50 protein-coding genes and 1 tRNA gene (2 of these 51 running past the window's edge) are annotated in these 57,220 nt (G+C 62.6%); 30 read left to right on the forward strand and 21 right to left on the reverse strand.

The features are described from left to right. The 11 genes from leuC to RCO24_RS09505 form a co-directional block, all read left to right on the forward strand. A protein-coding gene (gene leuC, locus RCO24_RS09455) for a 3-isopropylmalate dehydratase large subunit (protein WP_308961605.1) crosses the window boundary here: on the forward strand, window positions 1–1,109 show its 3' portion. 298 nt of this gene lie to the left of the window's left edge; only the last 1,109 of its 1,407 coding nucleotides appear in the window; the start codon falls outside the window, past its left edge; the stop codon is at window positions 1,107–1,109. A 113-nt stretch (window positions 1,110–1,222) separates the two neighbouring features. Next, a complete protein-coding gene (locus RCO24_RS09460; RefSeq protein WP_308961607.1) occupies window positions 1,223–1,642 on the forward strand; it encodes a metallopeptidase family protein in 420 nt (139 codons plus the stop codon). 316 nt (window positions 1,643–1,958) lie between these two features. Beyond that, window positions 1,959–2,492 carry a hypothetical protein gene (locus tag RCO24_RS09465; protein ID WP_308961608.1) on the forward strand — a complete coding sequence of 178 codons (534 nt, stop codon included), beginning with the start codon at window positions 1,959–1,961 and terminating at the stop codon, window positions 2,490–2,492. Window positions 2,493–2,593: 101 nt separating this feature from the next. Continuing rightward, window positions 2,594–3,025 (forward strand): hypothetical protein, encoded by a 432-nt coding sequence (locus RCO24_RS09470; RefSeq protein ID WP_308961610.1) that lies wholly within the window; start codon window positions 2,594–2,596, stop codon window positions 3,023–3,025. Between the two features lie 56 nt (window positions 3,026–3,081). Then, entirely contained in the window at window positions 3,082–3,687 is a 606-nt protein-coding gene (gene leuD / locus RCO24_RS09475; protein WP_308961611.1) for a 3-isopropylmalate dehydratase small subunit, read from the forward strand. 227 nt (window positions 3,688–3,914) lie between these two features. Next, on the forward strand, window positions 3,915–4,988 hold the full coding sequence (locus RCO24_RS09480) for a D-alanyl-D-alanine carboxypeptidase family protein (RefSeq protein ID WP_308961612.1): 1,074 nt from the start codon (window positions 3,915–3,917) through the stop codon (window positions 4,986–4,988). Window positions 4,989–5,264: 276 nt separating this feature from the next. Further along, a complete protein-coding gene (locus RCO24_RS09485) occupies window positions 5,265–5,486 on the forward strand; it encodes a hypothetical protein (protein WP_308961614.1) in 222 nt (73 codons plus the stop codon). Window positions 5,487–6,075: 589 nt separating this feature from the next. Further along, a complete protein-coding gene (locus RCO24_RS09490) occupies window positions 6,076–7,572 on the forward strand; it encodes an FAD-linked oxidase C-terminal domain-containing protein (RefSeq protein ID WP_308961616.1) in 1,497 nt (498 codons plus the stop codon). Between the two features lie 13 nt (window positions 7,573–7,585). Continuing rightward, window positions 7,586–8,806 carry an FAD-binding protein gene (locus RCO24_RS09495; RefSeq protein WP_308961617.1) on the forward strand — a complete coding sequence of 407 codons (1,221 nt, stop codon included), beginning with the start codon at window positions 7,586–7,588 and terminating at the stop codon, window positions 8,804–8,806. A 54-nt stretch (window positions 8,807–8,860) separates the two neighbouring features. After that, the gene (glcF, locus tag RCO24_RS09500; protein ID WP_308961618.1) at window positions 8,861–10,237 is read left to right on the forward strand and encodes a glycolate oxidase subunit GlcF; all 1,377 of its coding nucleotides are present in this window, start codon (window positions 8,861–8,863) and stop codon (window positions 10,235–10,237) included. Between the two features lie 156 nt (window positions 10,238–10,393). After that, on the forward strand, window positions 10,394–11,230 hold the full coding sequence (locus RCO24_RS09505; RefSeq protein ID WP_308961619.1) for a metallophosphoesterase: 837 nt from the start codon (window positions 10,394–10,396) through the stop codon (window positions 11,228–11,230). 58 nt (window positions 11,231–11,288) lie between these two features. Here the strand turns inward: RCO24_RS09505 and mepA are convergent, their stop codons facing one another. Then, window positions 11,289–12,656, reverse strand: coding sequence for a penicillin-insensitive murein endopeptidase (gene mepA, locus RCO24_RS09510; protein WP_308961620.1), 1,368 nt, complete (start codon window positions 12,654–12,656; stop codon window positions 11,289–11,291). Window positions 12,657–12,814: 158 nt separating this feature from the next. Here mepA and RCO24_RS09515 point away from each other — a divergent pair, with 158 nt between their 5' ends. Then, complete coding sequence (locus RCO24_RS09515) at window positions 12,815–13,465, forward strand: alpha/beta family hydrolase (protein ID WP_308961622.1); 651 nt, start codon at window positions 12,815–12,817, stop codon at window positions 13,463–13,465. Here RCO24_RS09515 and RCO24_RS09520 read toward each other — a convergent pair. Further along, entirely contained in the window at window positions 13,453–13,866 is a 414-nt protein-coding gene (locus RCO24_RS09520) for a tellurite resistance TerB family protein (RefSeq protein ID WP_308961623.1), read from the reverse strand. The genes RCO24_RS09515 and RCO24_RS09520 overlap by 13 nt on opposite strands. Window positions 13,867–13,901: 35 nt before the next feature. Next, the gene (locus tag RCO24_RS09525) at window positions 13,902–14,909 is read right to left on the reverse strand and encodes an alpha/beta hydrolase (RefSeq protein ID WP_308961624.1); all 1,008 of its coding nucleotides are present in this window, start codon (window positions 14,907–14,909) and stop codon (window positions 13,902–13,904) included. 329 nt (window positions 14,910–15,238) lie between these two features. On the opposite strand from RCO24_RS09525, the gene folE reads away from it, so the two are divergent. The 3 genes from folE (at window position 15,239) to RCO24_RS09540 (ending at window position 17,431) form a co-directional block, all read left to right on the forward strand. Continuing rightward, on the forward strand, window positions 15,239–15,844 hold the full coding sequence (folE, locus tag RCO24_RS09530) for a GTP cyclohydrolase I FolE (RefSeq protein WP_308961625.1): 606 nt from the start codon (window positions 15,239–15,241) through the stop codon (window positions 15,842–15,844). Window positions 15,845–15,981: 137 nt separating this feature from the next. Next, complete coding sequence (locus tag RCO24_RS09535) at window positions 15,982–16,800, forward strand: SDR family oxidoreductase (protein WP_308961627.1); 819 nt, start codon at window positions 15,982–15,984, stop codon at window positions 16,798–16,800. 214 nt (window positions 16,801–17,014) lie between these two features. After that, window positions 17,015–17,431 (forward strand): universal stress protein, encoded by a 417-nt coding sequence (locus RCO24_RS09540; RefSeq protein WP_308961629.1) that lies wholly within the window; start codon window positions 17,015–17,017, stop codon window positions 17,429–17,431. A 6-nt stretch (window positions 17,432–17,437) separates the two neighbouring features. Here the strand turns inward: RCO24_RS09540 and truA are convergent, their stop codons facing one another. The 4 genes from truA to def form a co-directional block, all read right to left on the reverse strand. Next, window positions 17,438–18,193, reverse strand: a complete 756-nt coding sequence (truA, locus tag RCO24_RS09545; RefSeq protein WP_308961630.1) for a tRNA pseudouridine(38-40) synthase TruA — start codon at window positions 18,191–18,193, stop codon at window positions 17,438–17,440. A gap of 82 nt (window positions 18,194–18,275) precedes the next feature. Continuing rightward, the gene (locus tag RCO24_RS09550; protein ID WP_308961631.1) at window positions 18,276–18,533 is read right to left on the reverse strand and encodes a hypothetical protein; all 258 of its coding nucleotides are present in this window, start codon (window positions 18,531–18,533) and stop codon (window positions 18,276–18,278) included. A 110-nt stretch (window positions 18,534–18,643) separates the two neighbouring features. Further along, window positions 18,644–19,576 (reverse strand): methionyl-tRNA formyltransferase, encoded by a 933-nt coding sequence (gene fmt / locus RCO24_RS09555; RefSeq protein ID WP_308961632.1) that lies wholly within the window; start codon window positions 19,574–19,576, stop codon window positions 18,644–18,646. Between the two features lie 40 nt (window positions 19,577–19,616). Beyond that, window positions 19,617–20,135, reverse strand: coding sequence for a peptide deformylase (gene def / locus RCO24_RS09560; protein WP_308962412.1), 519 nt, complete (start codon window positions 20,133–20,135; stop codon window positions 19,617–19,619). A gap of 186 nt (window positions 20,136–20,321) precedes the next feature. Here def and RCO24_RS09565 point away from each other — a divergent pair, with 186 nt between their 5' ends. Then, complete coding sequence (locus RCO24_RS09565) at window positions 20,322–20,789, forward strand: RimK/LysX family protein (RefSeq protein WP_308961633.1); 468 nt, start codon at window positions 20,322–20,324, stop codon at window positions 20,787–20,789. An 18-nt stretch (window positions 20,790–20,807) separates the two neighbouring features. Here RCO24_RS09565 and RCO24_RS09570 read toward each other — a convergent pair whose 3' ends face one another. The 4 genes from RCO24_RS09570 to RCO24_RS09585 all read right to left on the reverse strand — a co-directional run bounded on the left by RCO24_RS09570 (window position 20,808) and on the right by RCO24_RS09585 (window position 25,391). After that, entirely contained in the window at window positions 20,808–21,911 is a 1,104-nt protein-coding gene (locus RCO24_RS09570) for a glycosyltransferase family 4 protein (RefSeq protein ID WP_308961634.1), read from the reverse strand. A gap of 118 nt (window positions 21,912–22,029) precedes the next feature. Continuing rightward, window positions 22,030–23,436, reverse strand: coding sequence for an MATE family efflux transporter (locus tag RCO24_RS09575; RefSeq protein WP_308961635.1), 1,407 nt, complete (start codon window positions 23,434–23,436; stop codon window positions 22,030–22,032). A gap of 103 nt (window positions 23,437–23,539) precedes the next feature. After that, window positions 23,540–24,145 (reverse strand): recombination mediator RecR, encoded by a 606-nt coding sequence (gene recR / locus RCO24_RS09580; RefSeq protein ID WP_308961636.1) that lies wholly within the window; start codon window positions 24,143–24,145, stop codon window positions 23,540–23,542. A gap of 223 nt (window positions 24,146–24,368) precedes the next feature. Then, a complete protein-coding gene (locus RCO24_RS09585) occupies window positions 24,369–25,391 on the reverse strand; it encodes a helix-turn-helix domain-containing protein (RefSeq protein ID WP_308961638.1) in 1,023 nt (340 codons plus the stop codon). A gap of 201 nt (window positions 25,392–25,592) precedes the next feature. Between RCO24_RS09585 and RCO24_RS09590 the strand changes: the two genes are divergently transcribed. The 5 genes from RCO24_RS09590 to RCO24_RS09610 all read left to right on the forward strand — a co-directional run bounded on the left by RCO24_RS09590 (window position 25,593) and on the right by RCO24_RS09610 (window position 32,026). Next, window positions 25,593–26,084 (forward strand): MarR family transcriptional regulator, encoded by a 492-nt coding sequence (locus RCO24_RS09590; RefSeq protein WP_308961640.1) that lies wholly within the window; start codon window positions 25,593–25,595, stop codon window positions 26,082–26,084. Between the two features lie 283 nt (window positions 26,085–26,367). After that, entirely contained in the window at window positions 26,368–28,557 is a 2,190-nt protein-coding gene (locus tag RCO24_RS09595) for a DUF1217 domain-containing protein (RefSeq protein ID WP_308961642.1), read from the forward strand. 358 nt (window positions 28,558–28,915) lie between these two features. Beyond that, window positions 28,916–29,638 (forward strand): GntR family transcriptional regulator, encoded by a 723-nt coding sequence (locus RCO24_RS09600; RefSeq protein ID WP_308961643.1) that lies wholly within the window; start codon window positions 28,916–28,918, stop codon window positions 29,636–29,638. Window positions 29,639–29,888: 250 nt separating this feature from the next. Beyond that, window positions 29,889–30,353, forward strand: coding sequence for a TadE/TadG family type IV pilus assembly protein (locus RCO24_RS09605; RefSeq protein WP_308961644.1), 465 nt, complete (start codon window positions 29,889–29,891; stop codon window positions 30,351–30,353). An 11-nt stretch (window positions 30,354–30,364) separates the two neighbouring features. After that, window positions 30,365–32,026 carry a pilus assembly protein TadG-related protein gene (locus tag RCO24_RS09610; protein ID WP_308961645.1) on the forward strand — a complete coding sequence of 554 codons (1,662 nt, stop codon included), beginning with the start codon at window positions 30,365–30,367 and terminating at the stop codon, window positions 32,024–32,026. Here the strand turns inward: RCO24_RS09610 and RCO24_RS09615 are convergent. After that, the gene (locus RCO24_RS09615; RefSeq protein ID WP_308961647.1) at window positions 32,023–34,965 is read right to left on the reverse strand and encodes an MASE1 domain-containing protein; all 2,943 of its coding nucleotides are present in this window, start codon (window positions 34,963–34,965) and stop codon (window positions 32,023–32,025) included. The genes RCO24_RS09610 and RCO24_RS09615 overlap by 4 nt on opposite strands. A gap of 123 nt (window positions 34,966–35,088) precedes the next feature. Beyond that, a complete protein-coding gene (locus RCO24_RS09620) occupies window positions 35,089–37,932 on the reverse strand; it encodes a cation-transporting P-type ATPase (RefSeq protein WP_308961648.1) in 2,844 nt (947 codons plus the stop codon). A gap of 774 nt (window positions 37,933–38,706) precedes the next feature. Between RCO24_RS09620 and zigA the strand changes: the two genes are divergently transcribed. After that, window positions 38,707–39,966 carry a zinc metallochaperone GTPase ZigA gene (gene zigA / locus RCO24_RS09625; protein ID WP_308961649.1) on the forward strand — a complete coding sequence of 420 codons (1,260 nt, stop codon included), beginning with the start codon at window positions 38,707–38,709 and terminating at the stop codon, window positions 39,964–39,966. Window positions 39,967–40,009: 43 nt separating this feature from the next. Here the strand turns inward: zigA and RCO24_RS09630 are convergent, their stop codons facing one another. After that, window positions 40,010–40,738 carry a hypothetical protein gene (locus RCO24_RS09630; protein ID WP_308961651.1) on the reverse strand — a complete coding sequence of 243 codons (729 nt, stop codon included), beginning with the start codon at window positions 40,736–40,738 and terminating at the stop codon, window positions 40,010–40,012. Between the two features lie 334 nt (window positions 40,739–41,072). After that, window positions 41,073–41,408 (reverse strand): hypothetical protein, encoded by a 336-nt coding sequence (locus RCO24_RS09635; RefSeq protein ID WP_308961653.1) that lies wholly within the window; start codon window positions 41,406–41,408, stop codon window positions 41,073–41,075. A gap of 195 nt (window positions 41,409–41,603) precedes the next feature. Here RCO24_RS09635 and RCO24_RS09640 point away from each other — a divergent pair, with 195 nt between their 5' ends. The 5 genes from RCO24_RS09640 (at window position 41,604) to RCO24_RS09660 (ending at window position 46,606) form a co-directional block, all read left to right on the forward strand. Beyond that, entirely contained in the window at window positions 41,604–42,647 is a 1,044-nt protein-coding gene (locus RCO24_RS09640; RefSeq protein WP_308961654.1) for a glycosyltransferase family 61 protein, read from the forward strand. Window positions 42,648–42,900: 253 nt separating this feature from the next. After that, the gene (locus tag RCO24_RS09645) at window positions 42,901–43,449 is read left to right on the forward strand and encodes a serine acetyltransferase (protein ID WP_308961656.1); all 549 of its coding nucleotides are present in this window, start codon (window positions 42,901–42,903) and stop codon (window positions 43,447–43,449) included. A 43-nt stretch (window positions 43,450–43,492) separates the two neighbouring features. After that, window positions 43,493–45,106: an AMP-binding protein gene (locus RCO24_RS09650; RefSeq protein WP_308961658.1), complete on the forward strand. Its 1,614-nt coding sequence runs from the start codon at window positions 43,493–43,495 to the stop codon at window positions 45,104–45,106. A 23-nt stretch (window positions 45,107–45,129) separates the two neighbouring features. Then, a complete protein-coding gene (locus RCO24_RS09655; protein WP_308961660.1) occupies window positions 45,130–45,366 on the forward strand; it encodes an acyl carrier protein in 237 nt (78 codons plus the stop codon). Window position 45,367: 1 nt separating this feature from the next. Beyond that, entirely contained in the window at window positions 45,368–46,606 is a 1,239-nt protein-coding gene (locus tag RCO24_RS09660; RefSeq protein ID WP_308961662.1) for a type III PLP-dependent enzyme, read from the forward strand. 98 nt (window positions 46,607–46,704) lie between these two features. On the opposite strand, the gene RCO24_RS09665 is transcribed toward RCO24_RS09660, so the two are convergent. Beyond that, window positions 46,705–46,781, reverse strand: a tRNA-Met gene (locus RCO24_RS09665). Between the two features lie 441 nt (window positions 46,782–47,222). Between RCO24_RS09665 and pabB the strand changes: the two genes are divergently transcribed. Then, complete coding sequence (gene pabB, locus RCO24_RS09670) at window positions 47,223–49,073, forward strand: aminodeoxychorismate synthase component I (protein WP_308961664.1); 1,851 nt, start codon at window positions 47,223–47,225, stop codon at window positions 49,071–49,073. A 503-nt stretch (window positions 49,074–49,576) separates the two neighbouring features. On the opposite strand, the gene RCO24_RS09675 is transcribed toward pabB, so the two are convergent. Next, window positions 49,577–49,753 carry a hypothetical protein gene (locus tag RCO24_RS09675; RefSeq protein ID WP_308961665.1) on the reverse strand — a complete coding sequence of 59 codons (177 nt, stop codon included), beginning with the start codon at window positions 49,751–49,753 and terminating at the stop codon, window positions 49,577–49,579. A 335-nt stretch (window positions 49,754–50,088) separates the two neighbouring features. Here RCO24_RS09675 and RCO24_RS09680 point away from each other — a divergent pair, with 335 nt between their 5' ends. After that, window positions 50,089–51,249, forward strand: a complete 1,161-nt coding sequence (locus RCO24_RS09680; protein ID WP_308961666.1) for a hypothetical protein — start codon at window positions 50,089–50,091, stop codon at window positions 51,247–51,249. Between the two features lie 30 nt (window positions 51,250–51,279). Here RCO24_RS09680 and hrpB read toward each other — a convergent pair whose 3' ends face one another. After that, complete coding sequence (hrpB, locus tag RCO24_RS09685; protein ID WP_308961668.1) at window positions 51,280–53,793, reverse strand: ATP-dependent helicase HrpB; 2,514 nt, start codon at window positions 53,791–53,793, stop codon at window positions 51,280–51,282. 159 nt (window positions 53,794–53,952) lie between these two features. On the opposite strand from hrpB, the gene RCO24_RS09690 reads away from it, so the two are divergent. After that, entirely contained in the window at window positions 53,953–54,465 is a 513-nt protein-coding gene (locus RCO24_RS09690; protein WP_308961670.1) for a DUF2147 domain-containing protein, read from the forward strand. Between the two features lie 137 nt (window positions 54,466–54,602). Here the strand turns inward: RCO24_RS09690 and RCO24_RS09695 are convergent, their stop codons facing one another. The 3 genes from RCO24_RS09695 to RCO24_RS09705 form a co-directional block, all read right to left on the reverse strand. Beyond that, a complete protein-coding gene (locus tag RCO24_RS09695) occupies window positions 54,603–55,850 on the reverse strand; it encodes a cyclopropane-fatty-acyl-phospholipid synthase family protein (RefSeq protein WP_308961672.1) in 1,248 nt (415 codons plus the stop codon). 38 nt (window positions 55,851–55,888) lie between these two features. Then, window positions 55,889–56,581, reverse strand: a complete 693-nt coding sequence (gene rpe, locus RCO24_RS09700; protein WP_308961674.1) for a ribulose-phosphate 3-epimerase — start codon at window positions 56,579–56,581, stop codon at window positions 55,889–55,891. A gap of 238 nt (window positions 56,582–56,819) precedes the next feature. Beyond that, a protein-coding gene (locus RCO24_RS09705) for a glycosyltransferase family 39 protein (RefSeq protein WP_308961676.1) crosses the window boundary here: on the reverse strand, window positions 56,820–57,220 show its final stretch. It continues 1,273 nt past the right edge of the window; 401 of the gene's 1,674 nt are visible here — the last part of the coding sequence; the start codon falls outside the window, past its right edge; it ends in the stop codon at window positions 56,820–56,822.

The following is a 57,220-nucleotide window of genomic DNA, read 5'->3' on the forward strand; positions in this document are numbered from 1 at the left end:
AGCTCGACAAGCGGCAGGGCATCGTCCACGTCGTCGGACCGGAGCAGGGCTTCACGCTTCCCGGCACGACGATCGTCTGCGGTGACAGCCATACCTCGACGCACGGCGCGTTCGGCGCGCTTGCCCACGGCATCGGCACGAGCGAGGTCGAGCACGTTCTCGCCACGCAGACTTTGGTGCAGAAGAAAGCCAAGAACATGCGCGTGTCGGTGGACGGCAAGCTGCCCGCCCATGTGACCGCCAAGGACATCATCCTCGCCATCATCGGCGAGATCGGAACGGCCGGCGGCACCGGTTCGGTGATCGAGTATGCGGGCGAAGCGATCCGCGACCTTTCCATGGAAGGCCGGATGACGGTCTGCAACATGTCGATCGAGGGTGGCGCGCGTGCGGGCATGATCGCGCCCGACGAAAAGACCTACGCGTTCATCAAGGGTCGTCCGAAGGCGCCCAAGGGTGCTGCGTGGGACATGGCGCTCAAATACTGGGATACGCTTTACACCGAAGAGGGCGCGCATTTCGATCGCGAAGTGAAGCTCAACGCGGCGGAGTTGCCGCCGATCGTCTCCTGGGGCACGAGTCCCGAGGACGTGGTGTCGATTGCAGGTCTGGTGCCCAATCCGGCCGAGATCGCCGACGAGCACAAGCGGGCCTCGATGGTGCGCGCGCTCGACTACATGGGGCTCACTCCCGGCACCAAGATCACCGACATTCCGCTCGACGTGATCTGGATCGGCTCCTGCACCAATGGGCGCATGGAGGATCTGCGCGAAGTCGCCAAGATCGTCGAAGGCAAGAAGATCTCGGAGCGTCTCGCCTACGCGATGATCGTGCCGGGTTCGGGGCTCGTGAAAGAGCAGGCCGAGGCGGAAGGTCTCGACAAGATCTTCACGGCGGCCGGTTTCGAGTGGCGCGAGCCCGGGTGCTCGATGTGTCTCGGCATGAATCCGGACCAGCTGAAGCCCGGCCAGCGCTGCGCGTCGACCTCGAATCGCAATTTCGAGGGGCGGCAGGGCTACAAGGGCCGGACGCACCTCGTCTCGCCGGCCATGGCGGCGGTGGCTGCGCTCGAAGGCCATTTCGTCGATATCCGGCGCTGGCAGGCCTGAGCGGTCGGCCGGTTCAACGGCTTCTAGCCGTTGCGACGTTCGTCTCGCTCTTGCGGTCGGAGGCCCGAAGCGCCTATCTCTCCCGTTCGAAAGACGAGTGGGAGAGCATCGGCATGACGGGCAGGATCGACTGGAAGGGCGCTACGGCTCCGACACTTGCCGATTTCGAGATCATAGCGGCCTCGGCGTGGGAGCGCATTCAGCCGGAATTCCGGGAAGTATGCGGAGATCTCGTCATTCGCATCGAGGACTTCGCGCTTGACGAGGTGCTCGATGAACTCGACATCGACAGCCCGTTCGATCTGATGGGGCTCTACCAGGGCCTCAGCCTCGACCAGAAAAGCGTGCTCGACGTGCCGCGCGAGCCCGACATGGTGTTTCTCTACCGCCGTGCGATCCTCGACTACTGGACCGAGAACGGCGACGAGACGCTGGACGACATCATCACCCACGTGCTGATCCACGAGATCGGCCATCATTTCGGCTTTTCCGACGACGATATGGAAGAGATCGAGACGCAAGCGACGCACTGAACGCGTGGTTTTTCGCGTTCGTGTGAACGCGTGCCGCCGCGCGACAGAGAACGCGCAGACTCTGAGCGGAAAGAAATTCCGCTGCTCGATCAGGCGCGCGCGACAATTCAGCCACAACCTGATTTTGTCGACGCGCCTTTGAACAGCCTCTCTGAATGTTAACTTTTGCAGCCGATGTTGGAGCTGATAGGGTATTTCCATATTTTGTTGAAATACTCGAACAGCTTCGGGCTCCGTCTCTCAGGCTGTGTCACGGGGTAGACGGATCCGGTTCCTTTTTTCGGGGCGCGTGCGGGTGTCACGTAGAGGTGCTCAGTTGGAGACGGCTTTCCGTCTGGTTTCGCGTGTGTGGGCTTTGCTTGCGCTGGGTATCGGCCTGATGGCGTTCGTACCCGGCCACGCAATTGCGGATGACGTGCCTACTCCAGAAGAATATGCCGAGCATGTGGGCGGAGATGCTCACGTGCTGCAGCCCGGCGAGTTGAAGCTCGACGGACGCCAGCAGGTGTGCGGCCAGCGGCCCACGGTGATCGATAGCCAGCTCGACGACTACGGTGCTGCCTATCCGGGGTTTCTGATCCTCAATCCCAAGCTGCTCGCCAAGGTTTCGACACCGGTCAAGCTTTGGATCTTCGCGCACGAGTGCGGCCATCAGTTCCGCGGACCCGACGAGGAGACGGCGGACTGCTTCGCCGTGCAGCGTGGACGGAGGCAGGGCTGGCTCGACGAGAATGGGATCGAGGAGATCTGCCAGTTCATCGCGCCGGCCAAGGGCGACAGCATGCATTTCGCGGGCTCCCACCGCTGCGCCTATATGCGCCAGTGCTTCGCCGACCCGTCCATTCGCTGAAATCGGCCGCCCGGCCGCGACGGCCCGAGTCCAGTTGTCCCCGGTGACGGCGGTTCGCCTAGGATCAGTCAGGCTGATTGTGGCCTGGCAGGTCGGCGCCGATGAATTTCCTCGAATATCCGAAGCGGTTGTTGGTGATCGCCGAGACGCTCAACCGGTGGGCGGGAGCCATCGGTGCGCTCGACCGGAAGCAGCGGATCAAGGTTGCCCGCTATGCGGAGACGATCGCCGAAACGCTTGGCCGGGCGGCCAACTATTCGGCAAGATTAACGGCGGCGCCGGACGACCGCGCCGCGCAACGGGGGCTTGTCCGGGAGCTTGGCCGGATTACCGGCTATCTCGAGACCCTGGTGGGCGTGCTCCGACACCATCTTGACGGACGAAAGCTTGCTGGCGTTAAAAGGCGGCTGGAACAGCTAGGGCCCCGGCGGATCGGCGGGCGGCCCTTGGTTTCGTCGGCTAAAATGCGAGTCGACCGGCTGCTTGCGGCCGAAGGCTATTTCCGGGCACTGGCTGACAGCCTACGTGTTTAGGGTTCGATTTCGATGTGCTTCCTTGTTGTCGGGAAGCGCTCCAGGGACATGGATACATGCAGAAGTTCATCAAGCTCACGGGTGTCGCGGCTCCGTTTCCACTCCGGAACGTGGATACCGACATGATCATCCCGAAGCAGTTCCTGAAGACGATCAAGCGGACTGGGCTTGGAAAGGCGCTGTTTTACGAACTGCGCTACGACCAGGAGGGCCGCGAGAACGCCGATTTCGTGCTGAACAAGCCGGCCTATCGGAATGCCGAAATCCTGATCGCGGGCGAGAACTTCGGTTGTGGCTCCTCGCGCGAGCACGCGCCGTGGGCGCTGCTGGACTTCGGGTTCCGTTGTGTCATCGCGCCGGATTTCGCAGACATTTTCTTCAACAACTGCTTCCAGAACGGCATTCTCGCGATCAAGCTGCCGCAGGAGCAGGTCGACAAGCTGCTCGATGATGCGAGCCGCGGGGCCAATGCGACGCTCTCAGTAGACCTCGAAGCGCAGGAAATCCGTGGCCCCGATGGCGGCGTGATCTCTTTCGAGATCGATCCGTTCCGTAAGCATTGCCTGCTTAACGGCTTGGACAACATCGGCCTCACGCTCGAAAAAGAAAAAGCGATCAAAGACTTCGAAGGACGCGATGCGGCCGCGAGGCCGTGGGCGTAACGCGCTTCGGCGCGTGCTGCGGTCGTCCGATCACATGCAGTCGGAATACGGTGTGTGGCGGATTGCGGCGGTTCGTTCGAATATGCTAGAGCATGGGTTGCTTTTGTGCGCAACGTGACCACGCTCTAACTATTTGATTAGGCCGCTGATTCAGGCTTCGATTTGTTAGGATTCGAAGCGATCATGGTCTCGCTGCTCCGATCGTCCCGGCATCCTGCAGGAAGGCCATGAGAGCCACATGGATCTCCGCCGCATTGTCGGCGCTCACATTGACTTTCGGCGGGGCCGTGCTGTTTGCCGGTAGTGCCGCCTGGGCCGGCGGTCCCGCACTGGTTTTTGAAGCGACCGACGGCAAGGTGCTTTACGCCGAGGATCTCGACGATCACTGGCATCCGGCCTCGCTCACCAAGATCATGACGGCCTACCTCACGTTCGAGGCAGTCAAGAGCGGCAAGCTTACGCTCGAACAGCGCCTTCCCTATACCGAGCGCGCCCAGATACAGCCGCCGAGCAAGCTCGGTCTGCACATCGGTGCAACTCTCACGGTGGATCAGGCGCTGAAAGCGCTGATCATCAAATCCGCGAACGATGTGGCCATCATGCTGGCCGAGGCGATCGACGGTTCGCCGGCGGCGTTCGTGGCGCGGATGAACACGACATCGCAGGCGCTCGGTATGACGCGCACGACGTTCGTCAACCCGAACGGGCTGCCGGCACCCGAGCAGGTGACGACGGCGCGCGATCTCGGCAAGCTCGCGCGCGCCGTCATCAAGAATTACCCCGAATATCTCCCCTACTGGTCGATGTTCGACGCCCGGATCGGCAAGATCCATATCGGTACGCACAACGGGCTGTTGCGCTCGTTCGATGGGGCGGACGGCATGAAGACCGGCTTCATCTGCGATTCCGGGTTCAACGTGGTGGCAAGCGCGACCCGCGACGGGCGCCAGCTAATGGCCGTGGTGCTGGGCGAGTCGACGAGCGCACTGCGTACGGTTCGCGCCGCAAACCTGCTCGAGCACGGGTTCCAGAGCTACGATTGGAAGCTTCTGTTCAATCACACTGCGAGCCTCGACACGCTGCCGATCGCGGACGGGGCCAAGAATGTCATCAGTGTGCGTCGGGATGTGCGCTCCTACGAATGCGGGAACGCGCCGCTCAAGAAGCCGCGCAAGAAGAAGGTGATCAAGAAGAAGGTTCAGGCTGCCGAGGATGCGCCCAAGCTTCAGGAGCAGGCTCCCGCGGTCGACGCCGGCAGCGTTGAGGACGTGCCGGAGGCCGCCGTCGTCGAGGGCAAGTGACGGCTTCGGCCGTCACGGAACTTCAAGCCGCTATGCCAAGTCTGCCGCGGAATTGTTAACGCGGTTCTCTTCCGTATCCTTTTGAACCGATACCAAGCTGGGACAGGACGGTCCGGCGTGCCTCTCGTTGCCAAAAATGGGACGTTTCAGGCGCTGAAACGGCCGGATCGGCGTGGGAACGCCTGAAAATAATCACCGTTTACCGTTCGTGGAGATGTCCGTTCAGTTGGCGTCGATCTTGCTCCTCTCAGCGCAAAATTCGATTTCGAGGACAAGATGCCAAGCTCCCCGTCGCATAATGATTCCCTTTCCACGCTCCAGGATGCCGAGCTGATGGCCGTCGTGCTGGAAGGCCGCCATGGTGCCTTTGCCGCCGAGGTGGCGGAGTTCTTCTCGCTTTTGCATCGCCAGATCGGAGACGCGTCCCGGTCGAAGGCTTGGGGCGGGGTGGCACGCCAGGTTCGCAGACGCGAATACGATCGGATCTACATGGCTTGACGTTTGTGGGGGCCCGTTGCGCGAAGGGATCAGTGGGGCACTTGGGGCGTAGTAATGGGGCAAAGTGACGGACCGCAGGGCGGTGGGGCCACGGTCGCGTTCGACAATCCTTCTTCGATACCGCCCAACCCGGGATGGGCCTGAAACGCGACTAGAGCATGATTGCTTTTCTTTGAATCGCAATCACCCTCTAGTCTTTTGATGAGACCTATGATTCACGCTTCGGACTTTTCCTGCGCTGCCGATTCACGCCGCGCCCGATAGGGGGCGCGACGATCGGAGCGCGGGGGTCCGAAGCGATCATGGTCTAGCGGGTGCGCCGCACATCTTTCCGGCCGTTGGCTCGGAGCCACGCATCGCGCCCGGGTGATCGCGCTCCCAATTTTCTGTTCCCCCTGTAAATTCAGCGCGGCGGTTCCCAGTTCATGGACGAATCGCCTTGGGATTGGCGGTCATTGCGCGCGCCGGAATGTTGCTGCTTTTCCCTCAGCATGCGAGACTCGCATTCGCTTTGCTCCCGATTGCCGGACGGACTGTCGGCGCTGCCTTTTTTCGGTTCGCGCCCGCGTCTTCCGAGAGGAATGAAAAGATGACCTCGATCGTGCTGCCGCTACCCGATCCGTCCATCGTCGGGCGACGGGATGCGATTGCGCGCGATCTCGTCGCGCTCTGCGGTGCCGATGCCGTGATCTGGGACGAGGACGGACGCCGCGCGTTCGAAACCGATGCGCTGACCGCCTACAAGCGTATGCCGCTCGCCGTCGTCCTGCCGACTTCAACCGAAGCGGTTTCAGCCATTCTCAAATATGCGAAAGCCAACCGCATCCGGGTGGTTCCGCGCGGCGCAGGGACGTCACTGTGTGGAGGTGCGCTGCCGCTCGAAGATGCCATCGTGCTCGGCGTCTCGCGCATGAACCGGGTCATCGAGGTGGATTTTCACAATCGGTTTGCCCGGGTGGAAGCCGGAATTACCAATCTTGCGATTTCGGCGGCGGTGTCCGAGGAAGGGTTCTTTTACGCGCCGGATCCATCGAGCCAGCTTGCCTGCACGCTCGCCGGCAATCTCGCCATGAACTCGGGCGGGGCGCATTGCCTCAAATACGGCGTGACGACCAACAACGTGCTCGGCATCAAGATGGTGACGATGGACGGCGAGATCGTCGAGATCGGCGGATCGCATCTCGAGGCCGAGGGGTACGATCTTCTGGCGCTCATCGTCGGCTCCGAGGGGCAGTTCGGCATCGTCACGGAAGCAACCGTGCGCATTCTGCGTTCGGCCGAAGGCGCACGACCGATGATGATCGGGTTCGAATCCTCGGCCAAGGCCGGCATCTGCGTTTCCCGCATCATCGCCTCGGGAATCATTCCGGTCGCCATCGAGTTCATGGACAAGCCGGCGATCGAGGTGTGCGAAGCCTTCGCGAAGGCGGGATACCCGAAAGACGTCGAAGCGCTGCTCATCATTGAGGTTGAGGGTTCCGAGCAGGAGATTGCCGATCGGCTGGCCTATATCGCCAGCATCGCGCATGAACTCAATCCGGTGGCGATGGTTGTCAGCGGCTCGCCGGAGCAAAGCGCGAAAATCTGGAAGGGCCGGAAAGCGGCATTCGGTGCGATCGGCCGCATCTCCGACTACTACTGCATGGACGGCACCATTCCGCTGGGGCATCTGCCGCATGTCTTGGAACAGATTTCCGAGATCTGCCGGCGATATGGGCTGCGCGTGGCGAACATTTTTCATGCCGGAGACGGCAATCTGCATCCGCTCGTCATGTATGACGCCAACGCACCGGGCGAGATGGAAAAGGCCGAGCTTGCGGGTGCAGAGATCCTCAAGCTTTGCGTGTCGGTCGGCGGATGCCTGACCGGCGAGCACGGGGTCGGTATCGAAAAGCGCGATCTCATGCGCGTGCAGTTCACCGAAGAGGATCTGGCGGTCCAGCTCAGAATTAAATCGGTGTTCGATCCGGATTGGCTGCTCAATTGCGGGAAGGTTTTTCCGCTTGATGCCGTCGAGGCGGCAATGGCGGCCGCACAGTTCGAGGCGTCTCGTTCGGCCGAGCCCGGCCCTGCTGAAGCAGCTTGAGAGGGCGGGTATCATGGACGACATCATGAGGCCCGCGACCGAGTGGGAGCTCAAGAGCATGATGACCGTGCTCGCCGAGCGCGGCATCCCCGTCGAAATCCTGGGTGCGGGATCGAAGCGCGGCATTGGACGGCCGGTGGTGGCGCCGGTCGCGCTGACGACGGGCGCCATGCGCGGCATCTCCCTCTACGAGCCGTCCGAGCTTGTCATGTCGGCGCGGGCGGGCACCCCGCTTTCACAGATCGAGGTGGAGCTGGCCTCTCGTGGGCAAATGCTTCCGTTCGAGCCGATCGATCTCGGACCGGCGCTCGGCACCGATGCGGGGTTGCAGACCATCGGCGCCATCTTCGCAGCCAACATATCCGGCTCGCGCCGTATTTCAGCCGGGGCGGCCCGCGATTATCTGCTCGGCGCGCGCGGCGTCAACGGGCGCGCGGAAATCTTCAAGTCCGGCGGACGCGTCATGAAGAACGTGACCGGTTACGACGTGGCGCGCGGGCTCGCCGGTAGCTGGGGAACGCTCGCGGTGCTTTCGGAGGTAACATTCAAGGTGCTGCCGCTTCCCGATGATGTGGCAACCCTCGTCTACCCGGATCTCACCGACGATCTCGCGGTAGAGCTGATGAGCCTCGCGCTGACGCAGCCTTACGAGGTTTCCGGAACCGTGCACCTTTCGCCGACGCTCGCGTCGCGGCTTCGCCACAAGGGCCTTTCGAAGGAGCACCGTTCGCTGACCGCGATCCGGATCGAAAACTTCACGCGTTCGGTCAGCTATCGGAAGCAGAAGCTTCGGGAAATTCTCTCGGCCTACGGGGCGCCACTCGAACTCGAGCTTGAAAGCTCACTCGAATTCTGGGGCGAGGTGCGCCGCCTGTCGTTCCTGCCGCCGAACGGTACACATCTGTGGCGGATCTCGACGACGCCGAGCGTGGCCGCCTCTCTCGTGTCCTCGATCCGCCGGCATATGCGGGTGGAGGCATTCTACGATTGGTCGGGCGGGTTGATCTGGCTCGAAACGCCGGCTTCTGCCGACGCGGGGAGCGCGGATATCCGCCGGGCTGTTGCCACCCACGGCGGACATGCCACGTTGATACGGGCCGACGAAACCGTGCGCCGCACGGTCGAGGTTTTTCACCCGCTTGCGCCCGCGACCGATAAACTGACGCGCGGCATCAAGCACGCCTTCGATCCGTTCCGTCTGCTCAATCCTGGCCGCATGTACGCGACCATGTAGACTGCCGACCTTGTCAACGACGCCTTCCAGCTCTCCTTGGAGCGAAGACCCTAGATGCAGACAAACTTTTCGGCCGAGCAGCTTGCCGATCCGCGCGTGGCCGAGGCCGACCGGATCCTGAGACGCTGCGTGCATTGTGGGCTGTGTACGGCGGTTTGCTCGACCTACGTGGTGCTCGGTGACGAGCGCGATTCTCCGCGTGGGCGCATCTATCTCATCAAGGACATGCTGGAGCGCGGCCGCGAGCGTGCCCCCACGCAGCAGGTGCAACATCACCTGGACCGTTGCCTGTCGTGCCTTTCCTGCATGACGACCTGCCCAAGCGGCGTCGACTACATGCACCTTGCCGATGTGGCGCGCGCCGAGATCGAGGAGCGGGGCACACGCAGCTTCAAGGAGCAGACGATCCGCAGGCTGCTCGCGGCCATCATTCCCTATCCCGCGCGCTTCCGGCTTGCGCTCAAGGCCGCGCCGCTTGCCCGCCCCTTTATCCCGTTTCTCGAACGGATCGGCTTCAAGGAGGTCGCGGCGATGCTGCGGCTCGCGCCCACATCGATCGTAACGCGGGAGGGCCGGTTTACGGGGCCCGGCACGGCGGTCACGCACAGCGAGCGGCGCGCGCGCGTGATCCTGGCTACCGGTTGCGCGCAGCAGGTGCTGAGACCCGACATCAACGACGCCACCATCCGGCTGCTCGCGAGACGCGGCGTGGACGTGGTGGTTGTCAACGGGTCGGGCTGCTGCGGCGCGGTCGTGCAGCACATGGGGCGCGAGGAGGAGGCGAAGAAGTTCATTCGCCGCAATGTCGATGTCTGGTCGAAGGAGATCTGGCGCGGCGAGATCGATGCAATCATCGTCAACGCCTCGGGATGCGGCACGACGGTGAAGGACTACGGCCATTTGATGCGGAACGACCCGGCCTACGCGGAAAAGGCGGCGAAGGTTTCGAGCCTCACAAAGGACATCTCCGAGTTTCTCTACGAGTACCAGCTCGGCGCGCCGGAGCGCTGGTCGTCGCTGCGCGTCGCCTATCATTCGGCGTGTTCGCTGCAACACGGACAGCGTGTCCACGACGAGCCGCGCGCGCTCCTGAAGCAGGCGGGTTTCGCGGTCGTGGATGTGCCGGAAGGTCACATTTGCTGCGGTTCGGCCGGCACCTACAACATCCTCCAGCCGGAGATCGCGGGCCAGCTCAAGAAGCGCAAGCAAGACAATATCCGCTCGACTCGGGCGGACGTGGTGGCTGCCGGGAACATCGGCTGTATCACGCAGCTCGATAGCGATGGGCTCGATACCCCGCTCGTGCATACCGTCGAGCTGCTCGATTGGGCCTACGGCGGACCCGTTCCGGCAGGGCTCTCGCATCTGTCGGATTTCGTGACGGACGTGCCTCGGCCCCGTCGCCAAGTCGAAGATTTTATTGAGACTTAAGCGTCACGCGTTCGACATTGTGCGCTCCTAGGGTCGCCCCCGATTCAAGAAGAATCGCGGATCGCTTCAATCTCCGGGCGCAGTATCGTATTGGATCATCGTGCCGGTGAGCTTGTTGTCGCCGCCCCACCTGGAAAGACTTGAACGAACCCGGCCATGACCGAGATTGCTCCTAAAGCCATCGGGATAGAAAACGTAGATCAAAGAGACGTCTGGGGTCCGTTCGATATCATCGGCGATGTGCACGGATGCGCGGGTGAACTCGAAACGCTGCTCGCGCGCCTCGGCTACGATGTGCGCTGGAGCGGAACGCCGGGTGCCGTCTCGGTGCGCGTCACGCCGCCGATTGGACGGCGCGCGATTTTGGTCGGCGATCTCGTCGACCGTGGCCCGCGCTCGCCGGATGTGCTGCGCATCGTCATGAGCATGGTGGAGAGCGGTGCGGCTTTGGCCGTGCCGGGGAACCACGACGCGAAATTTTCCCGCTGGCTGGACGGCAAGGACGTTGCGGCGACGCACGGACTGGACCGCACAATCGCGCAGTTCGAGGCAGAGACGAAGGCGTTTTGCAAGAGCGTGCGAGAGTTCTTCGGAAGCCTACCCAACTATCTCTGGCTCGAGGGCGGACGACTGGCCGTTGCGCACGCCGGCATCAAGGACAGCATGCTCGGGCGCAATTCGGGGGAAGTGCGCCGCTTCTGCCTTTACGGCGAGACCGATGGCGAGACCGACGAGTTCGGATTGCCGATCCGCTATCACTGGGCAGCGGAGTATCGGGGGCAGACTGCGATCGTCTACGGACATACGCCAGTGCCGACGGCGGGCTGGGTCAATAATACGCTCTGTATCGATACCGGCTGCGTTTTCGGCGGGAAGCTCTCCGCGTTGCGCTGGCCGGAGCGAGAGATCGTCGCGGTGGCGGCAGAGCGGGTTTACACCGTGCCGGTGCGGCCGTTCGGGCATCCGCCGCTGAGACCTGGCGCGCAAGCCTGATCACGTCTCGAACGTTTAGCTTATTGGAGCGGAAGCAGGTTCGCGCCCGCTTTGCGCATCATTGCGCGGCTTTTTTCGCGGGCACCTTATCCGAAACGGCAGCGGCCGGCGCGGCGTCGGTCGAAGCGAAATCCTTCTCCGGCGGAGGCGCTGCGTTCTTGCTCGTGTCGACGATCTCGGCGGGTACGGTCGGCGGGACGTTGCCGCCGGCGGTCAGCACGGCTTTGCAGTCGGCCGGGAGATCGGCGAGCGTCATTTCGGGCTTCGGCGGCGCGGGCTTTGCCGGCTTCACGGGCGGCTTGGCAGCTTCGACCGGCGGCTTCGGTTTCGGCGCGACCTTCTTCAGCCAGTCCTTCAATTCGGCATCGCAGCCGTCGTCGCCCGGAACCGGAGGCTGGTGCTGGCAGTTCGCCGAGCCTTTCGGACAGCCGATGCGCATATGGAAGTGATAGTAGTGCCCGAAGTAGGGACGGACCTTGCTCAGCCAAGCGCGGTCGTTCTTGTCGGTCGCCTCGCACAACGCCTTCTTGATCGCGGGATGGACGAGGATGCGCTCGACGGCGGAGTAGGACGCTGCGCGCTTGATCAGCTTGACCTGACCTTCGCCCCACACCTTGGGGTTTACGGCGTTATAGCTCGATAGCATCGAGGTGGCGGAGAGATCCTCGCGCTCGCGGCGGGTGAGCTTGCGGTCGGGCATTGGCGTCAGCCAAATGTCGGCGTCGAGCCCCACTTGGTGACTCGCGTGGCCGGAGATCATCGGGCCTCCGCGCGGCTGGGAAATGTCGCCAACCAGAAGACCGCTCCATTCCTTTTGGGCGGTGGTTTCGCGCGCCAGGCGCTCGACGATCGCAATCAAATCCGGGTGGCCCCACATGCGGTTGCGCGAAAGGCGCATGACCTGCCAGCCCGGACCATCGACGGGAAGCGGCTTGGCGCCGGCAAGGCAGCCCTTGGCGTACCAGCCGACGGCGCGGGCCGCGAGCGGTGCACCGGTCTTGACTGTGCCGAACAGCTGCTTGGCGGTGACGACGGGCTTCTTGGGCTTGTCCTTGTCTTTCTCAGAGGGATTGTCTTTTGCTGTCTTGGCGTCGCCTTTGGCGGAGGGAGCCTTTTCAGCCGGAGCGGCTGCTTTCGCAGGCGCCGGGCTTGCGTCCTTGGTGATGGCTTTCTTTTGAGGAGCGGGTGCCTCGGAGGCTGGTCGCTCCGCGGGCTTGGGAGCGGGCGGGACGACAGCATCTTTGGTGGTTTGCGGGTTGGTGTTGGCGGCTTGCGTCGCGGCGGCTTCCGCGGTCGCGGCGGCGGGGCCGTGCCAAGTGCGGCTGGCTGGCTCGTCCGCGCCATCGCTGTCCTGGCCCATGGCGGGGCCGGACAGAATGGCGAGCGCCATCAGGAGCCAGATCGCTGTTCGTTGGCGGAAGGCCATAGAACCCCGCAGCAAATCACGTTGCGGCATCCTAGCCCAAGGGAGGGCCAAATTGCGACACCGGTGTCGAATCGCGTGGAAATTGTCCTGACGCGGCGAAAAACTTGCCCCCTCTGTGGGGTGGTGCCAGGCTTCGCTCGCCCAAGGAAAGGTCTCTCATGCCGGCTTTTTTGACTGATGGTCCAGCCGATTCCGACACACTGCTCGTGCTTGCGCCCGGTGCGGGCGCGCCGATGACGAGCGACTGGATGAACGCCGTGTCGGATTCGCTGGCGGCCGTTGGGCTCAGGGTTGCGCGATTCGATTTTGCCTACATGGCCGCTCGTGTCGAAACGGGTTCGCGAAAGCCGCCGCCGAAAGCGGAGGCGCTTGTGGGAGAGTACGAAACGGCGCTCGACCAGATCGCGGGCAAGGAGCGTGCGCGACGCATCCTGATCGGTGGCAAGTCTCTGGGCGGGCGTGTGGCTAGCCTCGCGGCGGCGTCGCTCTTCGATCGCGGCAGGATATCTGGGCTCGCTTGCCTCAGTTATCCGTTTCATCCGCCGAAGCAACCCGCGTCTCTCAGGACCGCGCATCTGTTGGCGCTCGCATGCCCAACACTGATCGTACAAGGCGAACGCGATCCGTTCGGCGTGCGATCCGAGGTCGAGAGCTACGGACTGCCGCCGAGCATCACGGTTCATTGGGCCGTCGACGGCAATCACGATCTCTCGCCGCGCAAAGCTTCAGGCGCGACGCTTGCCGGCAATCTCGACGCCGCCGTGCAGGCGATTACGCGTTTCGCGAAGGGCCTGCCTCACACGCGCTGATGACGGGCGCGGGCGGCACGCCGCAACGCTGCGCAGGTCAGCTCGTCGAGTTCCAATGCGGAAGCGAGGAGCTCCAGGAATTTCTCCTCTTCGGTGTGGACCGACAAGTCAGAGGCTGCGACCTCGGCGCACAGCACATAGGCGGTCTCGTAAAGGCGCGGCGGAAGGCTTTTCTTCACGAGCGTGAGCACGCTGTCGACGCCATTCGGCTTCTTCAGGATCTTGCCGCACTCCTGCGCGGCGTCGGCCAACCAGTCGTCGGTGTAGTCTCGGAACGGTGGCAGCTCGCGCACGATAGAGCCGATGCGAGCCAGCTCGTCGGTGTTGATGGTGCGGTCGGCGGCCGAGAGCGTCGTCATGGCGAAGATCAGGGCGACGGGCGGTGAGAGTTTGTCGGTCATGGGACTTCCGGTTGCGAAGGAAGAGGGCTTTGTAACTATGGAGTGCCGAGTTTGGCGAGTGCGTCCAAGAGGGCCGCGTTGAATTCCGCTGGTTCTTCGACCTGAGGTGAATGGCCGAGCTTCGGGAACGTGATGAGGCGAGCGCCCTTGATCCGCGCTTCGGCTTCGCGCGCGAGATCGGCGTAGCGGCCGAGTTTCTCCGCAACCTCGGGCGAGGCGCGGTTCTTGCCAATGGCGGTGGTGTCGCGCTCGCCGATCAAAAGTACGACGGGGAGCGCGAGGCGCGGGAACTCGTGGACGACGGGCTGCGAAAAGATCATGTCGGATGCGCGAGCCTGCGAGAGCATGACAGCCTCGCTACCTTCGCCTTTGTACATAGAAGCCAGCATATCGACCCAGCGGTCGAACTCCGGCCGCCAGCGGCCATCGTAGTAAGTTTTCTGCTGATAGGCCTTGATGCGCGTGGCGTCGGTCTTGCGCTCCTCTTCCAGAAGCTCGTCGATGGTGCGTGTGGGAACGCCCTTGGCGCTCCAATCCTCGAGGCCGATTGGGTTGACGAGCACGAGGGCGGTCGTCTCGGCGGGGAAGCTCAACGCATAGCGTGTCGCCAGCATGCCGCCCATCGAGTGGCCGACGACGATGGGTTGGGCAACGCCGATGTTCTCAAGGAGCGCGTGAGTATTGGCGGCGAGCTGATGAAAGCTCATCTGATAGGTTGCGGGCTTGGTGGATTTGCAGAAGCCGATCTGATCCGGCACGACGACGCGATAGCCGGCCTTGGTGAGGGGGGCGATGACACCCTCCCAGGTGGCGCCGCAGAAATTCTTGCCGTGGAAGAGGACGACCGTCTTGCCGTTTGCCGGTGAGGCCGCGGGCACATCCATGTAGGCCATGGTGAGGGGCTGGCCCTGAGAGGTAAAGGCATACTCCTTGGCCGGATGGGGATAGGCGAAATCCCGGAGCATGGCGTCGGCGCGGGCCTCGCCGCAGGCGGCCGAGGTCGCCACTCCAAATGCCAAAGCCAGTCCGAAACCGCGGATCATGCCGCCCCTCCTGTCTGCTGCTGTCCCCACGGCCGGGATATGGCGCCGGATGCTGCGCCGCACAAGGTTGCGGCGTGGTGCCGCGATCGGCCATTAAGCATGCCCCAGAGGCCGGGTTCAGCATCCGAAGCGCAACTTCTTTCTGTTTCCCAACGCGGTCCCTATGTTATGGGGGGCCCGGACTTGCTGCGTTGCCACTCGGGGCTGGCCGCAGCTTCCTCGCCCTTTCGCTGCCGATGATTGATCCGGGACGGCGCCGGGCTCGTAGACGTTCGCATGTGAGTTGTAATTTTCCGAAAGTCCCCGCGATGAGGCAATCGCCGTCCCCCATGAAAAGCAAAATCATCGAAGCTTCGGCTGCCGATCTTCCCGTTCGTCCCACCCGCGCAGAGGCAGAAGATGCCGTGCGCACACTGTTGCGCTGGGCGGGTGAAAATCCGACGCGCGACGGGCTTATCGAAACGCCTTCGCGTGTCGTGAAGGCCTATGACGAGTATTTCCGCGGTTACAACGACGATCCCGAAGCGATCCTGCAAAAGACTTTCGAGGAGATCGAGGGCTATGACGAAATGATCGTGCTGCGCGCGATCCGTTTCGAAAGCCACTGCGAACACCACATGGCGCCGATCGTTGGGCGTGCGTGGGTCGGCTACATCCCGAACGGGCGCGTGGTCGGCATCTCGAAGCTCGCGCGCGTCGTCGAGACCTACGCGAAGCGGCTTCAGATCCAGGAGAAGATGACCTCGCAGATCGCCAACACGATCGAGCAGGTGCTCAATCCGCAGGGCGTGGCGGTCGTGATCAAGGCCGAGCATCACTGCATGACGACGCGCGGCGTGCACAAGCCGGGCACGGACCTGGTCACGAGCCGTATGCTGGGCGTGTTCCGCGAGAATGCGATCACGCGACAGGAATTCCTGTCGATGATCGACTGACGGAGCGAGCGAAGTCGAATCCCGCAGCGTTAACTCGCTGATTAACCCTGGATTTCATCCGGAATGCCGGTTCGGCCCGCCACGATGCTAAGCATGCGGCGGGCCGAATTTTTTCAAACAAGAAACGGAGTGTCAGCGTGAGCGCCGGCAAGACAGTGCTTATCACCGGAGCCTCGACCGGGATCGGACGGGTGACCGCTCAGATGTTCGCGGAACGCGGCTGGAACGTCGCTGCAACCATGCGCACGCCGGAGAAGAGCGATCTTGCGGCCAAGTCGGATCGCATTCGTCTGTTCAAGCTTGACGTGACGGATCAAGCCTCGGTGGACGCGGCGGTGCGGGATGTGATCGCCCAATTCGGCGCGATCGATGTCGTCGTCAATAATGCAGGTTATGGGCTGCTGGGGCCGTTCGAAGCGCAGACGGACGAGCAGATCCGGCGTCAGTTCGAAACGAATTTGTTTGGCGTACTCAACGTTACGCGTGCGGTGCTCCCGCACATGCGCGAACGCAAGCAGGGACGCATCGTCAATGTCGGCTCGGCTGCGGGGCGAATGACGATCCCGCTCTATTCGATGTACTCGGCGACCAAGTGGGCGCTGGAGGGCTTTTCGGAAGGTCTGTGGCTCGAGCTTCGCCAGCACAACATCAAGGTCAAGATCATCGAGCCGGGCATGATCAAGACCGATTTCTTCGAGCGCGGACGCGAGGTCGCGACCAAGCCGGGTCTTACGGCCTACGACGATTTCACGGCACTCGTGATGCCGAACCTGACGGCCTGGGAAGAAGCGGGCGCGGAGCCCGAGGTGGTGGCGCGCAGCATCTGGCGCGCTTCGACGAGCATCTGGCCGCGCTTGCGCTATCAGCCGAATGCGACCTTCACCGTGTGGGGGCGCGGCTGGGTTCCCGGGCATCTTTACGTGCGGCTCATCCGCCGCATCTTCAACGCCTGGTGATATTTCGGCGCTGTCTTGGTCGTTCCGTTTTCTGTTGCAACGCAGAACGCCTTGAGACCGCTTGTTTTGTTGTGCTCCGTTAACGCAAAATCTGAGTTCGTATTTTCCAAGCGCGCTAGGGGCTAGTCCCTGGGGTTGATCACTCTCAAATACACATTGGCCACGAGATGCGATCCTGGGATCGCTCAAAAAGCCAATAAGAGAAAGGTGCCCCATGACAAAGATCCTTTGTGCAGTGGACGACAACGAGCATAGCAAGGCCGCGCTCGACCTTGCCGGCAAGCTCAGCGATGCCCTCAAGGCCGATCTTACGATCCTCGCGGTGAACCAGGTGGTCGGTGGATATGGCCGGTCAGGGCCGCCCGCGTCGCTGTGGTCGGACAAGGAAGCAGAGAACGTGCTTGCCGCTGCAGCCAAAGAGGCAAAAAGCGCAGGCGCGTCGAACGTCAAGACCGTTTGCGTCGAGAGCCGCGATCTGCCGCTCGCGATCACGCACTATGCCGAGCACAACGGCATCGATCACATCGTCGTCGGAAACGGCGGCAAGGGCGCGATCTCGCGGATGATGCTCGGATCAGTTTCGCGAGACGTGATGTCTCGCGCGCATTGCCCGGTGACGGTGGCGCGGTAAGCCGCGTTATTCAGAAGATCCTGATCCGTAGTCGACGGACATCAGGTAGAGACCCGACGCCGGAGCGACGGGGCCGCAAGCCGTGCGGTCTCGCGCTTCGAGGGCGCGACGGAGATCGTCGCGCGTCCACTTTCCATCGCCGACAAGCTTCAGGCTTCCGACCATCGAGCGTACCTGATTGTGCAGGAACGATCGGGCGGATGCCTGAATGCGGATTTCGTCGCCGTGGGATGTGACATCCAGGCGATCGAGGGTGCGGATGGGCGATTTAGCCTGGCACTGAGCGGCGCGGAAGGTCGTGAAATCGTGGCGGCCGACAAGCACGGCCGCAGCCTCGCGCATGGCTTTAGCGTCGATCGTGCGCGGGATCCACCAGACGCGATGGCGTTCGAGCGCGGGCGGAGCCCGGCGCGGTAGGATGCGATATTCGTAGTGGCGTGCCGTTGCGCTGAAGCGCGCATCGAAGTCGTCCGGCACTCGATCGCACGCGAGTACAATGACCGGTAGTGGCTTCAGGTAGAAGTTCATGCCGTCGCGGATCTTGTCGGCGGGCCAATCCTTCTCGATGACGAAGTGGGCCACCTGGCCGCGTGCGTGAACGCCGGCGTCGGTCCGGCCCGCGCCTCGGATTCCGGCCTTGCTTCCGGTGAGCTTCGAAATGGCGGTTTCGAGAGCGCCTTGCACGGAGATGCCCTCGGACTGGATCTGCCAGCCGACAAAGGGCGTGCCGTCGTATTCGATGAAAAGGCGATAGCGGGGCATCGGGCTCAAATGGTTTTGCGGGATGGCCCTTGCCTACTCCGCCCGGCGCAGCATCTCAAGGGCGCCGCGCGGTTCGGCTCGCTCAGCGGCGCGCCTGGCCGTAAGCAGGAACGCCGGTAATCGGATCGTAGTAGTTGAGGCTCAAAGGCGTGCGGCCGGCGGGATTGACGATGACGTGGCGCTCCGAGGGGAGCGGGCGGAATACGCGAACGCCTTCCTCGATGGTGACGGTGGCGCCGTAGGCGTTCGACGGTTCGATGCGGGTGGTGTGGGCGTCCTGGGCCTGCGCGGCAGGGATCATGAGAAGAGCTGCGGCGCAGCTGGCGAAAAAGCGGGTCATCATCGTCTCCGGCAAGGTCTCTGACGGGCGTTGGTTTGGCGCGAGTTTAGGAGACATTGCGGGTTGGCGGCGCTGGGTTCGCTCGCCATGCTTAATGGGCGAGAGGCCTGTCAAATACGCGTGCCGCGCGGCAGGGCAAACCCGCGCTGGAACTCTTCGGCCGACATGGCGCGCTTGCCGGCGCGCTGGACTTCGACCAGGCGGATCGCACCTTCGCCGCAGGCGATTGCAAGCTTGTTGTCGATCAGCTCTCCTGGTGCGCCCTGACCCTTGGCAATCTCGCTGCGAAGCACCTTGATGCGCTCCGGCTTGCCGCCTTGCGGCGTCGCCTCGAACCAGGCACCAGGGAACGGCGACAGGCCGCGGATGTGATTGTGGACCTCGCGCGCGGGTTTCGCGAAGTCGATCTGGCTTTCCTTCTTGTCGATCTTGGCGGCGTAGGTGATGCCATCCGCGGGCTGGGGCACGGTTTCAAGCGGGCCGTGTTCGAGCTTCGCGAGCGCTTCGACGATGAGGCGGGCGCCATGCTCGGACAGGGTATCGTGCAGCTCGCCGGCCGTGGTGTTCGGAGTGATCGGCACCAGATCGGTCAGTGCGACGGGGCCGGTATCCAGGCCCTCCTCCATGCGCATGACCATGACGGCGGTTCGCTCGTCTCCTGCCATGATGGCGCGCTGGATCGGTGCGGCGCCACGCCAGCGGGGCAGTTCCGAAGCGTGAACGTTGAAGCATCCGAGCTTCGTCGCGTCGAGGACGGCGCGCGGCAGCAGCAACCCATAGGCGATGACGACGGCTGCGTCGGCGCCGAGATCGGCAAAGGCGGCTTGGTCTTCCGGGGCTTTGAGCGTGCGCGGGGTGCGGACCGGAATGCCGAGTGCGGCGGCTTTTGCGTGCACGGGAGAGGGGCGTTCCGCCATCCCGCGTCCGGCCGGGCGCGGGGGCTGGGAGTAGACCGCCACAACCTCATGGCCCGCGGCCACGATGGCTTCGAGGGCGGGCACCGAGAAGTCCGGCGTTCCCATGAAAACGAGCTTAAGCGGCATGAACGGAGCCTTCGGGCGGGCGACCTTGATCAGATGAAGGTCAGACGGACGCTTCGCCGCGAGCGGCCTTCTTGAACTTGCGGACGACGATATCGCGCTTCAGCCGCGACAGGAAATCGATGATCAGCTTGCCGTTCAAGTGATCGACCTCGTGCTGGATGGCGGTGGCCAGCAGGCCCTCGGCGACCAGCTCGCGGGGTTTACCTTCGCGGTCGAGATAACCCAGGGTGAGGCTCGAGGGGCGCTCGATATCGAGGCGGAAATCCGGGATCGAGAGGCAGCCTTCCTCGTGCACGCGGCCGACCGGGCCAAGCTTGAGGATTTCCGGGTTGATCAAGGTCAGCGGCTGCGGATCGTTCTCGTCCTCGGAAACATCAAGCACAATCAAGCGTTTCAGAACGCCGACCTGGACGGCCGCCAAGCCGATGCCCGGCGCGTCGTACATGGTTTCGAGCATATCGTCGGCAAGCTTCAGCAGCTCGGCGTCGACCCGTTCGATGGGTTCCGACGTCTTGCGGAGGAGCGGGTCGGGCAAGGTTATGATCGGCAGCATTGACATGAGCATGAAATAGGAAAGTCCAGCGCATCGGTCAATCTGGTCGAAGAGGGGCGTGCTGGAGGTGCGGCAGATCGTTAACGGCTAAGTACTATTACCAACACTTCACAAACACTCTGCATTCGGAGACGAGACTAATGTAGGATTGTCACGTGTTCTCTACAGAGACACCTGCAGAGAGGCAGACGCATGAAGCCTGGGCTCAAGCCTCTGATCCTTGGACGCCGCGAGTGGGTGGCGCTGCCGGACCTTGGGATTTTCGCTATCAAGGCCAAGGTCGATACCGGCGCGCGCACGTCTGCGCTGCATGCAGAAGCCATCGAGGTTTTTGGTCCGGCCACGGCGCCGCGCGTGCGGTTTCTCATCCATCCCCTGCCGGAGCAGCCGGATCTTTCAGTGTGGTGCGAGGCGGAATTGCTCGGCACGCGGGAAGTGACTTGCTCCAACGGTGAGCGGGATACCCGCCATGTCATTTCCACGCGCCTCAGCGTCGGCGATCGCGAATGGCCGATCGAGCTCGGGCTCACCGACCGGGGTGGCCTTGCTAACCGCATGCTGCTCGGCCGACAGGCTATCCGTCCCGGCATGCTGGTGGATCCGGCGCATTCCTTCCTGCTGCCCAGGCTCAGCACGCGGCTCTATCGCGCGCCGGCTTAGAAAGTTTCTCCGGAATATTCACGCTAGATCGAGGACGCGCAGAAGCGCGGCATTGACGTCGTCGACGTTGAAGCGGCGTTGGGCCTTGAGGCGGGCCGCGCGCGATCCGGCCGGCAGCAGATCGGGATTGCGCAGGTAGCTTTCCATTGCGATCGCGAGGGCGTCTGTGTCCGCAGGAGGCACGAGGCAGCCGCTCACCTTCTCATCGACAGTGTCGGCGCAGCCGGATGTGCGTGTCGTGATGACGGGCCGTCCGGTGGCGAGCGCTTCGAGCACTGAACGCGGCATGCCTTCGCGATAAGATGGATAGACATAGACGTGGGCGGCGGCGAGGGCGGGATAGACGTCGTCGAGGTGGCCGAGATATTCGACGGCGCCGCCTTCGGTCAGAACGTCGGGCGAAACAAAATCGGGTTGGCCACTGGCTGGTCCGGCAAAACGGAAGATCGCATCGGGCCACGTTTTCTTGAGGCGCTGGGCGGCGGCCTTGTATTCCAGAACGCCGCGGCGGCGTTCGAGCCGCGCGAGCATCAGGAACACGAGACCCTTATCGCGTGACGGCAAGGGTGCGGCGGGAAACGCCACGAGATCGATGCCGGTGCCGGGCACGATGACAGAGGGAATATTGGCCGGAAGCAGACCCTGCTCGGACAAGAACCGCTGATCGTCGCGGTTGTGAAAGACGAGCGCATCGCTGGCACGGATGGCGTGCGCAAAACGCCGGCGGCCGACGCTTTCGACGCCATCACTCGGCAGGCCGTTGATCATGGTCACGACGCGGCGGACATCGGCTCGGCGCGCAGCCATTGCCGCGAGCACGAGCGTACGCAGGCCGAAGCTCATGACGATGTTCGGTTGCCAGTCCTTGAACTGGGCGATCAGGCTCATGATCGTCTGCCAGTCGCTGATCATCCGAAGCGAGGGCGGCGGGGTTTCGATGACGCGGTGCATGGCGCCGATGCCACGCAGGATGCGGATGTGTTTTCCGGCGCCAGGCGGCGTCAGGCACAGAACGCGATGCCCACGGCTGATCAACGCCTCGATCAAGTCACGCCGCAGGATGGCGGCGGCCTCTGCCGATGGAGCGACGAGGGCGATCCGTTCCGAGATTGGTTGGGTCACTGCGCGAGGCCGATCATGTCGATTCGTGCCAGAATTTAGCCTACGCTTGCGTCAGGCAACAGCGAGATAGGCCGCCGCGACCGTGACATGCACAGCTTCGGACGGCGCTCAGCGGGGCTCAGTCCTGGGCGGCTTCGAGTTTGATCGTGCTGGGGCCGACGGGCTCGAGGCGGGCAAGCAACTTGTCCAGAAGATGCGAGCCTATCCACACCGAGAGAACCCCGAACAGCACCCCGCCCACCATGTGCCCGGCGAGCACGCCTTCGGCGCCGGCCATCAGGCCGCCGACGTACACAAAAGGAATGGTGCCAAGCGTGGCGCGGCCCCAGTTCAGAAGCGTCGCGTAGTGGGGGTGATCGAGTGTGTTGAAGACGGCATTGGCGACGAATAGCGCCCCCATGAATGCGAACAACGGTGCGAGCCAGTAGTTGAAGAGGGCGATCAAGGCGGCTGCGTCACCGGTGGCGCCGAACAGGCGCACGAGCCAAGAGGAGATAAGCGCGAGGATGACCCAGGCCACCAGTGTGAATGCGACATTGACTCCGAGACCGAGCTTGAAGGTTTGTTTGACGCGCGCGGCTTCGCCGGCGCCGTAGTTCTGTCCGATGATCGGGCCGATCGAGGACGAGAGCGCGTAGATGGCGCCGAATGCCACCGGCAAAATGCGTCCGATGATGGCCCATCCGGCAACCGCGCCGTCGCCGTGGACCGCAATCGCGGCCGTGACGTAAGCGTTGGATGCGGGTGTCGCGACGTTGGTCAGGATGGCCGGAACGGCGACTTTGGCGAAGGCGGGCACGTCGGCGATGAAAGCGGGAAGGCGCGGGCGGGCGATGAGGCCGTGCACCACAATGACCCCGTAGAGGCCGACGATCATGAAGACGATGCGTGCGACGACGGTCGCCCACGCGGCGCCTTCGATGCCGAGGCCCATGGCGAGAATGAAGATGGGGTCGAGGATGGTGTTGACGATGGCGCCATACAACGTGACGTTCATGGCGCGCCGCGCGTCGCCCACGGAGCGGAGAACGGATGCCGAGGTCATGGCGAGCGTCAACGCCGGCATCGCGGGCGTGAGGATGAAGAGATAGCGCGCGGCAAGGTCGTGGGTTCGACCGGCAGCGCCGAGCGCGGTCAACAGCCAGGGAATGCTGACGTAAACCACGGCAGCAGCGAGTATGCCCGCGGCGAGATTGGCAAGATGGGCGTTTACCGAGTAGCGCGCCGCCCGCAATCGGCGCCCTTCGCCAAGCGCGCGCGACACCAGCGTGGTGGCGGCAATCGCGAGGCCGATACCGATCGACGTCGTCAGGAACAGGATCGAGCTGGCGTAGCCGACCGCGGCGAGCACGGCCTGGTCGTCGAGCCAGGAGAGAAAGACGATGTTGGCGAGATCGCTGAGGAAGATCGCGCCAAGGCCGATGCCTCCGGCTCCGCTCATGATCAGGATGTGACGCAGCAGCGATCCGGTGACGAACTTGGCAGGAGGACGTGGGGGTGCTTCTGCCCCTGCTCGGACGGTCATTGTTGTTCCTTGCGGGCAGGAGGGTGGGCCGCTGCCAAGGCCGAGTTCAACCCTGCGCCAATCCGCAGCCGCCTTCGGCGCGGTCTACAGTCTTTTGTCGTCTCTATATTCTTTTCCGGGCCTTGATGGCGGCAGCCAGCGTGCCTTCGTCGAGGTAATCCAACTCACCCCCGATCGGGACACCCTGGGCGAGGCGAGAAACGGCGACGCCGGCGGGCGCCAGCTGCTCGGTCAGATAGTGCGCGGTCGACTGGCCTTCAACCGTTGCGTTGAGGGCAAGGATGACCTCTTTGACATCGCCGGTTGCGGTGCGTTCGACGAGCTTGGCGATGTTCAAGCGTTCGGGGCCAATTCCGTCCAACGGCGACAGATGCCCGCCGAGCACGTGGTAGGACGCGTTGATCACGGCGGCGCGTTCGAGCGCCCAAAGGTCGCCCATCTCCTCGACAACGACGATCACGGATTTGTCGCGGCGATCGTCGCGGCAGATGGTGCAGGGTGAGACGGTATCGAGGCTGCCGCAAACGGGGCATTCGACGATGCTGCTCACGGCCACGGCCAGCGCATCGGCCAGGGGCACCAGCAGCTCTTCGCGCCGTTTAAGAAGAGCGAGCGCCGCTTTCCGGGCGGACCGAGGTCCAAGGCCTGGAAGTCGCGACAAGAGCTGGACGAGCCGCTCGATCTCCGGGCCGGCAATTTTCTTAGACATTCACGTTTTCTGCTGGCGTGACGGTGCGATCGAATGGGGATCGATCACGCGCTAGCTGTTTGATTTGACCGATGTTTCGCGCTTCGGACTTTTCCTGCGCTGCCGATTCACGCCGCGCCCGATAGAGGCCGCGACGATCGGAGCGCGTGGGTCCGAAGCGATCATGGTCTAAGCACGTCGGGTGGGGCTTGTCACCCTCGCCGTTGGGGTTCCGGGACTGGTGTCAGGCCAGCTCGCGGATCAGCCGGTGCTCGATGGCCATCAGGCCTTTCAGATCCGTTCCCGTTTGCTCCAACGCCAGCCGCTGGCTGTTTCTCTGTCTGAAATCGGTTGGGCTCATGCCATAACGCGCCTTGAAGCGGCGGCCGAAGTGAGACAGATCCGAGAAGCCCCATTTGAACGCGATTTCGCCAATGCTGCGATGGGCTTGGGTGGTGTCGGCCAAGGCGCTGCGGCAGCGTGCCAGGCGGCGCTCGTTGAGATAACGCTCGATCGACCAGTTTTCCTCTGCCAGCAAGGAGTTGGCGTAGCGGATGGAGATGCCTGCCTCGGATGCGATGCGTTCCGGCTTCAAGCCCGGCTCGATCATCAGCCGTTCAACGATGGCTTTGAGGCGGAGGAGGGCTACGGCACGCGGCGACGACATGGCGGCGTCCTTACCGTAGTGCGTGGTGAATGTGAGCGCCATGAGGTCGACCAGCTGATTTGCAACCTGGAGGCCGGCGGCGGCGTCGAGCGTTTCAGCCTGCTCGGGCAGAAGCTCGAGAAATCCCATGGTCAGCGCGCCGATGCCGGTGACGGACGTGATCGGGCGCGCAGTCAGCCCCGCCGAGCTGCCGATCCGCGCTTCGAGCATGGTGCGGGGAATCTTGACGACGATGTTCCGGCTTTGGGAGTTCAGAATGGTGTCGAAGGGGCGGATCGGATCGAGCAGATAGAGGCCTCGCCCTTCGAGCGTGGAATCGTTGCCGTCCTGCGAGACGGTCAATTTTCCGGCGATCTGCATGCAGACCAGGAGATCGTTGGAATCCGCCCGGGCGGCGCTGCGCTCGGACCGGCTCACGTGAGCGGGTTCGACATCGAAGGTCGCCAAGCTCAACCCCGGGAGAGTGGCGGTCTGCACCCATCCCTTGAACGTTGCGCTGTCAGCGGGAAGGAAGTCGTGCTCGACGTAACCGCGCGTGGCGACCTCATGCCAGTAGCTGAGCCGTTCTCGCGGGTGAACGCCTTGGGTCGAATAGATCATCCCGATCCCCGTCTCGTGCTCTGATTGCCGGCTCAGTCGATAAGTAGTGCCGCCTCGTGCGAGCGCGGGCTTCCCCTTTGCATTTCAATACAATTTCTCCACTGAGGTGTCGACTGACGATTCCGGGTGCTGGCTGCGAGATTCCGTCCACATCCGGCTTTCTTCAGCTACTCCTGCGAGCAAAGGAAAGTTAAAGCAGCTATGACGCGAAAAACTTCCGTGCCGGATCTTGGGCAGTCACCGTTGCATATGTTTCATCGGGCCGTTCAGGTGGTGACGGAAATCTATCAGGCAGAGATGGCGAGCCATGATCTTACGGCTCGCCAGTATGCCGTGCTGTTTGCCCTCGCCCATTCCGAGGGCCTCAGCCAGAGCAAGCTGGTCGATGCGACCGGTATCGACCGCTCGACGATGGCGGATATCGTGCGGCGGATGCTCAAAAAGGGCATCATCCAGCGCAAGCGCGACAAGGAAGATGCGCGCGCTTACGACGTCAAGATTACGGAAGAGGGCGTGCGCCTGTTCAAGGCCGTAACCCCGATCGTGAACCGTATCGAGGAAAAGCTGCTGTCTTCCCTCAAGGGGAAGCGTGTGGACGAGTTCCTGGAAGATCTCGGCGCGATCGTGGGAGGTGCACCCGCGCCTTCCGCCGGCGCCATCAGCAATGGGCACTTTGTGGAAGCCGTGAAGTAACGCACCGCGCCGTGCCGAACAAAAATACGGGGCAGCGCCGCTATCGGCCTGCCCCGTAGTGCTTTGTAAGTTCTTGTTTCTTCCCGAATTTCCTGAGTCCGTTCCGGCCGGATTAGGCGGGCAGGCCCGCATAAGCTCCTCGCGGCAAAGTGCCGACACGTCGTCGCCCGGCTGATTCGCGGCGCGTGGCCGATGCGCCGTGTCCGTCCGGCTTGCCAATCGCCATGCCGCAAGAGCCGATCGCGGCGCGGTTCGACCAGATGGCGTGATCGGAAAGCCGGCGATGGTTTCCACCTACCTCTCCTACCGAATGTACGCGGCCGACATGGCCAAGAGCACCGCGCGCACGCTCTCCGATCCGCAGGTCTCGCGCGAGGCGACGTACTACAAGGAGAACATCGGCAAGATCACTTCGGTCGACGAGCTGCTCAAGGATCAGCGGCTCTATGCCTATGCGATGAAGGCGCATGGAATCGAGGACATGACCTACGCCAAGGCCTTCATGAAGAAGGTATTGGAAAGCGATCTGACCGACAGCGCGAGCTTTGCGCGCAAGCTTTCAGATCAGCGCTACGTGACGTTCGCGAGATCGTTCAATTTCACCCCGACAGGCGGCGTGACGGCGGGCGCGACGATGGCGCAGGACGCCGGCGACGAAACCGAGACGGTGGGCCTCTATACGGAGCAGCGCGTGCGCAAGGGCACGGCGGTTGCGACAGATGTCGACTACTACGAGAGCCGGATCGGTTCGATCACGACGGTGGATCAACTCGTCTCGGATGCGCGGCTGTTCTCGTTTGCGCTCAAGTCGTATGGAATTGACCCCGATATTGCGTCGGTGGCTGCCATCAAGAAGGTGCTGACCAGCGATCTCTCCGATTCTTCGAGCTACGCGAATTCGCTCAACGACGACCGTTACAAAAATCTCGCGGCGGCATTCTCGTTCGAGACAGATGGAAAAATTCCGGAAGACGGGCAGGCGCAAACCGCGACGCAGCTTTTTGAAACGATAAACGCCCACTACGAGGCGACCGGCAATGGGATCTCGCCGGCGGCGGCCGCGTTCAAGACCGACATGTATCGCAGCCTGATGGCCGACATCACGACGGTCGACGATTTCCTGGCCAATTCCTTCCTGCGGGACTTTGCGGTGTCTGCGGCTGGGCTCGACCCGGTGCTGACCTCGAACACGACGCTGCGCTCTGCGCTGACGAGTGATCTTTCAGATCCCGACAGCTTCGTGAACGGACTCGATGACGAGGGCTACCGTACGCTGGCCTCCGCATTCAACTTCAATGCGGAGGGTGGTCTCGACGATGGGCAGCTGGCGCAGACCAGCACGCAGATCACCGGCCTTACGGATCGCTACCTTTCCGTCTACGATTCCAAGGCGGAGACGACGGAAACCCAGCAGACGGACTACTACAAATCCGTAATCGCAACGATCAAAAGCGTCGACGAGCTGCTGGCCGATACACGGCTCTACAACTATGTGCTCGCGGCGTTCGATCTCAATCCGGCGGAGGAGTCCAAGTCCAGTATCAAGAAGGTGCTGCAGAGCGATCTCTCGAATTCGTCGAGCTACGCCAACAGTCTGCGCGATTCGCGCTACACCGCGCTCGCTGCGGCGTTTAATTTCGGGACGGACGGCGCGGCGCAGGGGGCGATCCGGGCGCAGATCGCGTCGTCCAAATCGGACGCGATTTCACGCTACACCGCAGCGCTGGGCTCGGACGAGACGGCGCAAGCGCAAGGGAAGATCGAGAGCGAATACTACGCCACCAAGATCGATGCGATCGGTACGGTGGACGATCTCATTAGCGACACTCGTCTCGTGAGCTACATCAAGAAGGCGTATGGGCTCGAGAACCGGAAGCTCACGAACGAAGAGCTGAAGCAGGCTCTGACCAGCGATCCGTTCGATACCAAGAGCTTCGTCAATACGGCTCCCAATACGGACCTGCGAGAGATTGCTGCAGCGTTCAACTTCTCGGCTGAGGGTGCCGCGGAACGCGTTTCCGCGGGGCAAGCGCAAGATCAAGACGATCTCATGCGCACGCAGGATCTCTACATCCGCCAGACGATGGAGGAGACAGCGGGCGAGCAGCAGAGCGAGGGTGTTCGCCTTGCCCTCTATTTTGAGCGCAAGGCTTCCAGCATCACGTCGGCGTATTCGATCCTGGCCGACAAGGCTTTACTCGAGGTCGTGCTGACAGCACTCAATCTTCCGGACAGCGTTGCGCAGGCCGATGTCGATACGCAGGCCAAGATGCTCGAGAAGCGTCTCGATTTCGCGGACTTCAAGGATCCGAAGAAGCTCGACAAGTTCCTCACCCGCTTCGCTGCGCTTTATGACATGGCCAATCCCAGCACCACGTCTTCCGTTCCCTCGATCCTGCTCGGTCAGCAGCAAAGCGCTCTCATTGGGGAAGATCTTCTGACCAGCATCCAGTCGTTGAAACGACGCCTCTAGCACAGGTTGCATTCTGCGGCGGAGCGGATGCACGTCCGTCGACACCTCGCGTGGTGGCTTGGTGATTTATGACGTTCATCAAGTGCCGATCTACATTGAATTAATTACATCCTGTAACTGACAACTTTCGAAAGTTGTCAAACGTCCTGCTTTTTAATTTCCCCAGAAGCTCGTCTTATAATGGCTCAGTTATACAATTTATAGTTGCATAATGATTTTCTCACCCCTACAATTTTTATGAGCTCAACAGAGGGCAATTGTCGGCCGGTCTACGTGAGCTCGTCCGGTGCGCGAGGGTTTGGTCGCGCCGTCATGGATCACACGTTTGATACGTCGTCATTTTAGCGGGGGAAATGGCATGCCCGATCTCGAGACGCGTCTTGCGGCGCGGCCGCTCTATCTGCAGGTGCGTGATGTGCTCGTGCAAAGGATCGTCGTCGGCCACTGGAAGCCTGGTGCGACGCTTCCGAATGAAACCCAGCTTGCCCAGCAACTGGGGATTAGCATCGGCACGGTGCGCAAGGCGCTGGACCTCATGGAGTTGGAGCGTATCGTCACGCGCCGGCAAGGGCGGGGAACGTTCGTCAACGACTACGCGTCGGCCGAGAATACATTCCCGTTTTCAATGTTCCACGATCTCGAAGGACAGCGCATTTCCGGCCGGAAGCGGGGACGCGCGCTCTCGCGTGGACCAGCGGGTGCCGAGGAAGCGGCGCGTCTCGGCCTGAGGCGGGGTGACGAGGTCATCAAGATCGAGCGGGTTCGCGAAAATCAGGGGCAGACCTTCATGACCGAAACCTGTTTCCTGCCTGGAAAGCTCTTCACGCGGTTTCCGGATGATTTCGGTAGCTATCGTCTCTCCGCGCTCGCACAGCTCAATTCCATTCTCGTCGGCCGGGCCGATGAGCGGGTGGAAATCGTACCCGCGAATGAAGCGTCCGCGCGGGATCTGGATGTGGCCGAGGGAACGCCGCTGTTGAGCTTGGATCGAGTCATCTTTTCCGATCACGAGGATCCGCTCGAATGGCGTGTTGCCCAGTGCTACATGCGCCATGAGCGTTATCTCGTCCGGTTCAATTGAGCGGCTCATTCGCGTTTCTGTCGCCCAGACTGGATGGGCTTTTCATTGGATCGGCGCTTCTGTCTTCGGATGGGGTTCTCTATCGGATGAAGAATGCATGTTGGTTCTGTTTGGACTGCACGATGACTTTTGTCTGTTTAGCAGCAAAATAATCGTGCCGCGAAATAGCGCGCTTTCAAGGGTGCGCTATTAATCGCTCTTCATCATCGCACACCTAGGCTCAGCCTCATGTCAAAGTGAGGTCCTTGCGATGAAGTCGTTCCCTCTCTCCGAAGAACCTGCATTCTCCGCAACAGAGGTCCAGCGTGCGATACGCGCTGAGACGGGTTCGGTTGCCGTCGAGTTCGCGATGATATTTCCGGTCGCGCTGGTCTTCTTCTGCGGCCTTCTCGCGTACGGCATCTATTTCGGAGCTGCCCATTCCGTTCAGCAGCTCGCCGCTGACGCGGCGCGGGCCTCGGTGGCGGGGCTCGACGATACGGAGCGTGCCTCGATCGCCATGGCGCACGTCTCGTCAAGCAGCGCCGCCTATCCGCTTCTGAGATCCGATCGCATCGCTGTGACGGCTCGCCCGCTTGCAGCCGATTCGTCGCAGTTCGAGGTGCGGGTGGCCTTCAATTCCGTGGACCTCCCGATCTGGTCGCTCAGTGGTCTCGTGCCGTTGCCGTCGCGGCTGATCGAGCGCGCGGCCGTCATCAAGCGCGGCGGTTACTAAGGGGCTCGCTCATGAAATTTGCGCAGGCTCTCTCCGTCTTCCGCGATCGCAGTGGTGCGATCGGTATCGTCATGGCGCTGTTCTTTTCGGTCTGCGTCGGCTTGTCGGCCCTCGCAGTCGATGTCGGCTCGCTCTATCTCGAGCGGCGTACGGTGCAGGGCGTTGCGGATCTTGCGGCGCTCGCGGCCGCGAGCGAACTCGCGCGGGCGGACGCTGCGGCGCGGGCGACCCTTGCGGTCAACGGCTTCGGCGATATCCGCTCTCTCGCGGTGATCAAGGGCCGATACGAGATGGATCGCTCCGTCGCGCATGGATTGCGCTTCACTGGCGGCAAGCAACCCTACAACGCCGTGCAGCTCGACGTAGGGCTTCAGGGAAAACTTTATTTTGCCAAGTCTTTCATGAGGGCGCCGGATATTTCCGTCTCGGCCATCGGCACCACAGATGCCCAGGCGATGTTCTCGATCGGCAGCCGTTTGGTGTCCGTGCGCGGCGGGCTGACCAATGCGATCCTGGGCGCACTGCTCGGCGGTAGTGTCAATCTGTCGGTCATGGACTACAGGGCCCTGCTCGATGCGAACGTGACGCTGCTGAGCTTTCTCTCCGCATTGGCGACGGAAGTCGGAGTTAGCGCTGGAACCTACAGCGAGGTGATCGCCGCGAATGCGACCGTTGGCAATGTGCTCAGCGCGCTCGTACGTGCCGGCCAAGCGACCGGACAGCAGCAGGCGGCGCAAGTCCTCACGACGCTTCTTTCTCAGGCAAACCTCAGCGCAACGGTGTCGCTGTCGGGTCTGGTGAATCTCGGTCCACTGGCGCACGCCGAAGTTGGGCAGCCGCATTCCGGGCTCGGTTCCGAGGTCAACGTGATGTCGCTCGTTTCGGCCGTTGCGTCGCTGGCCAATGGCGACAACCAAGTTGCGGTCAATCTCGGCGCCGCTGTTCCCGGGCTGCTCAGCTTGAAGATGGATCTTGCGATCGGAGAGCCGTCGCAGCATTCGACGTGGGTGACGGTGGGACAAGCAGGCGCAACGGTTCAGACCGCGCAGACCAGGCTTCGTCTGCTTGCGGAAGTCGGTGGCACAGGGCTCCTGAGCGGAGTTCGCGTCCGGCTGCCGATCTACGTCGAGGTTGGGCAAGCAGAAGCCCGTTTGGCGGCTCTAACGTGCCAGGGTGGCCAGAGCGGCGAGGCTGTGATCGAAGCGAAACCCGCCGTCGTCAGGGCGTGGGTCGGCGATGTCGCGCCCGGTGGGTTGTCATCATTCAGGACCGGCGTTCCCGTTTCCGCCGGCAAGATTGTGGACACGCCTTTGCTCAGCGTAAAGGCCGCGGCTTATGTCGAGATGGGCAACGGGTCGTCTCGAGAACTTCGCTTCACGCAGAGCGACGTTGCGGGGCGTGTGGTCAAGACCGCCGAGGTTCATGACTATCTGTCTTCGCTTACGACCAGCCTTCTCCAGAACGCGGAGCTTCGCGTTGATATTTTGGGGCTTGGGATCGGGCTCGGCTCCGTCTCGGCGATCAAGTCCCTTGTTCTGGCCTTGCTCGCGCCGGTGACGTCGCTGCTTGACGGTTTGCTCGCGCCGCTGCTCGAAACCGTTGGCGTGCATCTCGGGGAGGTCGATGTGCAAGTCAATGGCATGCGGTGCGGAAGTGCGGTTCTTGCGGGTTAGACCTTGTCTGCAGTTTCCGGGACGCGCGCGAGCACCCGGTTTATGGCAGCGGCGAGATCTTCCTGCCGATAGGGTTTCGAGAGGCGCGGCACCTCCGGCACGGGATTGTTGGGCAATTCCGCCCAGCCGGTCGCGAGAATGATTGGAAGCGCCGGGCGCTGCTCGCGGATTTTTTTGATGAGTTCGGTGCCCGTCATGACCGGCATGGCCTGGTCGGTGATCACGAGATCGACGTTCGAATCCGTTTCCAAAACCTTGAGCGCCTGGGTGCCAGACGAAGCCTCTATTACAGAGTGGCCAAGATCCTCGAGCATTGCCGACGTGCCCATTGCGACGAGTGGATCGTCATCGACGATGAGAACGCGGCATCCCTGGATCGGATCGGCGGTGGGGGTCGATTTCTGGACAGCGGGAGAAGCCGCCTGATCGGAAGCCGGAATCCATATGCTGATCGTGGTGCCCCGGCCAACCTTGCTCTCGATTTTCATCGCGCCGCCCGATTGGGCGACCAAGCCCTGGACCATCGAAAGGCCGAGGCCGGTTCCCTTGCCGATACCCTTGGTGGTGAAAAAAGGTTCGATGGCGCGGCGAAGGGTCTCTTCGTCCATGCCGACGCCCGTATCGCGCACGCTGATGCGGACATAACGGCCGGGCTTCAGATCGATATCGGCGGGTGCGTTGGCCACGATTTCGTCCGATATACGGATCGTCAGCGCGCCGCCGTTCGGCATGGCGTCTCTCGCGTTGATCGCGAGATTGAAGATTGCAAGCTCGAGCTGGGTGGGATCGATGCGCGCCGTGGTCGGCCCGCCGGACGACGTTATGTCGATCGCGATCGTAGAGAGCCCCACGGAGCGGCTCAAAAGCTCGGTCATGTCGGCTACGAGCTTCGAAACGTCGACGATCTCGGGCTTCAAATCCTGGCGGCGGGCGAATGTCAAAAGACGCTGCGTGAGGGAGGCGCCCCGTTCTGCTGCGCTCACCGCGTTTTCGAGAAGCCGAACGGATTGTGGGTCGTTCGGCAGCCGCTTTTCGAGAAGGCGGAGGCTGGAAATGATGGCGGCAAGCAGGTTGTTGAAGTCGTGCGCGACGCCGCCTGTCAGTTGCCCGATGGTCTCCATTTTCTGGGCTTGCGCGAGTTCGTCCCGTGTCTGCTCTAACGCGAGCATCGCCTCTCGCTTCTCGGTGACGTCACGCGTGATCTTGCCGAATCCGACAAGTTTGCCGTCGATATCGTAAATGGCGTCGATGACGACGTTGGCCCAGAACCGGGAGCCGTCCTTGCGCACGCGCCAGCCTTCTCCCTCGTAACGGCCTTCGAGAGCCGCCGTCTTGAGCGCGTGGCCGGGGAGATCCGTGGCCCGGTCTTCGGGTGTGTAAAAGGTGCTGACGTGCCGTCCGAGGATCTCCTCGCGGCTGTAGCGCTTGATCCGGGCCGCACCCGCGTTCCAGCTCACGATCCGGCCGTTCGGGTCGAGCATGAAGATCGCATAGTCATGGATGCCGTTGACGAGGCGCCGAAGCTGCTCCTCGCTTTCGCGGAGCGCGATGTCCGCAGCCTTCTGGGTCGTGATGTCCTGACAAATCCCCATAAGCTCGACGACGTTGCCGTCGCCGTCTTTTACGACCTCGCCGTGGCTTTCCAGGTGGCGGATCTCGCCATCGGGGCGGACAATCCGTTCGCGGGAGCGAAAGCCGGTGCCAGCCTGGTAGGCGGCGGTGATGGTCTTGACGACCTCGTCGCGATCGTCCGGGTGGATGCGGGCCAGAAAATCCTCGCGCGTTCCGGCAAATGTCTCGGGCGCGAGGCCATAGATCTCATAGAGCTGAGGCGACCAGGTTACGGTATCGGTCGCGACGTTCCACGACCAGCTTCCGAGGTTCGCGAGCCGTTGCGCTTCGACGAGCTGGTGGCGCTGTTGCTCGTTCGCGGCTTCCAGATCCTTTCTTTGCTCGATCATTCGGCGCAATTCGGTGTTGGTACGCACCAGCGCGGCGGTTCGGGATTGGACCCTCTCTTCCAGCTCTTCCTGGGCATGCTGAAGCCTTTCGCCGGAGCGGCTTCGTTTGGCGATCTCTGCGCTTAGCGCCAGGCTCGGAAGCGACGTGCTGACCAAAAAAACCAAGGTTGCGAGCAGGGCGGTATTCAGCTCGGCGTCGGCCGATCCTCCGGCAGAGGCAAGCGTTCCCCAGACGGCAATGGCGGAGAGAAGCAACGAGACGGTGGCGGTGTCCCGCTGGCTGCGGCTCAAAGCCGTCACCATCAGGGGAATGAGGGCTGCGAAGCCGACAAATCCGCGGTTTATCCAATCAGCGAGCGCCGGGCCGAAGGCGATCAGGCCGATGAGGGTCGTGAGGGCCAGAATTGGCAAGAGTGCACGAAGTTCGCCACGGGTTGGCGGGCGGCGAAACCACAACACGACGGCGGGGGTGACGACGAGCACGCCTGTGATGTTTCCGAGCCACCAAGTTAGCCAAAGCGACGAAATCGGGACCGGGGTTCCGAAAAGCCAGAGGGCGAGGGTGCCGATGGTCGCGCTGAGCGGCGTCGAGACGAGCGCTGCGACGAGGGCGAAGGTTGCGATGTTGGCCGGCGTATCGAACGCACGGAGACCGCCCGCGTAGCGTTTAAGGAGATAGCTGCCAGCCAGGGCTTCCAGCGTGTTGCCCGCGGCAATGATCAAAGCGGGCGCTACGGCGTCCAGCGTTGTCGCGTTGGCGAGAAACGATCCGATAAAAATCGCGGGAGAAATTCGAGGGCCCCACAGCAGAACCGCCGCCAAAGCCAGGCCGGCAGCCGGCCATATGGCGCTCGCGCCCGGATGCACGATCGCCAACATCAATCCGCCCTTCGCCAGGGTGAAGTAGGTGAGCCCTACCGCAAACTGTCGAAGCGCAAGGGTAGGCCGGGACGTCAGCGCCATTGTACTTGGATTCATTCGGATGCCTCAGGGGCGAGACATCAGCATAAAACTCCGAGCCGTGAAATGGGTTCCCCGCCCGCCGGAAATTTTGTGTGTCGGCTTTCGTCCGTGTTCGCTCCTGCGGCGAGGTTGGCCTTTTTAGTTCGGAGATGATGAGCGGGCGGCGACGGCCCGGGGGGTATCGCCGAGGTTTTGGGGGAGCTGTGGGACAGGTTCGAGGCCGTCGAAAATACCGAGGCGGCGCAACAGGATCTTTTCGGTTTCCAGGATGGCCATCAGGAGGACACCGGCTGCCAGGATCACGAGGCCGTCGGCCAGCGCCACGGGGCGCGTGTCGAACAGCTGATGCATGACCGGGGCGTAGGTAAACGCGAGCTGGGCTCCGATCACGACGGCAAGGGCCGTCAGAACCGCGGGCGTGCCGACGACACCCCTCAGGGTGAATGACGTCATATGCAGATAGCGCACGTTGAACAGATAGAAAATTTCAAACACGACGATGACGTTGACGACCATCGTGCGGGCCATCTCCAAACCGAGGCCGTTTTGGAGGGCGTAGAAGTAGATCGCCAAGGCGCCCGCGGTGAACAGGGCGGAGACGAAGAAAATCCTCCAGACCAGAAATTGCGAGAGAAGCGGCGCGTCGGCGCGCCTCGGCGGGCGCTGCATCACGCCCGGCTCCGGCGGCTCGAAGGCGAGCACGAGGCCGAGCGTGACGGTCAGGATCAGGTTGATCCAGAGAATTTGCGCCGGGGTCATCGGCATGGTGAAGCCGAAGAGGATGGCCGCGATCACCGTCAGGGCTTCGCCGCCATTGGTGGGGATGGTCCAGGCGATTACCTTGCGAATGTTGTCGTAGACGGTGCGACCTTCGTGCACCGCCGAGACGATCGAGACGAAGTTGTCGTCCAGCAGCACCATCTCGGAGGCTTCTTTTGCAGCCTCCGTGCCTTTGCGGCCCATGGCGATGCCGACGTCGGCCTGCTTCAAGGCAGGCGCGTCGTTCACGCCGTCGCCCGTCATGGCGACAATGGCGCCGGTGGATTGCAGCGCGCGCACGATGCGCAGCTTGTGCTCCGGATTGGTGCGCGCAAACACCTCGGTGCGCGCGGCGATCGATTTCAGCTCTTCGTCGGTGGCTTTGTCGAGATCGGCTCCGGTCACGACGTCGGTGCCGTTTGTAAGGCCGAGCTGGCGCGCGATGGCCGATGCGGTCGCGGCGTGATCGCCGGTGATCATCTTGACGCCGATGCCGGCAGACCGGCATTCGGCGATGGCGCGCACGACTTCGTCACGCGGCGGATCGATGAAGCCGACGATGCCAAGGAAGACCATGCCGTGCTCGACATCCGAGAATGTCACGTTGGATTGCTGGGAAGACGGCACCTTCATCGCGAAGCCGAGAACGCGTTCGCCTTCGGCGGCGGCGCGGGCGATCCGGTTCGACCAGTAGGCGGTGTCGAGCGGGCTCGATGCGCCGGAGGCGTGGGCCTGCTCGGCGCACATCGCAAGCAAGGCTTCCGGCGCCCCCTTGACGAAAATCGCGTTGCCGTGCGGATGCGGTGCGCCGTGTGTGCCGGTCGCCGCAGTGTGACGAGTTGCCATGAAGCGATGCTGAGCATCGAACGGAATTTCGTCGGTGCGCGGCCACTCGCCGCGGACATGCTCCGGGTTCAACCCGGCCTTCATGGCGAGGGCGACGAGCGCGCCTTCCATGGGGTCGCCATCGACGATCCATTGACCACCGGCCTTGCGCAGGTGTGCGTCGTTGCAGAGCAGCCCCGAGCGGATGAGGGAGGCCGAGGCTTCGAGGGCGGCGACATCGTCTTCGCCATCGTCCTGAGCCGTCAGCTCTCCCTCGGGTTCGTATCCGGAGCCGCCGACGAGAAGCGTGTGATCGGCGGTGACGATCCGGCGGGCCGTCATTTCATTTCTGGTCAAGGTGCCGGTTTTGTCGGAGCAGATGACGGACGTGGCGCCGAGCGTCTCTACGGCCGGAAGACGCCGGATAACGGCGTTGCGCGTCGCCATGCGCTGGACGCCGATCGCGAGCGTGATGGTGATGACCGCGGGCAGGCCTTCGGGCACCACGCCGACGGCGAGGGCGACGACGGCGATCAGCGCGTCAGGCCAGGGATAGCCGCGGAAAAAGGTGGCGAAGAGAAACAATACGACGGCCGCCGACAGCGCTATCCAGGTGAAGCGCTCGCCGAAGCGGTTGATCTGACGCAGAAGCGGTGTCGTCAGCAGTTCGACGCCTTGAATGAGTGCGCTGATGTGCCCGATCTCGGTTTCGCCGCCGGTGGCGATGACGACGCCAGTGCCTTGGCCTGCGGCCACGAGCGTGCCGGAATAGGCCATGCCGACGCGGTCGCCCAGCGGGGCATCGGTGGGTGCGGTGCTCTCCTGCTTTTCGGCGGTGACAGATTCGCCGGTGAGCATCGCTTCGTCGATCAGCAGGCCGCGCACGCGCGTCAGGCGGAGATCGGCGGGGACGCGGTCGCCGGCTTCGATCAGCACGATGTCGCCGGGGACGATTTCGGCGACGGGAAGGCTCAGTCGACGCGCGTCGCGCCAGACGCTGGCGCGGGGAGAGATCATTTTCCGGATCGCGCTCAGCGCTTTCTCGGCCTTGTCCTCCTGGATGAAGCCGACGATGGCGTTGATGGTGACGACCGCAACGATGACGGATGCGTCGATGATGTGACCGAGCGACCAGGCCGCCACGGCGGCCATCAGCAAGAAGTAGATCAGGATATTGTTGAACTGCGCCAGGAAGCGCAGAAATGGGTTGCGGCGCGCCGTCTCGGGCAGAACGTTGGGTCCGTATTGGGTGAGCCGGCGGGCAGCTTCATCGGTGGTGAGACCGCCGGGTGCGGTCGAGAGAATGCCGAACAGCTCGTCAGCCGGTATCGAATGCCAGGGCCGCTCTTGCGATGTGGTCCGCTGGTTGTTCGTGTTCGCTACCGTCTGACCACCCATTCGGATTTCTTCTCCGTGCGTTTGACGTTGGCGGGGGAGGTGTGCGCGACATTACGACGGCGCATAGCGCGCGTGCGTCGCTGTTGTCCCCTCAGGAACTTCCGTATGCGTTGGCTTTGCCGATTTTCGCGAGTGACGGAACATTCGCTTTCCTAGCTTGGGTGATAGGTGCCGGGCGCCTCGCGATCCTTGATCTCCATCAACCTGACGTAGGAAATCTCCTTGCGGCCAAGGACATCGCATACGCGCTGCGGGCCATTCCGCTTTCCATCTGTCTCTCGTGCGTCGCGTCGCGATCTCGGATAAGGCGCGATGTGATTGTGCGGTGATGGTTACGGTTTGGACCGGCGTTGGTTTTTTGGAGTTCGCATGGGGTCGGTAACCGGCGCGCATGCTTCGTGCGCGCGCTTTGGTTTCACGGCAATTCGGAGGCAATTGCGTGCGGTCCCTTCCGACAACTTCGCCCTCTCTCGATCGTCTCTTTCCCGCTTTCCTATCGCTTCTGCGTGTCGGAGCTGCTTGACGGATGTTATAATATCCGCTTTAGTTATTAGGCAGCAGGCAGGGCCGACTGATGTCCTGTCCGAGCGCTCGACGCATCGAGCACGGTTTCGAAGGCATTTGAGCCGCTCGCGAGCGGCCTGTTGCGAGCGATCAGGTGTGATCGGTCAGTCGTGAGAGATCAGTTTTTGTAAGGCGGCCCAAGCGGTGGTCCGGCGTGTATCGCGGGCTGTTTTCCGTCATGGGCAAACCACGAGCGGGAGACGTGCGGGAATGGACAAGAAACTTGCGGATCATTTGGAAGGCGCCGCATCACGCGTGGATCGGCGTTTGCCCGTCACCGTGCTTTCGGGCTTTCTTGGCGCGGGCAAGACAACGCTGCTCAACCACGTGTTGAACAATCGCGATGGTCTCAAGGTCGCGGTGATCGTCAACGACATGAGCGAAGTGAACATCGATGCCGATCTCGTCGAAAAGGGCGGCGCCAATCTCTCGCGCACGGACGAGATGCTGGTCGAGATGTCGAACGGCTGCATCTGCTGCACACTGCGCGACGATCTTCTGAAGGAAGTGCGCCGGCTCGCCGCGGAACGGCGCTTCGATTACCTGCTGATCGAATCGACGGGTATCGCCGAGCCGTTGCCGGTCGCCACGACTTTCGAATTCCGCGACGAGGACGGCCACAGTCTTTCTGACGTTGCGCGCCTCGACACGATGGTGACGGTGGTCGATGCGGCGCACCTTCTCAGGGATTACTCCTCGCAAGATTTCCTCAAGGATCGCGGAGAGGTGGCCGGCGACGAGGACGAGCGGCCGCTGGTGCAGCTTCTCGTCGATCAGATCGAGTTCGCGGATGTCATCGTGCTGAACAAGATCGACGTGGCGGCGCCGCAGGACGTCGAGGCCGCGCGCGCTATCATCCGGTCGCTCAACGCCGATGCCCGCGTGATCGAGACGAGCCATGCCCGTGTCGATGGCCGCGATATTCTCGACACGGGGCTTTTCAATTTCGAGACCGCGCACCGTCATCCGACCTGGTTCAAGGAGCTGAACGGCTTCAAGGATCACAAGCCCGAGACCGAGGAGTACGGAATCTCGAGCTTCGTCTATCGGGCCCGCGGTCCGTTCGAGCCCGCGAAGCTGCATTCATTCTTGAACCAATCCTGGCCGGGCGTCGTTCGCGCCAAGGGCTTCTTCTGGCTTGCGACGCGTCCGCAGTGGGTGGGAGAGCTGGCGCAAGCGGGTGCGCTCGTGCGGCACGAGGCAATCGGCTACTGGTGGGCGGCCGTGCCGAAGAAGAACTGGCCGCAGGATGACGATCTCGTCGGGCGTATCAACAAGACCTGGCATAAACTGTGGGGCGACCGGCGCCAGGAGATCGTTTTCATCGGAACGCGGGACATGGACAAGGCGGCGATGCTGGCCGCGCTGGATGCGTGTCTCCTGAAGCTTCCTGAGGATGGCGCCGTCGATACGGCGCAATGGGCGAAGCTGCCCGATCCGTTCCCGGAATGGGAACGCGATGCGGCATAAACAAAATGCGCCAGGGCAATGTGTTTGACCTGGCGCATCTCTTTCAAAGACGCTGAACGCGCCGGTAGAGCACCACGAGATAGAAGAAGATAAACATATAGTAGAAGGTTTCGGTCACTTCGCTCGGGCGTGCGACCAAGTCGGGTACGAGATCGTTTTTCTGCAGCCGGTCTATGACCTTGAAAACGACCGCGCACAGCGAGACCGGAAGCAGAGCGATCGGTGGCGTCAAAATCGCGATCAAGTCGCCGCCGATGGGGCCGCGTGCTTGCACGACGAAAGGCGCAACGATGCCACCCAGTACGATCGCAAGCTCAAGGACAAGCTGGGGCCCTTGGTTGAAGTAGTACGACGTGTTGTGCAGGTTGGTCTCGTCCTGCCGATTGATGTTCGACCACGCTTCCGGCGTGCTCCATTGAAAGAAATGCTGCCCCCAGCTTTCTTCCTCTCCGGCGATGTAAAAGCACGCGACGGCGAACGCGATGACGGCACCGCGAAGGTAGGCAATTCGCCGGGTTTGCTCCATGCGGAGGATCCGGAGACAAATGAGAACTCCGATTGCCGGAAGCAGGAAATGAGAGCGCTCCAGATATCCGGAGTGCTCCGGCAGGAAGTGGCTGATGTAGTAGTCGGGCGCCAGCGCGTACGTGACAAGCGCGATGACGGCCACCGCAGGCGGAATGGCCCACCACCAAACCTCGCGGGGCGAGGGGCCCCACAATGCCGCGGGCGGATAGTCATGGGCGGCGCGTTGGTGAAACTCCTTCGTCATTCCGCCCTCCGCTTGATCACGAGCGGCGGGCGAGGAGCGGCTGGCGTGGTTTTCGGAAGCAGATAGAGCACACCGACGAGCGGGGGGAGCAGCAAGCACCAGGCTGCCCATGACGACACATTTCTGTTTCTGCTTTTGGCGAGGATGGCGCCAGCGATTGCGGATGTGAGTGCGATGGCACCCCAAACAACGATTTCAATCATGCACGAGTTCTTTCAACGGATGATCCGAACGTTTCGAAGCAAGACCCCATGTCACGGCAACGTCGCTCGGCGTCTCGAACCGAGCGACGGGGCGAGATGCGGCTGACGGGCCATGAAGGGTGAGAAAACGGTCAGGCGGACGGTGGGCCGCGTGGTGTGTTGGCCGGATCGCGGACTTGATGCGTGATTGAAAGGAAAGGCGTCGCACGCGGCTGAGATGAGTGCCGATCCGGTTTCGGAAACTCCGCGCGCGCAACGTCGGCCGGAGCGCTTTCGAACTTGATCGTGCTGAGGCGCTGGCAGAAGGCTTTCGGCGCTTCTTCGTCGAACTGGTCTTCGCCCTGTGGGCGCGTGTTGGCGAATGCGCCGTCTGCGTCAGTGGCGCCGATCAGGACCTGAAGATGCGGAGCGGCTTCAGCCGGAGGCGAAGCTGCAGCGGCAACTGCGGCCAGGAAAATCGCCAGCAATGTTCGTAAGATCGACAGCCGAGTGTCCCCAGGTTCGAGAGCGGTTCGCTTGTGCCAACGACAAGGTGCCTAAATTAAGGAAATTGCGATCAAATGATTGCTGGAGGCAGGCCGGCGCCTGTCTTTTCGAGCGGATTCGCCTTGCGCCGATTGGCCGATTGCGTGCTTCGGGCGCCTTCTTGGAGATGACGTGCGTTGATCTCGTTCCGGCCGGCCATGCATCTCCTCAAGAAAGCGTGTGGCTGGCAAGAGCCGGATCTCGAGGCGACGGCGCCTGAGCGCTGGGTTATTGCTCCGAGCGACAAGCGGTATATTCAACCCGCGAAGTTCCTGCCGGGGCAGCTCGAACGTATTCGTGCGGCAGAGTTCGGCAGCGTCGAAGAGGTCGTGCGCGACCTGCGCGGTGGCTTCGAGGCTAGCCAGGGGCCGACCCTGGGCTTCAGGCTCAAGCATGTCGATTTCGTCGATGGGGTGCTCTATGCGCCAGGAGCGTTCAAGCACCTGCGGCGGCGCCAGCACAAGTATCCGGCCTATGTGATCCCGACCGAACGGGTCAGCGGGGCGCTCTACGAGAGCTGGATCGGCAACACCTGGTTCGGCACCTGGCTTTGCGAGGATTGCCTGACCTATCCGCTCGCCGAGCAGTATGGGGCGCCGGTGACGACCGCGCCGACGCCGAAAGGGCATGTCGCGACCTACGAGGTGAAGCTCGGGCACCGTCCGCGCCGGATCGAGCGGGCTCATTTCGACGAGCTCATTCTGTTCAGTGACGGGGCGCACAACGCGCACCGCAAGGCGCGGGCCGACCAGCTGCGCGCCCGCCTCGTCGCCGGGGTACCGATTGAGCCGAACCCGGGGGTGTTTCTGCTCCGCGGACAATCGGGCATGCGCCGTCTGCTGCTCAACGAGCGGGAGATTGCCGACAAGGTTGCGGCCACAAAAGGATTCCGGGTCCTCGATCCGATGAACAGCACGGTTGACGAGATCATCGCGGCTTGCGCGGGGGCCAGCGTGGTCATGGGCGTGGAGGGGAGCCAGCTGGTGCACGGGCTCATGGTGATGCCGCAGGATGCCACCCTTTTCGTGATCCAGCCGCCGGATCGAGCCGTCTCCGCCCTCAAGGTGATTACGGATCGCCAGGGGCAGGGCTATTCATTCGTGGTGGGGACGGGAAGCCAGGACGGGTTTACGGCAAGCTGGGACGAAATTGAACGTACATTCGATTTGATTTTAAACTGATTTTTTCCTCTTCATAACGCGTTAGGCGATATCGCCATTTTCGTTTGATCGGACCCCTCGGTAGGGTGCATTTTGCAACCTGGGCTTGCTCTCCGTATTTACTTAGTTGCGCGATGACGCGGCGAAAACACAGGTTTTTCCGTACGCGAACTGAAAATTATTCTATTATACCGAAGTCTATATCTCTGCGTTAACATGCGGAGGTGTAGCTACCTATGTAAGCGTACGCCCATTGGGGAGAGATACTGGGCGAATGACGGATACGTTGTTTAATCTTGTCCGCGGCGACTACGAACGACACGGCGGGTCTCTTGCAAGCACCGCTTTCTTGTCGTTGTGCGTCTACCGCTTTGGTCGGTGGGGTCTTGCACTTCCCAGCCCGATCGCGCGCAACGTGGTCAGTAAGGTTTACGGCGTCATCAATTTCGTGGTCGCGAACGTGACAAAGATCTGGATCCCGCCACAGGTGCAGATCGGCAAGGACTTCCACATTATCCACGCGGAAGGTTCTCTCTCCATCCATCCCGATGTCGTCATCGGCGACAGGCTCGGCGTAATGCATAACGTGACGATCGGGACGAACATGGATACTGCGTGCCCGGTTATCGGGAACGATGTTTTTATCGGGGTGAATTCGACCGTGCTCGGCGGCATAACGGTCGGCGATCGCGTGCGTATTGCCGCCAACACAGCGGTGACGACCGACGTACCTTCGGATTCGATCGTCGTCGGCTCACCGGCCAAGATCTATCCGCGTCTTGCTCCGATCATGAGCAAAAGCGCCGCAACCCAAGCGGCTTGAGGCGATTCCAACGGCACTTGTGACGAATACCGGAGAAACGGCCGTGAACGCGCTGACGACAAATTTCTATCAGCTGCTCGCGGACAATCTCAGCCTGCGTCCGAACAAGACGGCGTTGGTGGATGCCGACCGTTCCGTGACCTTCGCGGAAGTGGCCGCCGAGGTCGATCGGATCGCTGGCTATCTTCAGGCGCAGGGCATCCGGCCAGGCGATCGTGTCATCGTTCATCTTCGCAAGCGCATCGCCGAGGTCACGACGATGTTCGCCGCCTCCAAGGTCGGCGCGGTGGTGGTCAACGTCAACGTCCAATGGACGCTCGAACAGCTTGCCTACATCGCCGACGACTGCGGGGCGCGCCTCGCGATCGTGGAGCCGAGGACGGCCAACGCGCTTGCGGGCAGCTCGCTGCCCCGGACCGTCTCACGCGTGCTGGTGGCGGGGGAGGCTCCCGATGCCGCTGGCTTCGACGGCTGGGCGGTTGCGATGGGCAGCTCTGGAGGCTCGGAAGTCTCGCGCCTCGATAGCGAGCTCGCGATGATCATCTACACGTCTGGCTCGACCGGTAAGCCCAAGGGCGTGATGCTGAGCCACCGCAACATCGTGGCCGGCGCGCGCTCCGTGGCGCGTTATCTCAAGCTCGGCGAGGACGATCGGCTCTTGAGCGTGCTCCCGTACAGTTTCGACTACGGGCTCAACCAGCTCACGACGATGATGTTGGTCGGCGGCTTGGTGGTGCATCAGCCCGTCGTCATGGCGGCCGAGATTGTGAACGCGCTCGAAAAGCATGCGATTACGGGTCTCGCGGCGGTTCCTCCGCTCTGGGGCCAGATCGTTCGGTTGCTCGACGAGAGCCCGCGATCGCTTCCGGCGCTCCGGCGGATCACGAATTCCGGCGGCAAGGTGCCGTCGAACGTTCTCGAGCGTATGCCTGCGGTGTTTCCGAACGTCGATGTCGTGCTGATGTATGGGCTGACGGAAGCTTTTCGTTCCACCTATCTCGCGCCGGAGAAATTTGCGCGGAAGAAGGGCTCTATCGGACGGGCCATTCCCGGCGCGGAAGTTTACGTCATCAAGCACGGTGAAGGCGTCGCCAAGCCCGGCGAGCAGGGTGAGCTGGTTCATCGCGGACCGCTCGTCAGCCTGGGCTATTGGGGAAAGCCGGAGGTGACGGCGGAAAAAATTCGGCCCTGTCCCGAGCTTTCCTCGTTGATCGGAGACGAGCCGGTCGTCTACAGCGGCGATACCGTGAAGATCGACGCGGATGGGGACCTCTGGTTTGTCTCGCGCAACGACGCCATGATCAAGACGAGCGGATTCCGGTTGAGCCCCGAAGAGGTGGAGGATCTAATCCACCGCAGTGGCATGGTGGGAGACGCGGTCGCTTTCGGCGTCGCCGACGACGAGCTTGGCGAGGTCGTTCATGTCGCCGTTACGCCGCTCGATGGCTACGACGAGCGCGCGCTGACCAAGCACTGCCGGCTGGTGATGCCGCATTACATGATTCCGCGGGAGGTTCATGTTTGGCGTGGAAGCATGCCGCGCACGTCGAGCGGAAAGCTTGCGCGGCCGGATATTGTCGCAAGGTGCCGCGAAAGGCTGTCGCGGGGGGCACCATGTGACGCGGACGCGGGGATGAGCCAGCCACTGGCTGGTTGAAGGAAAGGGGTAGAGGGAACGCCGTGAAACTGACCGAAATGAAATTGATCACGTTTCTCAATGGAACGCTGAAGATCGATGGGGAGCTGGTTGCCGATACCGAGCTCTTCTCTTCGGGTGCGCTCGATTCAGTTGCGATGCTGCAGCTCATCACGTTCGTCGAGGAAGAGGCGGGAATTCGCGTACGGCCGGAAGACGTCACGCTCGACAACTTCGATTCAGCAACCCGGATCGTGCGTTTTGCAGAAAGCCAATTGTGACATGGCCGGTGGCATTGCCACCATCGATCAGCAACTCGAGAATGCCGCGCGTGCTTTCGGCACGCCCACGTATGTCTATTTCGCCGATGCCATCGAGACGCGCGCGCAACGGCTGCAGGCTGCGTTCGGGGGAAGGTTTGCGCTGAGCTATGCGGCCAAGAGCAATCCCAATCCGGGGGTGCTTTCCTGGCTGAAGGCGCATGTCGCGTTTCTGGACGTCTCATCGATCGGCGAGCTTCGGCTCGGAATCGGGGCCGGATGGGATGCCAAACGGGCAAGCTTCACCGGGCCGGGCAAGCGCGAATTCGAGCTTCGTGAGGCCATTGAAAACGGTGTCGGAGAGCTGGTGGTCGAATCCGTGCGCGAGGCAATCGCGGCGGACCGGATCGCGGCGTTACTCGGGCGGGTGCAGGATGTGATGATCCGCATTGCCCCCGCACGGGTGCCGAAAGGCTTCGGAGACCAGATGGCGGGGCGCCCGGTTGCATTCGGGATCGATGTCGAATGCATGCACGACGAGCTGCCGAAGATCTTTGCACTGGCGAACCTTCGCGTCATGGGCCTCCACATCTATTCGGGAACCCAGTGCCTCAAGCCGGATGCGATCTCGGAAAACTATCGAACCTTCATCGCCGTGTTTCGTGAAGTCTCAGAGCGCTATGGGTTCAGTCCCGAAAAGCTCGTGTTCGGATCCGGTCTCGGCATCCCTTATCACAATGGCGACGCACCGCTCGATCTCGACGCGGTCGCGAGCGGAATTGTCGACGAGCTCGATGCGCTCAAGAGCGAGCCGCGCTTTTCGGGTACGCAGCTCGTGCTGGAACTCGGCCGGTATCTGGTCGGCGAGGCCGGATATTTCCTGACCCGCGTGATCTCGGTGAAGGACTCGCGCGGGAGCCGGATTGCGATCTGCGACGGGGGTATGAACAATCACCTGCCCGCATCCGGGCATTTCGGAATGGTCATCCACCGCAACTATCTCATGCACAAAGTGGGCGGCAGCGATGCAGGGCTCGAGAAGGTCGATCTCGTCGGGCCGCTCTGCACCTCGATCGACCGGCTGGCCAGCGGTGTCATGCTGCCGCGGGTGGAGGAGGGGGATCTCATTGCCGTGCACGGCAGCGGGGCCTACGGCCTGACGGCAAGCCCTATTCATTTCATTAGCCACGCCGCCCCGCGCGAGGTGCTCGTCGATCAATATGGGCAGCATGACGTGACGCGGGCGTTCGGCGCGCTCTGATCGCGCAGCATTGCGCGCGGAGATCTAGTGATCTCGGGGCGCGAAGCCACCTGCGCGATGCAGGCACCCATCATAATTTATTGATTTTGTTTTGAAATTGGTTGCGGGAGTAGGATTTGAACCTACGACCTTCAGGTTATGAGCCTGACGAGCTACCGGGCTGCTCCATCCCGCGATACCGACGTGTATTCAGCCCGACGCGCTCCCTTTTGGAAACCGTGTCGCGCCGCTCGAATGATCTGGCCAGCTTTTGATCTTGGCGCTGATCTGGGCCTGAAGACCCCGCACTGCGGGACGGCCCGTTCGAAGGAGCCGCAGCAGCGCGGCTCGGGAGGGTCTATAGCACGATTTTTGGCTTTGTGAACCCCACTCGCGCGGGTGTTGTGCATGACCGTGGATAGCCCGAACGGCCGCCCAGGAAAGCCGGGGCCAAAACGGGGATTCCGGCTTCGAATAGTCTCGGCTGCGGGGCTGTTCTTTCGTATAAGGTGGCCATCGATACGGCGGTCAGTATCCATGGCGTCGCCGCTTCCGTTGCATCGCTACGATGCCCATCGACCGAGCTTTCCTTTTCGAGGGCCGGTTCCTGGAGAACTCTAGGCGAGACTTCCCACGTATGACATCAGCCGACCCCAAACGCTCCCGCCAGCCTGCCGACAAGAACACGATGCGCGCGGGGCTCGAGGAAACGTTCGTCCTTCTCGACAACAGCTCCGGCCGGGGGGCGCCCTCTCTGCTGTTTACCGAGCCCACGGAGATCGTCTCGGCCGTCACGCCGGAAGAGGTTCCGGCTGCGCTCGCGCGCCTCGAAGCGGGAACGACGGCTGGGCTCTATGCGGCTGGCTTCTTCGCCTATGAGCTCGGGTACGTGCTGGAGCCCAAGATCCGCGATCTGCTTCCGGAAGGGCGGAACGTGCCGCTGTTGTGGTTCGGGCTTTATCGCGCCCCGCGCGAGATGAGCGAGCGCGAGGTCGATCATTGGCTTTCGACGCATACCCGCAGCGGTTCCTACCAGTTCACGTCGGTCGCGTGTGCCTGGGATGGGGCCGAGTACGAACAGCGCTTTTCGGCCGTCCAGGACAAGATCCGCGCCGGCGACATCTATCAGTTGAACCTCACTTTCAAGGCCCGGTTCCGCCTCGAGGGTTCGCCGCTCACCTTCTATCGCGACATGCGCCAGCGCCAGCGTGTGGCCTATGCGGGGATCGTCGATACGGGTGAGGTGACGGTGCTGTCCGCCAGCCCGGAGCTGTTCATCGAAAAGCACGGGCGTGTGGTGTCCACGCGGCCGATGAAGGGAACCGCGCCCAGGGCCGGAACGCCGGAAGCGGACGCGGATCAGCGCCGCGTGCTTTCGAGCGACGTCAAGCAGCGCGCCGAAAACCTCATGATCGTCGATCTGATGCGCAATGATCTCGGTCGTATCGCCGAGGTCGGCAGCGTCAGCGTCACGGATCTATTCACGGTCGAGACCTATCGCACCTTGCATCAGCTGACTTCGGGCGTGAAGGCGACGCTCAAGAAGGAGGTCGGTCTTGCTGATCTCGTGCGCGCGATCTTTCCGCCGGGCTCCGTGATCGGTGCGCCGAAGATCCGCGCGATGGAACTGATCCGGGACTACGAAACCGAGCCGCGCGGCGTTTATTGCGGTGCGATCGGCCACATCAGCCCAAAAGGCGAAGCGCTGTTCAACGTGGCTATTCGCACGCCGGTCATCTTCCGCGACGGGCGTGGCGAGATGGGGATCGGATCGGGCGTGGTGTACGATTCCGTGGGTGCGAAGGAATACGCCGAGTGCCTGCTCAAGATGAAGTTCCTAACCGATCCGCCGAAGAGCTTCGAACTGATCGAAACGCTGCTGCATGACGCCGGCTCCGGCTATTGGCTTCTTGAAAGGCACGTGAAGCGGCTCGAGGCTTCTGCCGCCTATTTCGGATACGCGTTCGACGAAAGCGCCGTTCGCGCGGCGCTGGCCGATGCCGTCAAGGGGCGTGCCGACGAACGCTTGAGGGTGCGCCTGCTCCTGGCCGAGGACGGCAAGCTCACGATCACGGTTACGGAGCAGCCGGCACAGAAGCCCGATGCCGTCATGCGCTACGTCATCTCGGAGACGCGGCTCGACAGCACGAACGCTTTCCTGTTCCACAAGACGACGCGGCGAGAACTCTACGATCGCGAGTGGCAGCACTATGCCGATACGAAGAAAGCCGACGAGGTGCTCTATCTCAATGAGCGCGGGGAGCTGGCGGAAGGCAGCCGGACCAACATCTTCGTTGAGCGGGGCGGCAAGCTCGTCACGCCGCCGCTTTCGTCCGGGTTGCTACCGGGGGTGCTTCGCAGCGAATTGCTCGCAAATGGCAAAGCCGTCGAAGCCGCGTTAACGCCCAACGATCTCAAGGGCGGCAATGTCGTCTATGTAGGAAATTCGGTTCGGGGATTGGTGCGGGCCGAGCCGTTGGCCGGATAAGCCCTTCTCAGTAGGCCACTGGCTTCTAAAGCACTTGCTCGTGTCGGGTCGGCGGGACGCGAAGCGATCAGGATATGGTGAAGGCGATTTAAAGGCTTGGTTGCGTCCAGGCCAAGGCCTCGGACGCATTGGCTCGCTCGTTGCGACAGTTAATTGGAACTGTTCTGAGCGGCGTCTTCAGCGGGCGAAATCGCGGCTGTTTCCGAGCCATGGCCGTGAAGTGCGGCCACAACAAACACTAGGGCAGCAAGCGTCAGGACGACGGCCAACGTGATTTCACGTACGGACCGGCGCGCTCGCTCGGCGAAGGGGCCAGACTGGAGTTTTCTGATCATCATGAGCGCCAATTTGTGCATTCAAACACGACAGATCCAGAGTTTCGAACGCCGCGCGACAGAAGGGCACAGCGATTGGGTGCAAGCCTTTTACGTTTGCTGCGTTGAACCCCGGATCGGGCAGCCATCCCCCCGGAACGGCAAAGCCCGTCACGCTCGAAGGCCGCCTCACAGACCGCGCATGATGCAGCCGAACACGAGTACGAACTGAGCCAGCAGAATAACCCAGAATTCTTGACCCGTAATGTATGGAATTGTCGCGCCGAAGACGTATGTGACCAGTGCGAGCACTGTGAGGATGACTGACAACATAAACGTAAGGATGCCAGGGGCTTTCAGTGCCATTGGTCGCGCTCTCCCTCGAGGCTTTGTTTCTATGGACACTTCGACAGATGCGTTTGCGCGCAATCCTGTTCGACTCGCCCAACTGCCGGCTTATAGCAGGCAGCCCCGTAGTCTGACACGAGCAGGGCGGCAACACCCCGCGGCGACATGGCGCGGGGGCGAGATCGAATCTCGCCTTTGATCGCAGGCTGTGCTATTATCATATTGATTTTTATGCAATTTGTTGCCTGCTTTATTGACGTGCTTCGCGATGAACCGTTACCGCTCGTGTGCGTTTCGTGGTGGAGTACTCGTTATCGCCTGGTCCCGGATCAGCAGACCGAGATGGAGACGAGATGCTGCGTACCTGCGTATTGGCTTTCGTCACGGCGCTCTTGGCGTTTCCGGCAGGAGCGCTCGCCTATAGCGACGACGTGCGGAAAAATTGCCGTTCCGACTATCTGACGCATTGCAGTCAGCATCAGCTGGGCAGCGAGGGGCTATCTGCTTGCATGCGCAATGTCGGGCCCAATCTGCAGCCGGCCTGTATCGATGCGCTGGTGAAGTCCGGTGCAGCTTCGGGCGCGAAGTCCGCTTCGCCGGTGCCTGCCAGCGCTGGGCCGATCAACAAGCCGCTCAAGGGTGAGCCGGGTACGTTGACCGCTCAGGGCTCTAAGCAGACAGCGAAGTCAAAGCAGGCCGCAACGCCGGAGCAGACCGCGAAGGCGAAGAAGGTGGTGAAGGTTAGCCAGCCTGGGACGTCGCAGCAGGCGGTGGTGCCAAAGCAGACGTTAAAGTCGAAACAGGTGGTGAAAGCGACCCAGGCAGGGACGTTGCAGCAGGTTCCGACGCAGAAGAACGCTACGAAGCAGGCCGCGAAGGCCAAGCAGGTGGTCAAGGTCAGTCAGCCGGGAACGTCTCAGCAGGCTGTCGTGCCGAAGCAGGCCACGAAGACGAAGCAGGTGGTGAAGGCCGGCCAGACGGGCACGTCCCAACAGGCTGCGGTGCCGAAGCAAACCGCGAAGGCCAAGCAGGTGGTGAAGGCCAGCCAGACAGGCACGTCCCAGCAGGCTGTGGTGCCGAAGCAGGCCACGAAGGCGAAGCAGGTGGTGAAGGCCGGCCAGATGGGCACGTCCCAACAGGCTGCGGTGCCGAAGCAAACCGCGAAGGCCAAGCAGGTGGTCAAGGTCAGTCAGCCGGGAACGTCTCAGCAGGCGGCTGTGCCGAAGCAAACCGCGAAGGCGAAGCAGGTGGTGAAGGCTAGCCAGACGGGGACGGCTCAGCAGGCTGTGGTGCCGAAGCAGGCCACGAAGTCGAAGCAAGTGGTGAAGGCCAGCCAGACGGGAACGTCTCAGCAAGCTGCCACACAGAAGAAAGCTACGAAGCAGACCGTCAAGGCGAACGCATCTGGTGTTGCCAAGCAAACGGCGAAGACGGGCCAAGGCGGCAAGCCGAAAAAGGCTGCTGCCTTGAAGCACACGACCAAGGCAAATGCCGATTCCGCCGCGAACAATTAGAAATTCGCTGCCCTGAAACCGCAGGCGGCATCAGGTTCCGCGCGGCTTGGCCCGGCTTGTCGGCGCCGCATTGGCGGGATCATCGGGCCAGGGGTGACGCGGATAGCGCCCCTTCATTTCAGCCTTCACCGCCGCCCACGATCCGCTCCAGAACCCCGGCAGGTCGCGCGTAATCTGAATCGGGCGATGGGCCGGCGACAACAGGTGCAAGGTCAGCGGTAGCCGGCCGCCGGCGATGGCCGGGTGTGCTTTGAGACCAAACAGCTCCTGGACGCGGATATGCAAGGCTGGTGCGCCGGCGCCTTCGTATTCGATGGCGTGACGGTTTCCGGTCGGCGCTTCGAAATGAGTTGGCGCCTCCTCGTCGAGGCGGCGCTTCAGAGCCCAGGGGATCAGCGCGTCCAACGCTTGACCCAGGTCGTCGGCTGCGACATCTGCGAGGCGGGTTTTTCCCGAGAGATAAGGGCCGAGCCATTCCGGCAGTGTGGCGGTGAGGGTTGCGTCCGTCAGGTCGGGCCAATCGTCTTCACCGGCTGCGCGGAGGAATGCGATGCGGTCGCGGAGCTGAAGCTGCGCTTTGCTCCAGGGCAGGCGCGCTGCACCGAGAGATGCGAGACCGGCAGCGAGTGCGGCTTCGACTTCGGGGCTTTGCTCGGCAGGCCGCGGCTCGCTCGCGAGCTCGATGGCGTCGAGACGGCGGACGCGGCGGGCACGCACGGCAGCAGCTTCCCGATCGAACGTGATCTCGTCGCGGGCGGCGATGCGGTGTCCGGCAAAGCTCAGGATGTCCGCTTCGCTGGTTTCGACGGCGAGCAGAATGCGTGTCGCGGCGGCCGTCCCCTGCATTTCGCCAACGACCAGGAAGGGCGCGCGGGCCAACGCGTCGGCAGCGTCTAGGATTGCGCCGCGCCCGTTGGCGAGGAGGAACTGGCCGCGTGCGCCGCGGGCCTTGGCGATGCGGTCAGGATAGGCGAGGGCGAGGAGAGCGGCGGTCGAGTGTTCGCCCCCATCGGTTTTGGTCTTGCCGTCTCGTTGGCGATCTCCGCGAGACGTTCGGGCCCAGCCTTCGGCGAGACGGCGCATCTCGGTGGCGCGGTGGGAGCGGTCGCGGCGGAAGTTATCCAGACGATGATCGAGCGATGTATCGTTTCCGCCGAGGCCGCGCTCGACGAGAAGGGCCGCGATATCGGCTGCTCGCGCTTCGGTTCCCACTTTCGCGGATGCGATCAGCATGGCCGCGAGGCGCGGCGGCAAAGGAAGCGCGCGGAGGGCACGGCCGGTTTCCGTCATTCGTCCGGAAGCATCCAGCGCGCCGAGCGTTTCGAGTTCCTCGTGAGCAGCTTCGATTGCGGCGGGTGTCGGTGGGTCCAGCCAGGCGAGCGTACGCGGGTCGGTGACGCCCCATTCGGCGCAATCGAGCAAAAGGGGGGCGAGATCGGCTGAGCGGATCTCCGGCTCGCCGAACGCCGGCAGGCTCGAAGTTTCGGCTTCGTCCCAGAGGCGATAGCAGACGCCGGGCTCGGTGCGGCCGGCGCGTCCGCGGCGCTGATCGGCGGAGGCGCGGGAGACGCGGACGGTTTGGAGGCGGGTGACACCAACATCAGGGTCGAAGCGAGGAACGCGGGCAGTGCCGCAGTCGACGACGACGCGAACGCCTTCGATGGTGAGTGAGGTTTCGGCAATCGACGTTGCGAGCACGACCTTGCGTTTGCCCGGTGGGGCGGGCTCGATGGCCTGATCCTGCTCGCGCCGGTCGAGCGCGCCGTAGAGTGGCGCCAGGATGGTGGTGGCGGGATCTATCCGTTCGCGCAAGCGCTCCTCGGTGCGGTGGATTTCGCCTTGCCCCGGCAGAAACGCCAGGATGGAACCGCCTTCGGCCCGCAACGCGCGGTCAATGGCGTCGGCCATGCGATCTTCGAGACGCAATGCGGGGTTCTTACCGACGTAACGGGTCTCGACTGGAAACGAGCGGCCCGCGCTTTCGATGATGGGGGCGTTGTCGAGAAGCTCCGCAACGCGATCGCCCGCGAGCGTTGCCGACATGACGAGGAGCCGCAAATCGGTGCGCAGGCTTTTCTGCGCGTCGAGGGCGAGCGCGAGTCCGAGATCGGCGTCGAGCGAGCGTTCGTGGAATTCGTCGAACAGCACGGCGCCGATGCCTTCGAGCGTCGGATCGTCGAGGATCATGCGCGTGAAGACGCCCTCGGTCAGAACCTCGATGCGGGTTTTGCGCGAAACGCGGGTTTCCAGGCGAGCGCGCAGTCCGACGGATTCGCCGACCTCTTCGCCGAGGGAGGCGGCCATCCGGCGTGCGGCGCCGCGAGCGGCCAGGCGGCGCGGCTCGAGAACGAGGATCTTGCGGCCTTCCAGCCAAGAAGCGCCGTCGAGCGCGAGCGGAACACGCGTTGTCTTGCCGGCGCCGGGTGGGGCGATCAGAACGGCTTTGGCACCGTTTTCTAGCGCAGCGGCAAGCGGTTCCAGCACTTCGTCGATCGGAAGCGGCGGCGCGAATCGCTTTGCAAACGGTGGGGCTGGTTTCGTCATCGTGGCGGGCTTAGCACGCTCTATCCCGGATAAAGAAGGGGGCATGCTGCTTCGCCTTTACAACATCACGGTGCTGGCCGATACGGGGTGCTCGGATGGCGCGCCTTCCGCTCTGTATTGTGGAGCGGATATGCCGTGATGCGGGACAAAGGAAACAACATGCATCGCTTCGCATACTTTCTGGCCCTGCTGATGCTGGCGGGCTTCGGAAGCCTCGCAACGTCGCGTCCTGCGCTTGCGACCGAGCTCGACGGATTCTGGATGGATTCGCACGGCGAAGTGGTGCTGGAGGTAGGGCCGTGCGGGGACGGCATGTGCGCCAAGGTCGTGTGGCTGCGGCTGCCGTATGGGCCCGATCGTCTTCCGCTCAAGGACTACCGCAATCCCGATAGCCAGCGGCAGAACCGGCAGGTGTGCGGCTTGCGTGTCATCGAAGGCTTCACGAAGCAGCCGGACGGCACTTGGGGCGGCGGCGACGTCTACGTTCCCGATCTCGGCATGAGCTTCAAAGGCTACGCCACGGTCTTGAGCCCGACGCAGATCGACGTGCGGGGCTACGTGCTGCTGCCGCTGTTCGGCTCGTCGGAAGTGTGGAGCAAGGTGGCAAAGCCCGCCTACCACTGCGAGAAGGACGGCGTGCCGCCCGCGCCGGATCGGCCGAAGGCGCCTTAAGGCGGCCCTTCCTTTAGCGCGCGTGGACCCCGGCCTTCGCCGGGGTGACGTTTGCGGGTGAACAGTCGAGACCCACCATATGGACAACACCCCGACGCAGGTCGGGGTGTTAAGGCGTGTCACCCTTTCACGACGTTCTAGCCGTTCGGAAAGATGCCCTTTCCGGGCTCGAGCTGAAGGAAGGCGCGCTGGGTGTCGGTGATGTAGTCGCGCACGATCGGCACGGCATCGCGCTTCTTCGCAAGCTGCATGTGGAAGACGAGCTGGCTGCCGGTGCGGAACATCATTTCACAGCTGATCAGGTAGAACTCCCACATCCTGCAGAAGCGCTCGTCGTACATCTCCGCAACCTTGGCGCGGTTCGCTTCGAAGCGGCTGACCCAGTGCGCGAGCGTCTTGGCATAGTGCACGCGCAGGAATTCGAGATCCGTCACCCACAGGCTGTTCTGCTCGACTGCGGTGAACACTTCCGAGAGCGCGGGCGAATAGGCGCCGGGGAAGATGTACTTCCGGAGCCAGGGGCTAGCGGTGCCGGGCGGGCTCATGTGTCCGATGGAATGCAAAAGCATGACGCCGGTGTCGGTCAAAAGCTCGTTCACCTTGGCGAAATATTCGCCGTAGTGATGGACGCCGACGTGCTCGAACATGCCGACCGAGACGATGCGGTCGAAGCGTTCGGTCAGGTCGCGGTAATCGCGAAGCTCGAAGCGGACACGATCGGCAAGGCCGAGGTTCTTGGCTTTTTCGTTGGCGAGCTTGCACTGCTCCTTCGAGAGCGTGACGCCGACGACCTGTACGTCCGCCATGCGCCCGAGATAGAGCGCCATGTCACCCCAACCGCACCCGATGTCGAGCACCTTCTGCCCGGGCTTCAGATCGAGCTTGGAGGCGATCAGGCGCAGCTTGTTCTGCTGGGCTTCTTCCAGCGTGTTGTCGTCGTTGGTGAAGTAGGCGCAGGAGTACTGCATGCCGCGATCAAGGAAGAGGCGGTAGAAGTCGTTACCGATGTCGTAGTGGTGGGCGACGTTCTTCTGCGCCTTGCCGATCGGGTTTGCCTGCTGAAAGCGCTTGAGGCCGCGAGAAACGGTGCGCAGAACCTTCTGCAGCGGATAGGAGCCGAGTGACAGGCGGTTCACCGAGAACAGGGTCAGGAAGTCGCGGAGCGTCGAGTTCTCGAAGCTCATGCGGCCGTCCATATAGGCTTCGCCGGCGGCGAGCTCCGGATTGAAGAACAGGCTGCGGTAGAGCGTCGGATCGGTGAGACGCATGGTGACGTCGGGACCGGGAGCCCGGCCGCCGAAAATATGTGTGCGGCCTTCCGCGTCGATGACCTTCAAGGTGCCGACGCGAATGAACGACTTCAGCATGTGTGAAAGCGGAAACATGTGACCTCGTTGGATTGAGGGGCCGAGCAAATCGCTCTTCAGGCGGCCGATTTCGATGCGCGCGCCTTCTCGGCGGATGCGCGGATTGCGGCGATGTTGGCGGCGTAGCTTTCCTTGGTGCCGCCCTTGAAGACGGCAGAGCCGGCGACGAGCGCATTGGCGCCGGCCGCCACGACGAGGCCCGCCGTTTCCGGCGTGACGCCGCCGTCGACCTCGATGTCGATCGGGCGGTTGCCGACCATCTCGCGCACGCGGCGGATCTTCTCGAGCTGAGCGGGAATGAAGGCCTGGCCACCGAAGCCGGGGTTGACCGTCATGAGCAGAATGAGATCCACCCGATCGAGCACGTGCTCGATCACGCTCTCATGCGTCGAGGGATTGAGCGAGACGCCCGCGCGGCAGCCGAGGGCGCGGATCGCCTGCAGAGAGCGGTCAAGATGGGGGCCTGCTTCCGCGTGCACAGTGATGATCTCGGCGCCGGCCTTAGCGAACGCTTCGAGATAGGGATCGGCCGGCGCGATCATCAGATGGCAATCGAAGGTTTTCTTGGAGCTTCCGCGGATGGCGTTGATCACCGGCGGCCCGAAGGTGATGTTGGGAACGAAATGTCCGTCCATCACATCCAAGTGGATCCAGTCCGCACCCGCAGCGTCAACGGCGGCGACTTCAGCGCCGAGCCGCGAGAAATCCGCCGACAGGATCGAGGGGGCGATGATGAGTGGCCGCGGCATCGGGTGTCCGTGCTCCCGTTCGAGGATCGGTCTCTCGTGAGAGACTCCTGGCCCTTGCCCTACACGCGGGCCTGCCGCTCGACAAGGGCGGACGGCGACGTTTTTGTTGAGACCCCGGTTCCCACGCTTTCTATCAGCAGGCGGGCGCTTTGTCAGACATGGTGAATATACTACTTGTGCCTCGTCAGGCCATCGCTTTCCCGGAAAACAGACTGCTGACAACAGGTTGCCTCGAAATTCAGCGTGTGCGGCGTGTGGCGCACGATTGGGCAATGGCGGGTATGTCCGGAAGGGGGCGACGGGCCTCTACGACGGTGATCAAACCGTCGGTGCGGTATTTCTTGACCAGGAGGACATTCGCCACGTCCGGCCAAAGATCCGACCGCGGCTGTGCGTTATCCCTCTCCCGTACGATGGCGAGGCCATCCGGGTGCGCCAGTATCCAGCACGCCAACTGCGGTGGCGGAACATATTCCGGTGGCCGGGTGAGGCGCGCGAGGAAGCCGAACTCGCCACGCGATTCCTGCGTCATCGCAATCGGCCGATCCCGCGACTGGGCAATGATATCCGCGACGGGCGCGAGATCAAAAAGTTGGGTGAGGGGCGCGCGGGACTGGGTCGCAAGGCTGGTCAGGACGA

The organism is Hyphomicrobium sp. LHD-15 (assembly GCF_031157355.1).
GTDB lineage: Bacteria > Pseudomonadota > Alphaproteobacteria > Rhizobiales > Hyphomicrobiaceae > Hyphomicrobium_C.

Excerpts from the sequence above, each read along its gene's own strand:
- RCO24_RS09615 (WP_308961647.1), bottom strand. The coding sequence starts at position 34,965 with ATGAATCCAAGTACAATGGCGCTGACGTCCCGGCCTACCCTTGCGCTT.
- RCO24_RS09690 (WP_308961670.1), top strand. The coding sequence starts at position 53,953 with ATGCATCGCTTCGCATACTTTCTGGCCCTGCTGATGCTGGCGGGCTTC.
- truA (WP_308961630.1), bottom strand. The coding sequence starts at position 18,193 with ATGCCCCGCTATCGCCTTTTCATCGAATACGACGGCACGCCCTTTGTC.
- RCO24_RS09525 (WP_308961624.1), bottom strand. The coding sequence starts at position 14,909 with ATGATCCGCGGTTTCGGACTGGCTTTGGCATTTGGAGTGGCGACCTCG.
- RCO24_RS09630 (WP_308961651.1), bottom strand. The coding sequence starts at position 40,738 with ATGACGAAGGAGTTTCACCAACGCGCCGCCCATGACTATCCGCCCGCG.
- RCO24_RS09485 (WP_308961614.1), top strand. The coding sequence starts at position 5,265 with ATGCCAAGCTCCCCGTCGCATAATGATTCCCTTTCCACGCTCCAGGAT.
- RCO24_RS09600 (WP_308961643.1), top strand. The coding sequence starts at position 28,916 with ATGCCCGATCTCGAGACGCGTCTTGCGGCGCGGCCGCTCTATCTGCAG.
- RCO24_RS09550 (WP_308961631.1), bottom strand. The coding sequence starts at position 18,533 with ATGACCCGCTTTTTCGCCAGCTGCGCCGCAGCTCTTCTCATGATCCCT.
- zigA (WP_308961649.1), top strand. The coding sequence starts at position 38,707 with ATGGACAAGAAACTTGCGGATCATTTGGAAGGCGCCGCATCACGCGTG.
- mepA (WP_308961620.1), bottom strand. The coding sequence starts at position 12,656 with ATGGCCTTCCGCCAACGAACAGCGATCTGGCTCCTGATGGCGCTCGCC.
- rpe (WP_308961674.1), bottom strand. The coding sequence starts at position 56,581 with ATGCCGCGGCCACTCATCATCGCCCCCTCGATCCTGTCGGCGGATTTC.
- RCO24_RS09660 (WP_308961662.1), top strand. The coding sequence starts at position 45,368 with ATGGCCGGTGGCATTGCCACCATCGATCAGCAACTCGAGAATGCCGCG.
- leuD (WP_308961611.1), top strand. The coding sequence starts at position 3,082 with ATGCAGAAGTTCATCAAGCTCACGGGTGTCGCGGCTCCGTTTCCACTC.
- RCO24_RS09620 (WP_308961648.1), bottom strand. The coding sequence starts at position 37,932 with ATGGGTGGTCAGACGGTAGCGAACACGAACAACCAGCGGACCACATCG.
- RCO24_RS09695 (WP_308961672.1), bottom strand. The coding sequence starts at position 55,850 with ATGTTTCCGCTTTCACACATGCTGAAGTCGTTCATTCGCGTCGGCACC.
- RCO24_RS09610 (WP_308961645.1), top strand. The coding sequence starts at position 30,365 with ATGAAATTTGCGCAGGCTCTCTCCGTCTTCCGCGATCGCAGTGGTGCG.
- RCO24_RS09585 (WP_308961638.1), bottom strand. The coding sequence starts at position 25,391 with ATGATCTATTCGACCCAAGGCGTTCACCCGCGAGAACGGCTCAGCTAC.
- RCO24_RS09675 (WP_308961665.1), bottom strand. The coding sequence starts at position 49,753 with ATGGCACTGAAAGCCCCTGGCATCCTTACGTTTATGTTGTCAGTCATC.
- RCO24_RS09490 (WP_308961616.1), top strand. The coding sequence starts at position 6,076 with ATGACCTCGATCGTGCTGCCGCTACCCGATCCGTCCATCGTCGGGCGA.
- RCO24_RS09575 (WP_308961635.1), bottom strand. The coding sequence starts at position 23,436 with ATGACCGTCCGAGCAGGGGCAGAAGCACCCCCACGTCCTCCTGCCAAG.
- RCO24_RS09515 (WP_308961622.1), top strand. The coding sequence starts at position 12,815 with ATGCCGGCTTTTTTGACTGATGGTCCAGCCGATTCCGACACACTGCTC.
- pabB (WP_308961664.1), top strand. The coding sequence starts at position 47,223 with ATGACATCAGCCGACCCCAAACGCTCCCGCCAGCCTGCCGACAAGAAC.
- RCO24_RS09645 (WP_308961656.1), top strand. The coding sequence starts at position 42,901 with ATGACGGATACGTTGTTTAATCTTGTCCGCGGCGACTACGAACGACAC.
- RCO24_RS09680 (WP_308961666.1), top strand. The coding sequence starts at position 50,089 with ATGCTGCGTACCTGCGTATTGGCTTTCGTCACGGCGCTCTTGGCGTTT.
- RCO24_RS09605 (WP_308961644.1), top strand. The coding sequence starts at position 29,889 with ATGAAGTCGTTCCCTCTCTCCGAAGAACCTGCATTCTCCGCAACAGAG.
- hrpB (WP_308961668.1), bottom strand. The coding sequence starts at position 53,793 with ATGACGAAACCAGCCCCACCGTTTGCAAAGCGATTCGCGCCGCCGCTT.
- RCO24_RS09595 (WP_308961642.1), top strand. The coding sequence starts at position 26,368 with ATGGTTTCCACCTACCTCTCCTACCGAATGTACGCGGCCGACATGGCC.
- folE (WP_308961625.1), top strand. The coding sequence starts at position 15,239 with ATGAAAAGCAAAATCATCGAAGCTTCGGCTGCCGATCTTCCCGTTCGT.
- RCO24_RS09460 (WP_308961607.1), top strand. The coding sequence starts at position 1,223 with ATGACGGGCAGGATCGACTGGAAGGGCGCTACGGCTCCGACACTTGCC.
- recR (WP_308961636.1), bottom strand. The coding sequence starts at position 24,145 with ATGTCTAAGAAAATTGCCGGCCCGGAGATCGAGCGGCTCGTCCAGCTC.
- RCO24_RS09470 (WP_308961610.1), top strand. The coding sequence starts at position 2,594 with ATGAATTTCCTCGAATATCCGAAGCGGTTGTTGGTGATCGCCGAGACG.
- def (WP_308962412.1), bottom strand. The coding sequence starts at position 20,135 with ATGTCAATGCTGCCGATCATAACCTTGCCCGACCCGCTCCTCCGCAAG.
- RCO24_RS09505 (WP_308961619.1), top strand. The coding sequence starts at position 10,394 with ATGACCGAGATTGCTCCTAAAGCCATCGGGATAGAAAACGTAGATCAA.
- RCO24_RS09565 (WP_308961633.1), top strand. The coding sequence starts at position 20,322 with ATGAAGCCTGGGCTCAAGCCTCTGATCCTTGGACGCCGCGAGTGGGTG.
- glcF (WP_308961618.1), top strand. The coding sequence starts at position 8,861 with ATGCAGACAAACTTTTCGGCCGAGCAGCTTGCCGATCCGCGCGTGGCC.
- fmt (WP_308961632.1), bottom strand. The coding sequence starts at position 19,576 with ATGCCGCTTAAGCTCGTTTTCATGGGAACGCCGGACTTCTCGGTGCCC.
- RCO24_RS09590 (WP_308961640.1), top strand. The coding sequence starts at position 25,593 with ATGACGCGAAAAACTTCCGTGCCGGATCTTGGGCAGTCACCGTTGCAT.
- RCO24_RS09480 (WP_308961612.1), top strand. The coding sequence starts at position 3,915 with ATGAGAGCCACATGGATCTCCGCCGCATTGTCGGCGCTCACATTGACT.
- RCO24_RS09520 (WP_308961623.1), bottom strand. The coding sequence starts at position 13,866 with ATGACCGACAAACTCTCACCGCCCGTCGCCCTGATCTTCGCCATGACG.
- RCO24_RS09495 (WP_308961617.1), top strand. The coding sequence starts at position 7,586 with ATGGACGACATCATGAGGCCCGCGACCGAGTGGGAGCTCAAGAGCATG.
- RCO24_RS09540 (WP_308961629.1), top strand. The coding sequence starts at position 17,015 with ATGACAAAGATCCTTTGTGCAGTGGACGACAACGAGCATAGCAAGGCC.